Genomic DNA, 55812 nt, shown 5'->3' with positions numbered 1-55812 from the left:
GGGAGCCGAAGCGGGAGCCGACAAGGGCCGCCGCGCGGTGCGCCGGGGACGCCCGGTTCACCGCGCGGCGGTCTTGGCGACGCTCTCCACCGTCTCGACCGCCACCTCGGCGCGCGGGACGTCCTGGGCGTCCGCGTCGATCGAGCGGCGCAGCGCCTCGTGCAGCCGGGCCGGGGTGAGCACGCCGAGGAACCGGCCGGTGCTCTCCTCGTCGATGACGGCGATCCAGCCCGCGTCGTGCTGGAGCATGGTGGCGAATGCCTGCTTGAGCGGGGCGCCGACGGGCAGCCACGCCTCCATCCTGCGGGCGTGCGCACGCACCGTGTCCCCGGCCCCGGCCCCGGCGGCGGTGGCGTCGGCGGGGATCCAGCCGTGCAGATTGTCCCGGCCGTCCAGGACGACGGCCCAGCGCGCGCCCTCGGCCCGCAGCCGTTCGGTCGCCCGCGCCAGGGGGTCGTCGAGGTGGACGACGGGAGGCTGATCGAGGTCGCCCTCCTCGATGGGGGTCACGGAGAGCCGCTTGAGGCCGCGGTCGGCGCCGACGAAATCCGCGACGTAGGGGGTGGCGGGTGAGCCGAGCACGGTGGCGGGGGAGTCGAACTGCTCGATGGTGCCCTGTCCGTAGACGGCGATCCGGTCGCCGAGCCGGACCGCCTCCTCGATGTCGTGCGTGACGAACAGGACTGTTTTGCGGACCCGTTCCTGAAGTTTCAGGAATTCGTTCTGCAGCCGCTCCCGTACGACCGGGTCGACCGCGCCGAAAGGCTCGTCCATCAGCAGCACCGGCGGGTCCGCGGCCAGCGCCCTTGCCACCCCGACGCGTTGGCGCTGACCGCCGGAGAGCTGTTCCGGATAGCGGTCGCCATAAACGGAAGGGTCAAGTCCGACAAGGTCGAGGAGTTCGGCGGCGCGTTCGCGGCCCTTTCCCCTTTTCCAGCCCAGGAGATGGGGGACGGTCGCGGTGTTCTCCAGGATCGTGCGGTGCGGGAAGAGCCCCACCTGCTGGATGACATAACCGATACGGCGGCGCAGCCGAACGGGGTCGATGGCGGATATGTCGTCCCCGTCGACGGATATCCGGCCCTCGGTCGGTTCGATCAGTCGGTTCACCATCTTCATGGTGGTCGTCTTGCCGCACCCCGACGGTCCGACGAGCGTGACCAGTTCACCCTCGGCGACCTCGAAGGAAAGGCCGTCGACGGCGGTGGTGCCGTCCGCGTACCGCTTGGTGACGTGCTCGAAACGGATCATGGTTCCCCATTGTGGCGCGTGTTCTGTGAAGGACATGTTGCTGAAATACAACGGCTCCGGCGATTGTCGGTCGTCGAGGATAGGGTCGTCGGACATACGTGCGAAACGGTGACCGGGAGGTGGGGACGGATGGCCGCGGGACAGAACTGCCTGGTGACGAACGACTGGATCTGCGGGGAGTATCTCCGCTCCCGCAGCCAGGAGTTGACCGATGCGACGGTCCAGCACATCTGGATCACCGCGGTCTCGGTGGTGATCGGACTCCTGGTGGCTTTTCCGCTGGCGCTGCTGGCGCGCCGCAGCCGCCGTTTCGCCGGACCGGTGCTCGGGCTGACGACGGTGCTCTACACCGTGCCCTCGCTCGCCATGTTCTCGCTGCTGCTGCCGCTGTTCGGGCTTTCCGCCGCGCTGGTGGTCACCGGCCTGGTGCTGTATTCGCTGACCATTCTCGTGCGGAACATCCTGGCCGGTCTCGAAGCCGTGCCCCAGGAGGCGAAGGAGGCCGCGAAGGGGATGGGATACGGACCGGCCCGGCTGCTGTGGGAGGTCGAACTCCCGCTGGCCGTACCCGCATTGATGGCCGGTGTAAGGATCGCCACGGTGTCGACGATCGCGCTGACGACGGTCGGGTCGATCATCGGCAGGGGCGGCCTCGGCAACCTCATAGGGGACGCGCTCCCCAGCTTCTTCAAGGCCCAGGTGCTCACGGCCTCGGTCCTGTGCGTACTGCTCGCGGTCGTCGCGGATCTGCTGCTGCTCGGTGTGCAGCGGCTGCTGACCCCCTGGACCCGAATACGCGCCGCGCACGCGGACGCGGCCACCGTGGCAAAGGCGGTCTGACCCATGGGAGTTCTCGGCGAGGCCTGGACCTGGCTCACCACCGGCGCCAACTGGTCGGGGGAGAGCGGGGCGGCCCACCGGCTCGCCGAGCATCTGTACGTCAGCGGCGTCGCGCTCGCCCTGGCGTGCGCGGTGGCGCTGCCGGTCGCGCTGTACCTGGGACACATCGGAAAGGGGGGCGCGCTGGCCGTCAACCTCTCCAACGTGGGGCGGGCGGTGCCGGTCTTCGCGGTGCTGGCCCTCTTCATGGTCTCGCCGCTGCGCAACGCCGGATATGTGCCGACGGTCATCGCGCTGGTGCTGTTCGCCGTGCCGCCGCTGCTGACCAACGCCTACGTCGGTATGGCGGAGGTCGACCGGTCGGTGAGGGAGGCGGCGCGCGGCATGGGGATGTCCGGGCGGCAGCTCTTCCTCCGGGTCGAACTCCCGCTGGCCTACCCGATGATCATGACCGGGCTGCGCTCCGCCGCGGTCCAGGTGGTCGCCACGGCGACGATCGCCGCGATGGCCGGCCAGGGAGGCCTCGGCCGGATCATCACCGCCGGCTTCAACACGTACAACACACCGCAGGTGGTCGCGGGAGCGGTGCTGGTCGCCGTGCTCGCGCTGCTGGTGGAGGCGGTACTGGTCGGCCTGGACCGGCTGCTGTCACCGCTGCGCCGCCGCCGGACGGCGTGACGGCGGCGTGAGCGCCCATGGAACCCGGTCCGTGATCGACGGATCGCATCACGTACGGACCTGTTGCTGCGAACTCGTACAGCCCTGTGGCTGTGGACGGAGAACGACAATGAGCAAGACCTCGCGCATAGCCGGCGCGGTCATCGGGATGGTCGCGCTGGCCGGCTCGCTCGCCGCCTGCGGCGGCGACAGCCTGGAGAAGGACAAGGCGGGCGCGGCATCCTCCGGCGGCGCCGCGGGCTCCGGCAAGAAGGGCTCGCTGGTCGTCGGCGCGGCCTCCTTCACGGAGTCCAAGGTGCTCGCGGAGCTGTACGCGCAGATCCTGGGCGACGCCGGATACAGCACCTCGGTCACCACGGTGGCGAACCGGGAACTGTACGAGCCGTCCCTGGAGAAGGGCGAGATCGATGTCGTCCCCGAATACGCCGCGACGATCGCCGAATTCCTCAATGCCAAGGTGAACGGTCCGAAGAAGGCCGAGAAGGCGCCGGTCGCCTCCGGTGACACGGCGGCCACGGTCGCCGCCCTGGAGAAGCTCGCCGCCCCGCGCGGACTGAAGGTGCTCCCGGCCGGTGCTGCGGTCGACCAGAACGCCTTCGCGGTGACCAAGGAATTCGCCGGGAAGAACAAGCTCAAGACCCTTTCGGATCTCGGCAGGTCGAAGGCCGGAGTGAAGATCGCGGCGGGCGACGAGTGCGAGGTGCGGCCGTTCTGCGCCCCCGGTCTGAAGAAGACCTACGGCATCAATGTCACCGGTATAGACCCCAAGGGAGTCGGTACGCCGCAGTCCAAGCAGGCGGTCAAGGACGGCAAGGACCAGATGGTCCTCACCACCACCACGGACGCGGTGCTGGACAGCTACGGCCTGGTGTTCCTGGAGGACGACAAGAAGCTCCAGAACGCCGACAACGTACTGCCGGTCCTCAATGCCGAGGATGCCGGTTCCCAGGACATTGCCGACGCACTCGGCAAGCTCACCAAGGCGCTCACCACCGAGGATCTCGCGGAACTGAACCGCAAGGTCGACGCCGAGCGCGCAAAGCCCGCCGATGTGGCCAAGGACTATCTGCGCGCGAAGGGCCTCGTCGGGAAGTAGGAATCGGGGCGGAAAGGGGGCCGTCAGGTAACCGGCAGGGAACAGATTGGCAGGCGGCCCCCCAAGTGCCCCGTACACACGGTAAATTTCAGGCCATGCCACGTGGACGTCATCGCCATTCGCCACCTCTGCACAGAATCCTTCCGCCGTCGGCAGTCGTCGGAGTCTCGGTCCTCTGTGCCTCGGGCGCCTGGCTGCTCGCCGAGCCCCTGGTCCTGCGGGGTCTGGTGGCCGCCTCGGCGGCCGCCGCCGTGACCGGCGCGTATCTGATGCGCAGCTGGGACCGGGAAGCCGGCCGCCGGGTCGCGGAGCTGACGCGGGCCCGCGCCGGTGACCAGTGGCGGGCCGAGGAGCGCCTCTCCGAGCTGGAGGGCGACCTGGAGGAGTCGCGGGAGCTGCGCACCCGGCTGGAGACGAAGCTGCGCCGCAAGCGCGTGGAGCTCGCCAACCTCCGCGGGGAGCACGCCGCGCTGCTGCGCCGGTACGCCACCGCCGAGACCGCGCGGGCCAGCGCACTGGAGGGCCGCAGGCAGCTCGCCATCGAGGCCGCCACGCCCCGCGAGCTGCCTGCCGCACGCAGCACGCCGACGCCGGCCGCCTATCTGCGGGCCGCCCAGGCGCTGGAGGACCTCTCGCGCAACGGGGCGCTCCAGGAGGCGCGCCGTACCGCCGAGCAGGCCAGGAAGCGTGATCTGGCGGAGCGGTCCCGGGAGGCGGAGGAGCGGCAGGGCAAGCACACCGCGGACGAGGACCGGACCGGCGCGCAGCATCTGCGCCCGCCGGCCGCCCTGCCCGCGCCCCGCCCGTCCGCCGCGCTGCCCCCGGCGCGCACCGCACCGGCCGCCACCGCCGTCGCCCCGTACGCGGCCTCCCGCCGCCACCCGGTGCCGCAGGGCAGCTTCGACTTCTTCGGTACGCAGAAGGCGGCACGTGCCGCGATCGAGTCCGTGCAGGACGAGGACCTCGCCGATGTGGTGGGCGCGGAGGCGCTGGCCGCGCACCGCACGGACGAGGCCCCGGACCGCGTCGCCGGCGAGGTCATCGACCTGACCGCACACGACGAGACCGAACAGATGGACGTGGTGGAGCTGCGGAGCGCGATCTCGTAGCGCGGCGCGATCCCCGCGCAACGAGCAGCGGCCGCCGTCCCGGGTCCCGGGACGGCGGCCGCCGCGCTCCGGTCACTTGTCGATGTCGCCGACCACGAAGAAGAGCGAGCCCAGGATCGCCACCATGTCGGCGACCAGCGTGCCCGGCAGCAGCTCGGTGAGCGCCTGGATGTTGTTGTACGAGGCGGAGCGGAGCTTCAGCCGGTACGGGGTCTTCTCGCCCTTGGACACGAGGTAGTAGCCGTTGACGCCGAGCGGGTTCTCGGTCCAGGCGTAGGTGTGGCCCTCGGGGGCCTTCAGCACCTTGGGCAGCCGCTGGTTGATCGGGCCGGGGGCCAGGCCGGCCATCCGGTCCAGGCAGGCGTCCGCGAGGTCCAGGGCGTTCTGCGTCTGCTCCAGCAGGCATTCGAAGCGGGCCAGGCAGTCGCCCTCGGTGCGGGTGACCACCTTCAGGGTGTCCTGGAGCTCCCCGTACGCGAGGTACGGCTCGTCGCGCCGCAGATCGAAGTCGACGCCCGAGGCGCGGGCGATCGGCCCGGACACCCCGTACGCGTGCACGGTCCCGGCACTGAGCACGCCCACGCCGCGGGTGCGGCCCCGGAAGATCTCGTTGCCGAGCACCAGGTCGTCGTAGACGTCCATCCGGGACCGGACCGAGGCGACGGCGTCCCGGGCCCGGCCGAGCCAGCCGGCCGGCAGGTCCTCCTTGAGGCCGCCGACGCGGTTGAACATGTAGTGCATCCGGCCGCCGGAGACCTCCTCCATCACGGCCTGGAGCTCCTCGCGCTCACGGAAGGCGTAGAACACTGGGGTGATCCCGCCGAGTTCGAGCGGGTACGAACCGAGGAACATCAGATGGTTCAGGACCCGGTTCAGCTCGGCGAGCAGGGTGCGGGTCCAGACCGCGCGCTCCGGGACCTCCATGCCGAGCATGCGCTCCACGGCCATCACGACGCCCAGCTCGTTGGAGAACGCCGACAGCCAGTCGTGGCGGTTGGCGAGCATGACGATCTGCCGGTAGTCGCGAGCCTCGAACAGCTTCTCCGCGCCCCGGTGCATGTAGCCGATGACCGGCTCGGCGTGCTGGATGCGCTCGCCGTCCAGGACGATGCGCAGTCGGAGCACGCCGTGGGTGGAGGGGTGCTGCGGGCCGATGTTGAGCACCATGTCGGTGCTCTCCGCCGCGCCGCCGATGCCGACTGTCGTCTCCGTCATGCGGCCAGTATCGCGTGGACGCGCCGGGGCTCCGAGTCCAGGGCGCCCGATCTCAGCCCCTGTGCTGCATCAGCCAGCCGAAATCGCCGAGGCCGCCCCGGGCCGTCAGCTCCGCCGCCTCGCCCGCCGAGGCGAGCGCCCGTACGTAGCCGGCCGGATCGGCCGAGGCCAGGGCCAGGGGCGGGCGTTCGCCGCTGACGCCGAGGCGGCGCAGCGCCTCGCGCTGGCTCAGCAGCTCGGGCGGTGCACCGGCCCCGGACCCGGCCGCCGCGCACGCGTCCAGCGCCACGTGCGAGGTGAGGTCGCAGCTGCCGTCCGGCACCGGCCGGACCTCGCGCCCGGCCCGGAAGCCGGTCAGGGTGCCGAACGGGGGCCGCGCCTCGCGCACATGGGCGTAGTCCACCGCCACCGCGAGCCCCCCGGCCAGCCTGGCCACCGCCCGCGCCCACGCCTCGTCGCGGGGGCGGCCGATCTCCGCGCGGCTGCCCGGTCCGGCCGACGGCCACCAGCGGCGCAGCCACTCGGCGTCCGCCCCGGTCACCGGCTCACCCAGCCGTTCCGTACCGTCCTCGGTCCGGACGAGGACATACCGGGTGATGCCGTCCGCGTCGGTCTCGGCGACCTCGGTCGGGACGTTGTCCAGCCACTCGTTGGCGAACAGCAGGCCGTGTACGCGCGGCGGAGGTTCGGCGCACCACTCGATCCGGGGATCCAGCCCCGGCGGACGGCCCGCCAGTTCCACCGCGTACGCCCGTACGGCCAGACCGTCGCCGCCGGCGGCCGGCAGCGCCGCCAGCACCCCTGTCAGCAGCTCGCCCCGCCCGGCACCCAGATCCACCAGGTCGACCGGGCCGGGGTCCAGTTCCCGTGCCGTTTCGACCAGCAGCCGGGCGACGGCCCCGGCGTAGAGCGGGGAGGCGTGGACGGAGGTACGGAAGTGGCCCGCCGGCCCTTCGGGGCTCCGGTAGAACCCCCCGTCCCCGTACAAAGCGGTCTCCGCCGCCTCCTGCCACCCACGCCACTCATCCGTCACGTTCCCAAGTCTCCACCTTGGGGAGTACGGTCTCTGGAGCTGGATCGGCCCTTCGGCTGACCCGTGCGCCCCTTGCCTGTCCCTACGCTGGGTTACGTGCAGCGCCTCTACGACTTCCTCCGCAGACACCCGACGGGCGTCGACACCTTCTGGGCCGTCGTCCTCCTCGGGCTCTCCGGCCTGTCCATGGTGGGTGTGGGGGGAAGCACGAGGGAGCGGGTCGCCGCCATCCCGGTCGTCCTCGGCCTCTGCGTGGTCGTCGCCCTGCGCCGGCGCGCACCGGAGAAGATGCTGCTGCTCGCCATCGCGATGGGGGTGGCACAGCTGGTCACCGGGGTGGGGCCCGGCGTCATGAACTTCGCGATGCTGGTGATCGTCTTCACCGTGGCCACCGTCGGGGAGCGCTGGGCGTCCCGGCTCGCGCTGGTCTGCGCCCTGAGCGCGGCGGCCGTGTCCAAGGTGCGCTGGCCGGGCGAGGGTCCGCAGACCAACTGGGCCGAGGAGACCTTCATCGTCGTCGTGCTGACCGTGCCGTTCGTGCTCGCCTGGGTGCTCGGCGACTCGATGCGGACCAGGCGCGCCTACTTCAGCCAGCTGGAGGAGCGCGCCGCCCGGCTGGAGCGGGAGCGCGAGGCGCAGTCGAAGGTCGCGGTGGCGGCCGAGCGGGCCCGTATCGCCCGAGAACTCCACGATGTCGTCGCGCACAACGTGTCGGTGATGGTGGTGCAGGCCGACGGTGCGGCCTACGTGATGGACGCGGCCCCCGACCAGGCCAAGCAGGCCCTGGAGACCATCTCCAGCACCGGCAGGCAGGCACTGGCCGAGATGCGGCGGCTGCTCGGGGTGCTGCGGACGGGCGACGCACCGGAGAGCGGGGAGTACGTCCCGCAGCCCGATGTGGATCAGATCGGGGATCTGATCGAACAGGTCAGACAGACCGGGCTGGCCGTCGACTTCAAGATCGAGGGAACCCCGCGCCCGCTGCCCAGCGGGGTCGAGCTGACCGCGTACCGCATCGTGCAGGAGGCCCTGACCAACACCCGCAAGCACGGCGGCCCGGACGCGGGGGCCAGTGTGCGTCTGGTCTACTTCGACGACGGGCTCGGCCTGCTGGTCGAGGACGACGGGCGGGGTGCGGCGCACGAGATGTACGAGGACGGCGGCGCCGACGGCGCGGGCCACGGGATGATCGGCATGCGCGAGCGGGTCGGCATGGTCGGCGGCACGCTGGATGCCGGGCCGCGCCCCGGCGGCGGCTTCCGGATCAGCGCGCTGCTGCCGCTCAAGCCGGCCCCCTAGGCGCCGGAGCCACCGGCCCACCAGATGTTGGAACAGGAGACAGGACCCCTCATGGCGATCCGCGTGATGCTCGTCGACGACCAGGTGCTGCTGCGCACCGGCTTCCGGATGGTGCTCGCCGCCCAGCCGGACATGGAGGTCGTGGCCGAGGCCGGTGACGGCGCGGAGGCGATCGAGAACCTTCGTGCCACTGCCGTGGACGTGGTGCTGATGGACGTGCGGATGCCGAGGCTGGACGGTGTCGAGGCCACCCGGCGCATCTGCGCCGAGCCGGACGCGCCCAAGGTGCTCATCCTGACCACGTTCGACCTGGACGAGTACGCCTTCTCCGGGCTGAAGGCCGGGGCCAGCGGCTTCATGCTCAAGGATGTGCCGCCCGCCGAGCTGCTGGCCGCGATCCGCTCCGTGCACAGCGGCGACGCCGTCGTCGCCCCGTCCACCACGCGCAGACTGCTCGACCGCTTCTCCGCGATGCTGCCGAGCGGCACCAGCGAGCCGCAGCACAAGGACATCGCCAAGCTCACCGAACGCGAACGCGAGGTGATGCTGCTGGTCGCCCAGGGCATGTCGAACGGCGAGATCGCGGCACGCCTGGTGCTCTCCGAGGCGACCGTGAAGACGCACGTGGGCCGCATCCTCACCAAACTGGACCTGCGCGACCGGGTGCAGGTCGTGGTCCTCGCGTACGAGACGGGGCTGGTCCGGGCCGGTGGCGGCGGGGCGGTCTGATCCGCGGGTCCGCCGGACCGGGCGACGGGCCGTCCGGTCAGCGCAGGACGCCTTCCAGGAAGTCGCTGCCGAGCCGTGCCACCGAGGTCAGGTCCAGCTGGTGCAGTACGTACCGGCCGCGCCGCCGGGTGGTGACCAGGCCCGCCTTCTTCAGCACCCCGAGGTGCCGGGAGACCTCGGGGGCCGTGATGCCGTGTGTGTCGGCGAGCTGGCCGGTCGTGTGCGGGGAGCGGGCGAGGTGGCGGCAGAGCCGCATCCTCATCGGGTGGGCCAGCGCCTCCATCCGTAGCTGGAGCAGTTCCACGGAGGCGGGGGAGGGCAGCTCGGGCTGGTGCACCGGGTAGTGGATCACCGGGCGCCAGCCCGGGGCGTGCAGCAGATTGAGGTGCGGCCAGCCGAAGGTGGACGGGATGAGGGTGAGCCCGGGGCCGACGGCGCTGGTGCGGCCCTCGGTCAGTTTGTCGGCGCTGATCCGGGTCATGGCCTCGTCGACGGTCAGCGCCGTGGACACCGCGCCCATCGCCTCGCCGATCCCCTTGCGCCGCAGCAGGTCGGTCTTGTGCCGGGCGTCGGCGACCAGCTGGACCCGCACCCGGCACCAGGTGTCCGCGAAGAACGCCCGGTCGCAGTCCTCGAACAGGCGCCGCACCCAGGCGCGCACCGGCGCGGGATCGGCCAGCAGCTGCTGGGCGAACTCCACCTGCCGGGGGCCGCGCGCCGCCGCCATCTCCAGGGCACGGGCGCGCGTCGCCGGGTCGACGAGCGGGGAGGGCGCGCCTCGGCCGTACAGGCTGGTGCAGGTGAACTCCAGGGCGGCGGCGACGAACCGTTCGTCGTCCAGCCGGTCGAGGATGTCGAGGTCCTCGGCGAGATCGGCGCCCGTCCTGCCGTCGCCGCCGCGGATCCCGGCGAACGGCATGAAGACATCCGAGAACGTGTGGCGCCACAGGAAGTCGGCCTCGTGCAGCCGGTCGGCGAGATCCGGGTCCAGGGCGCTGGAGGTCGCCGTCGCCCAGCCGTGCAGGCCCGGGTGGTGTCCCGGCTCGGAGAGGGCGTGCAGGGCCAGCCCCAGCTCGGCGAGGGGGGACGTTTCGAAGACGATGCGGTCGGGTGCCAGCCCGGCGATGTCGATGTGCACGCTCACCCCTCCATGGTGCGGGGTGGCCGCGGGAGGCATCGCGCCATTTGACGCCGGTCGTCAATCGGCGGGCCGGGCGGCCCGGGAGCGGCCCACACCGAGGCCATGGACGCCATTCAGCAGCACATGATCGACAGCTGTCGCGCGGCCCAGCGGGGGGAGCCGCCGCCGCCACTGCCGGGCCGGCACGACTGGGCCGTGGTGCGCGGGGCACGCGACCGGCGCCGCTTCGACGCGGTGATCGCGGGCCGGCCGGCCCGTGGCCGGTGGCGGGCGGCGCTGCGGTCCCTGATCACCCGGGGCCGCGGAACCGGCGGGCCCGGAGGTTCCGGCGTTCCCGGCCCTTCCCCCGCCGGCCCGGCGGAATGTCTCTGAGGGCTGTCCCTCAGGCCAGCCGCTCCACGAACTCCCGTACGGCGCTCCGTACCTCCCCAGCCGTCCACTCCAGCCCTTCCCGCCCCACCGTCACCTCGGTGAACGACAGTCCGGGCGGGCCGGCGGCCGCGGGGTACCACTTGCGGAAGAGGGACACCCCCGTCTCCTCCGCCTGCCGCACCGCCGCCTCCGTCAGCACGTCCGCCCCGTACGGCAGCCACACCTGGAACTGGTGCGTGTGCGGCGGCTCCGGATGCACCCGGAACCACCCGGCACCGGACGCCGAGAAGCCCTCGTCCAGCGCCCCGGCCACCACCTTCGCCTGCGCCACGTACGAAGGCAGCAGCGGCAGCTCCCGGTCGAGGCCGATCAGGGCGGCGAGCGCCGCGGGGAACTGCTGGAAGAGCTGCCCGCCGTACCGGTGGCGCCAGGTGCGGGCCTCCTCGATCAGCGAGGCGGGACCGGCCAGCGCGGCCCCGGAGATCCCGCCGAGGGTCTTGTAGAACGACACGTACACGCTGTCCGCGAGCGCCGCGATCTCCGGCAGCTCCCGCCCGAAGTGGGGGGCGCACTCCCACAGCCGCGCGCCGTCGATGTGTACCACCGCATCGCGTTCCCGTGCGGCCGCCACCACGTCCTCCAGCTCCTGCCACGTCGGCAGGACGAAACCGGCGTCGCGCAGCGGCAGCTCCAGCATCAACGTGCCGAACGGCTCGTCGAAGTCGCGGATCTCCCGTGCCGTGGGCAGCCGGGGCCCGTACGAGGGGTGGACGGTACGCAGCCCGCTCACCGCCTCCAGCGCGCCGCGCTCGTGCAGCTCGGGGTGGGCGAGGGGGTGCAGCGCCACCGTGGAGTTGCCGGTCCGCCCGGCCCAGCACCGCAGCGCTACCTGCTGCGCCATCGTCCCGGTCGGGAAGAAGGCGGCGTCCTCCGTGCCCAGCAGGCCCGCGATCCGCTCCTCCAGCTCCGCGACGACGCCGTCGCCATAGATGTCAGCGGGGCGGCCGAGATCGGTGACGGACCCGGCCGCGGCCGCCAGCTCGGCCAGCCGCTCACCGAGCGAGAGATTCATGGCCGGCCGGATCAGGACCCGTTCGGCCGCGGCCCAGGCCTTGATCCTGCGTGCCCGCTGCGCCTCCTCCCGGGATTCCTCCCGCGGCTCCTGCGATGCCTCCGGCCGTGCCTGCCCGCCCATGCCTGCTGTGTCTGTCATGGGACGATCATCACGCAGCGGGCAGCGCGGGCCCGCACGGTTTTCTGGGCGCTCCCGGCTCGGCGCCGCGCCTGCCGCCGGGAGTTTTCCCACAGGCTGTGGACGGCCAGGAGTCCGGGCGAAACGCTGGCGTAGCATGCAGAGAAGTCGTCCGGTACCCCCTGCGGACTGGAACGGAAGGCCCCGCCGCGTGAATGCAACAACCCCCAATGACCCCCTCGCCGCGAGGGACCGCCCCGCCCGCCTCACGGTCGGCGTCGTGGGCGCGGGCCGCGTCGGCCCCGCTCTCGCCGCTTCGCTCCAGCTCGCCGGGCACCGGCCGGTCGCCGTGTCGGGCGTCTCCGACGCGTCCGTGCGCCGGGCGGCGGCCCTGCTGCCGGACGTACCGCTGGTGCCGCCCGCCGAGGTCCTCGCGCGCGCCGAGCTGGTGCTGCTGACCGTCCCCGACGACGCCCTGCCCGGCCTGGTCGAGGGCCTCGCCGGGACCGGTGCGGTGCGGCCGGGGCAGCTGATCGTCCACACCTCGGGGCGGTACGGGACCGGCGTCCTGGACCCGGCGCTGCGGGCCGGCGCCCTGCCGCTGGCCCTGCACCCCGCGATGACGTTCACCGGTACCTCCGTCGACGTCCAGCGGCTGGCCGGCTGCTCCTTCGGCGTGACCGCTCCCGAGGAGCTGCGGCTCGCGGCCGAGGCGCTGGTGATCGAGATGGGCGGCGAGCCCGAATGGATCGCGGAGGAGTCCCGTCCGCTCTACCACGCGGCGCTCGCCCTCGGTGCGAACCACCTGGTCACCCTGGTCGCCCAGTCGATGGAGCTGCTGCGCACGGCCGGGGTCACCGCCCCCGACCGGATGCTCGGCCCGCTGCTCGGAGCCGCACTCGACAACGCCCTGCGCTCCGGCGACGCCGCGCTGACCGGCCCGGTGGCCCGCGGCGACGCCGGCACGGTCGCCGCCCACATCGGCGAGCTGCGCAGGCACGCCCCGCAGACCGTGGCCGGATACGTCGCGATGGCCCGCGCCACCGCCGACCGCGCCCTCGCCCACGGCATGCTCAAGCCGGAACTGGCCGAGGACCTGCTCGGGGTCCTGGCCGACGGCACGGGCACCGGATCACAGGAGTCCCGATGACCGGCACGACCGGCACCCCCCGCCCCGCCGCACCCCACGGGCCCGCGGCCCTTCTGCTCCGTACCGCGGCCGAGCTCGGCGCGTTCGCCCCCCGCAGGGGGCCGCGGGCCGTCGTCATGACCATGGGCGCCCTGCACGAGGGCCACGCCACCCTGGTCCGCGCCGCCCGCGCGGCGGCGGGCCCCGACGGCCAGGTGGTCGTCACCGTGTTCGTCAACCCGCTCCAGTTCGGCGAGGCCGCCGACCTGGACCGCTACCCCCGCACGCTCGACGCCGATCTCGCCGTGGCGGGCGCCGCCGGGGCGGACGCGGTCTTCGCGCCGTCCGTCGACGAGGTCTACCCCGGCGGCGAGCCGCAGGTCCGGATCTCGGCGGGCCCGATGGGCGAGCGGCTCGAAGGGGCCTCGCGCCCCGGACACTTCGACGGCATGCTCACCGTCGTCGCCAAGCTCCTCCACCTCACCCGCCCCGATGTCGCGTTCTTCGGGCAGAAGGACGCCCAGCAGCTGGCGCTGATCCGCCGGATGGTGCGCGATCTGAACTTCCCCGTGGAGATCGTCGGCGTGGAGACGGTCCGCGAGCCGGACGGTCTGGCGCTCTCCAGCCGCAACCGCTTCCTGGACGCGGAGGAGCGGCACACCGCCCTCGCCCTGTCCCGGGCCCTGTTCGCCGCCCGCGACCGGCTCGCCGCCCAGCAGGCGCTGCACGCCCGCGCCCGGACCACCTCGGCCACCACCGGCCGGGCCGCCGCGCTCACCGCGCTCGGCGAGGCCCGCGCCGCAGCCGACGCCCAGGCGGTGGCCCTGGCACGCCCGGTCGACGGCCCCTCGGCGGTACGGGCCGCCGCGCTTTTGGTTCTCGACGACGCGGCGGGCGCGCAGCCCCCGCTCGCCCTGGACTACCTGGCGCTGGTGGACCCGGCCGACTTCACCGAGATCCCCGACGACCGCACCACCGGTGAGGCGGTCCTCGCCGTCGCCGCGAGGGTCGGCAAGACCCGCCTCATCGACAACATCCCGCTGACCTTCGGAGCCACCACGTGACCGGAATACGGCTGACCGCCCCCGCCCCCGGCTGGTCCATCGACGCCGACGTCGTGGTGGTCGGCTCCGGCGTGGCCGGTCTCACCACCGCACTGCGCTGCGCCGCCGCGGGCCTCGCCACCGTCGTCGTCACCAAGGCCCGCCTCGACGACGGCTCCACCCGCTGGGCGCAGGGCGGTATCGCGGCCGCCCTCGGCGAGGGCGACACCCCCGAGCAGCACCTCGACGACACCCTGGTCGCGGGCGCCGGTCTGTGCGACGAGGCGGCGGTCCGGATGCTGGTCACCGAGGGCCCGGACGCGGTGCGCCGGCTGATCGGGACCGGCGCCCACTTCGACACCACGGAGAGCGGCGACATCGCGCTGACCCGTGAGGGCGGCCACCACCGCCGCCGCATCGCCCACGCGGGCGGCGACGCCACGGGCGCCGAGATCTCCCGCGCCCTGGTCGAGGCGGTCCGCGAGGCCGCCCTGCACACCGTGGAGAACGCGCTCGTCCTGGACCTGCTCACCGACGCCGAGGGGCGTACCGCGGGTGTCACGCTGCACGTCATGGGCGAGGGCCAGCACGACGGCGTCGGCGCGGTCCACGCCCCCGCGGTGGTCCTCGCCACCGGCGGCATGGGCCAGGTCTTCTCCGCCACCACCAACCCGGCCGTCTCCACCGGCGACGGTGTCGCGCTGGCGTTGCGGGCCGGGGCGGAGGTCTCCGACCTGGAGTTCGTCCAGTTCCACCCGACGGTCCTCTTCCTGGGTGCCGGCTCCGAGGGCCAGCAGCCACTGGTGTCGGAGGCGGTACGGGGCGAGGGCGCCCATCTCGTCGACGCGGCCGGTACGCGCTTCATGCTCGGACGGCACGAGCTGGCGGAGCTGGCCCCGCGCGACATCGTCGCCAAGGCCATCACCCGCCGGATGGAGCTGCTCGGCACCGAGCACATGTACCTCGACGCCCGCCACTTCGGCGCCGAGATGTGGGAGCAGCGCTTCCCCACGATCCTGGCGGCCTGCCGCGCCCACGGCATCGACCCGGTCACCGAACCGGTCCCGGTCGCTCCCGCCGCGCACTACGCCTCCGGCGGCATCCGCACCGACCTGCGGGGACGTACCACGGTGCCCGGTCTGTACGCCTGCGGCGAGGTCGCCTGCACCGGCGTGCACGGTGCGAACCGGCTGGCGTCCAACTCCCTCCTGGAGGGCCTCGTCTTCGCCGAGCGCATCGCGGCGGACATCGTCGAGGACCGGCCCCGCGCGGGCGCCGCGGAGACCGGCGACGGCGGTGAGCCCTCCCCGCTGATCGCCCCGGAGGCCCGGTCCACGATCCAGCGCATCATGACCCGGGGCGCCGGAGTCCTCCGCTCCGCAGAGAGCCTGGCCGCCGCCGCCGAAGAGCTGGAGGCCCTCCACAACAGCGCCGCGTCCGCCGTGGAGACGGGTGAGCCCAAGGTCGCGGTGCCCGGCGTCGAGGCGTGGGAGGCCACCAACCTGCTGCTCGTCTCGCGCGTCCTGGTCGCCGCCGCCCGGCAGCGCGAGGAGACCCGCGGCTGCCACTGGCGCGAGGACCGGCCCGAGCGCGACGACGAGAACTGGCGCCGCCACCTCGTCGTACGGCTCACCCCGGAGCGCCGCCCGGTCCTGTGCCGGACAAAGACCCAGGCATTCGGGCCCGTACACCCGACGCAGGCACCAGACTGCGCAGCAGCACCCCCCACCCACTCCGCCGACGTCACCGAGGAGCCGTAACCGTGAGCACGCCCGAAGAGAATCCGCGCCCCACACCCGTGGACGTACCGCTGATCCAGATCGGCGCGCCCGCACCGTCCGCGGGCGGCTGCGGGGACGGCTGCGGCTGCGGCGGGGACGAGCGCTACGAGCTCGACCCGCTGGAGTGCGGCCTCGACCCCGCCCTCGCCCAGCTCCTCGCCGAAGCGGGCCTGGACCCGGTCCAGGTCGAGGACGTCGCGCACGTCGCGATCGAGGAGGACCTGGACGGCGGGGTGGACGTCACCACCGTCGCGACCGTCGCCGAGGACGCCGTGGCCACCGGCGACTTCACCGCCCGTGAGGCGGGCGTCGTGGCCGGTCTGCGCATTGCCGAGGCCGTCCTGTCCATCGTCTGCACCGAGGAGTTCGCGGTCGAGCGGCACGTCGAGGACGGCGACCGGGTCGCCCCCGGCCAGAAGCTGCTGACCGTCACCACCCGCACCCGCGACCTGCTCACCGGCGAGCGCAGCGCGCTCAACCTGCTGTGCAGGCTCTCCGGCATCGCGACCGCCACCCGTGCCTGGGCCGACGCGCTCGAAGGCACGAAGGCCAAGGTCCGCGACACCCGCAAGACCACCCCGGGCCTGCGCGCCATGGAGAAGTACGCGGTGCGCTGCGGCGGCGGCGTCAACCACCGGATGTCGCTGTCGGACGCGGCGCTGGTCAAGGACAACCACGTCATCGCGGCGGGCGGCGTGGCCGAGGCCTTCAAGCGGGTACGGGACGAGTTCCCGGACGTACCGATCGAGGTCGAGGTCGACACCCTCCAGCAGGTCCGCGAGGTGCTCGACGCGGGCGCCGACCTGATCCTGCTGGACAACTTCACCCCGCTCCACACGGCCGAGGCGGTCGCCCTGACCGGCGGCCGCGCGGTCCTGGAGTCCTCCGGCCGGCTCTCCCTCGACACCGCCCGCGCCTACGCGGAGGCGGGCGTCGACTACCTGGCCGTCGGCGCGCTCACCCACTCCTCGCCGATCCTCGACATCGGCCTGGACTTCCGCGACACCGACGGGGCCGACGCCTGATGCTGCTCACCATCGACGTCGGCAACACCCACACCGTCCTCGGCCTGTTCGACGGCGAGGAGATCGTCGAGCACTGGCGGATCTCCACCGACGCCCGCCGCACCGCCGACGAGCTCGCCGTGCTGCTCCAGGGCCTGATGGGCATGCACCCGCTGCTCGGCATGGAGCTGGGCGACGGCATCGAGGGCATCGCGATCTGCTCCACGGTCCCGGCCGTCCTGCACGAGCTGCGCGAGGTGACCCGCCGCTACTACGGCGACGTCCCCGCGGTCCTCGTCGAGCCGGGCATCAAGACCGGGGTGCCGATCCTGATGGACAACCCGAAGGAGGTCGGCGCGGACCGCATCATCAACGCGGTCGCCGCCGTCGACCTGTACGGCGGTCCGGCGATCGTCGTCGACTTCGGCACGGCCACCACTTTCGACGCGGTCTCGGCCCGGGGCGAGTACACCGGCGGCGTCATCGCCCCGGGCATCGAGATCTCGGTCGAGGCACTCGGCGTCAAGGGCGCCCAGCTCCGCAAGATCGAGCTGGCCCGGCCGCGCAGCGTGATCGGCAAGAACACGGTCGAGGCGATGCAGTCGGGCATCATCTACGGCTTCGCCGGCCAGGTCGACGGTGTCGTCGCGCGGATGAAGAAGGAGCTGGCGGCGGACCCCGACGACGTCACGGTCATCGCGACGGGCGGTCTTGCGCCGATGGTGTTGGGCGAGTCCTCCGTCATCGACGAGCACGAACCCTGGCTCACCCTCATCGGCCTGCGCCTGGTGTACGAGCGGAACGTGTCCCGGCTGTAACGGGCAGGCGGCGTACCTGCGGGAACGGCCCACTGGGAGCGGGCCGCCGCCGCGCCGCCAACGCCCAGTTAAGCCGATTTTGTCCATTTAGCACGTATTGTCGCGTCATGCCTACGCCTTACGGATCTCGCGGCGGCATGGCGTTCAGCGCGGATGAGCTGCGTGTGCTCCGACGCGCCCTCGCCATCGCCCTTCACCCCATGCCCCTGCCGGACGAGGACGTCCAGGACTGCCTGCGGCTGGCCGGTGCCGTGGACGAGGCGGTCGGCGAGGCGGGACGGCTGCGCACGTTCCTCCTCGCCGACCTCGTCCGCTACCGCAACGCCCTCCCCGGCTCCGTCAGCGGCTATCTGGAGCTGCTCCAGGACGCCCTGGCGGGCGGATACGACCCCGGCCCCGACGACCTCGCCGCGCTGCGCGCCCTGCGTCACAGGCCAGTGGCCGCGGCGCTCCTGGAGCGCTGCCAGGTGCTCGCGGAACGGTCGGTGCAGGCCCGCCTCGCCGGACGCGCCGTATCGGCGAAGGCCCCCGCATCGCGCGGCAGGCTCCTCGCCCTGCCCGGCGGCCGGGCCGCCGACGCCGAACCCGAGCGGCCCAAGGTCCCGGCGGAGCCCGCCCGGCCCGGCGGGCCGTCCCGGCGCCCGGCGCCCAAGCCCTCGGAGGTCTTCCCGCCGCGCCGCCGCCCGGTCCCGCCGCCGCAGCAGCGCGCCGTGGGGTAGGGGCGCCGCAGAAGTCCGTTCCGGCCTCGCTACTCTGGACGCCATGGACTATGTAGCCGCGCTCCTGCCACCCGTGGTGATGGCCGCCTTCTTCATCGGCCTCGTCGTGACGATCGTCAAGAGCCAGGGCGGTCCCAACAAGGCCAAGGAGGACGCGGCCGTGGACCTGGCGGTCGGCCGTGCCGAGTCGGTCCAGCAGGCCCCGCGGGCCGACGGCGCCTGACCCCCGCCGCTCCGCAGTACATGAAGGGCGCACGGCTCATCCGAGTCGTGCGCCCTTTTGCCGCTCTGCTGCATGAATAACCGGTCATTCCAGGCATCTGGCACTAAAGTGACATTGTGCCCCGCCCATTGGGAGATCTGGAAGACGCCGTGATGACGCGGGTCTGGCAATGGAACCGTCCGGTCACCGTGCGGGAAGTCCTTGAGGACCTTCAGCAGGAACGCTCCATCGCCTACACCACCGTCATGACGGTAATGGACAATCTCCATCAGAAGGGCTGGGTGCGCAGGGAAGTCGACGGCCGCGCATATAGATATACGGCGGTCTCCACCCGCGCCGCCTACTCGGCCGCACTGATGAACGAAGCATGGTCGCGCAGTGACAACCCCGCGGCCGCTCTTGTCGCCTTCTTCGGCATGATGTCCGCCGAGCAGCGCGAGGCCCTCCGGGACGCCATGCGGATCGTTCGGCCGGACCTGTCCGGAACCCCCGAGCCCCCGTCCGGCGAACCCGCCGATGAACCCGCCGGTGGACCGGCTGGTGCGGCGGGCGAAGATCCGGCCGATGGGGCGGGCCCGGAGACCGGGCGATAGCGTCGGGGGTATGTCCTCAGAGCTTCCCCTTGCCGATTCCCGTACCGAACCGCCGGCCATAAACACGGCCATCACAGTCCGGCGTGCCAGGACCAGCGATGTGGCGTCGGTCCGCCGTCTCCTCGACGGGTACGTACGGGAAGGCATCCTGCTCGACAAAGCGACTGTGACGCTTTACGAGGACATCCAGGAGTTCTGGATCGCGGAACGCGACGAGGACGCCCGGGTCATCGGCTGCGGCGCACTGCACGTGATGTGGGAAGACCTCGCCGAAGTGCGTACTCTCGCCGTCGATCACAGCATCAGAGGTGCCGGAGTCGGCCACCAAGTGCTGGACAAGTTGTTGCAGACCGCCCGCTGGCTGGGCGTGCGGCGGGTTTTCTGTCTCACCTTCGAAGTGGACTTCTTCGCGAAGCACGGCTTCGTGGAGATCGGAGAGACCCCGGTCGACGGAGATGTCTACAGCGAGCTGCTGCGTTCCTATGACGAGGGTGTAGCGGAGTTCCTGGGTCTCGAACGAGTGAAGCCGAACACCTTGGGCAACAGCCGGATGCTTCTGCATCTGTGAGCGCCATCTGTGGCCGCTACAAGAAGCCGGAACCCTATGTCCGAATCGCGCATGTTTCCCGTCTTCCCGTGATCCTGAACCTCTCCCGGGGGTTTGTGTTTTCCGGGGAAAAGCGGTTTCCTTTCCGCGTACTGCATTTTCGATGAAAGGGAATCCAGTGGCACAGAAGGTTCAGGTCCTTCTTGTCGATGACCTCGACGGCGGCGAGGCGGACGAGACGGTCACGTTCGCTCTCGATGGCAAGACGTACGAGATTGACCTCACGACGAGCAACGCGGACAAGCTCCGTGGTCTTCTTGAGCCGTACACCAAGGGTGGCCGGCGTACGGGTGGCCGCGCGGCGGCCGGCCGCGGCAAGGGCCGCGCCGTTACGGGTGGCAACAAGGACACCGCCGAGATCCGTAAGTGGGCCCGCGAGAACGGCCACAATGTGAATGACCGCGGCCGTGTTCCCGCGGAGATCCGCGAAGCCTACGAGAAGGCCAACGGCTGAGTTGTCGGCCCGTCCGCCGACCGCCCCGTTCGGGCACGCATCAACCGGGCCCGGTGGCATTCCGTCGCCACCGCGTCCACCAGCCGTACGAGATCGGGAGCACCCCCACCCCTGCTCCCGAGGCCGGCGAGGGCCGGGAGCCTTGACCCTTCCTCGTGTCGTGGCCCGGGGGGCCGCAGCCATGCGGCGGCCCCCGGCCGGCCCGTCATCCGTCCGGGCGGTGCCGGCGCGGTGATCCGGCCGCCCGCGCCGATGGCGGTCAGGCAGAGGGCGACACCTCCCCACTCCAGCCAGTCGAGCAGTCCGGGCAGTTCCTCGGCGCTCCCCGCCGCGACCAGCAGGCTCATCCGCGCTCCCGACAGCGCCACGGGCCCGGTGCGGTCCAGCCGCCGCAGCGCCGCGTGACCGGCGGCCGCGGGGACCTGGAGCACGTCGAACCGCAGCCCGGTCAGCAGGCGTACCGGCGCGGTGCCCGCCGTCGCCCAGCCGAGCTCGCGTTCGTACCACTGCGCCCACCGGGCGTGGTCGCCTCTGCTGCGCTCGCCGGTGGCCGACGGCACGGGGGGCGGGACGGTGATGGCCATGCCGGAAGAACGGCCCGGAGACCCCCGGGGTTACGCAGAGTCCCCAAGTGGATGCGCTCGGTGTCCGTCATGGGGGTGCGGGAACGCATTCGGGAGCGCGAATGTGTTCGCCCTCAGCGGAGGGAACCGGCGCGCGCCGCATGGACTGTCTGTAATTGCGGGTAAGACATCCCTAGTGGGGAGGGGCGACACGCAGGTTCGGGCGTCTCACGTTCGCCATCGGCGTACTGGCGAAAGGGGTATCTGCCTGGCCTGCGGGAACATCGTCTCGCACCATCGGGTTGGAGAAGTTGTCGGCGTTCGGGGCAGGAGGCCAAGGACCGGTGTCGGCAGTTGGAATGAGCGGTCCCCGCTTGCGGGACTAAGCTGCGGAAGGACAGGGAGGGGACCGACCCCTTACTGCCTGACCGCTCTGAGGAGCGATTAACGATGTTCGAGAGGTTCACCGACCGCGCGCGGCGGGTTGTCGTCCTGGCTCAGGAAGAAGCCCGGATGCTCAACCACAACTACATCGGCACCGAGCACATCCTCCTGGGCCTTATCCACGAGGGTGAGGGTGTCGCCGCTAAGGCCCTGGAGAGCCTCGGGATTTCGCTCGAGGCGGTCCGCCAGCAGGTGGAGGAGATCATCGGCCAGGGCCAGCAGGCCCCGTCCGGGCACATCCCCTTCACGCCCCGGGCCAAGAAGGTCCTGGAGCTCTCGCTCCGCGAGGCCCTCCAGCTCGGCCACAACTACATCGGCACCGAGCACATCCTGCTCGGCCTGATCCGCGAGGGCGAGGGCGTGGCCGCCCAGGTCCTCGTGAAGCTGGGCGCCGACCTGAACCGGGTGCGGCAGCAGGTCATCCAGCTGCTCTCCGGGTACTCGGGCAGCAAGGAGGCGGCGACCGCGGGCGGCCCCGCGGAAGGCACGCCCTCCACGTCCCTGGTGCTCGACCAGTTCGGCCGGAATCTCACCCAGGCCGCTCGCGAATCCAAGCTCGACCCGGTCATCGGGCGCGAGAAGGAGATCGAGCGGGTCATGCAGGTGCTGTCCCGGCGCACCAAGAACAACCCGGTTCTCATCGGCGAGCCCGGCGTCGGCAAGACGGCGGTCGTCGAGGGCCTGGCGCAGGCCATCGTCAAGGGCGAGGTGCCCGAGACCCTCAAGGACAAGCACCTCTACACCCTCGACCTCGGCGCGCTGGTCGCCGGTTCCCGCTACCGCGGTGACTTCGAGGAGCGCCTGAAGAAGGTCCTCAAGGAGATCCGCACCCGCGGCGACATCATCCTGTTCATCGACGAGCTCCACACCCTCGTGGGTGCGGGTGCCGCCGAGGGCGCGATCGACGCCGCCAGCATTCTCAAGCCGATGCTGGCCCGCGGCGAGCTGCAGACCATCGGTGCCACCACGCTCGACGAGTACCGCAAGCACCTGGAGAAGGACGCCGCGCTGGAGCGCCGCTTCCAGCCCATCCAGGTCGCGGAGCCCTCGCTGCCGCACACCATCGAGATCCTCAAGGGTCTGCGCGACCGCTACGAGGCCCACCACCGCGTCTCCATCACGGACGAGGCGCTGGTCCAGGCCGCGACGCTGGCCGACCGGTACATCTCGGACCGCTTCCTGCCGGACAAGGCGATCGACCTGATCGACGAGGCCGGTTCCCGGATGCGCATCCGCCGGATGACCGCGCCGCCGGACCTCCGCGAGTTCGACGAGAAGATCGCGGGCGTCCGCCGCGACAAGGAGTCCGCGATCGACTCGCAGGACTTCGAGAAGGCCGCTTCCCTGCGCGACAAGGAGAAGCAGCTCCTCGCCGCGAAGACCAAGCGCGAGAAGGAGTGGAAGGCCGGCGACATGGACGTCGTGGCCGAGGTCGACGGCGAGCTGATCGCCGAGGTCCTGGCCACCGCGACCGGTATCCCGGTCTTCAAGCTGACGGAGGAGGAGTCCTCCCGCCTGCTGCGCATGGAGGACGAGCTCCACAAGCGCGTCATCGGGCAGAAGGACGCCATCAAGGCCCTCTCGCAGGCGATCCGCCGTACGCGAGCCGGTCTGAAGGACCCGAAGCGCCCCGGTGGCTCGTTCATCTTCGCCGGCCCGTCCGGTGTCGGTAAGACGGAGCTCTCCAAGACGCTCGCCGAATTCCTCTTCGGTGACGAGGACGCGCTGATTTCCCTCGACATGTCGGAGTTCAGCGAGAAGCACACGGTTTCCCGCCTCTTCGGTTCTCCCCCCGGTTACGTGGGTTACGAAGAGGGCGGCCAGCTCACCGAGAAGGTGCGCCGCAAGCCGTTCTCCGTCGTCCTCTTCGACGAGGTCGAGAAGGCCCACCCCGATATCTTCAATTCCCTGCTCCAGATTCTGGAAGACGGTCGTCTGACCGACTCCCAGGGCCGGGTCGTGGACTTCAAGAACACGGTCATCATCATGACGACCAACCTCGGGACCCGGGACATCTCCAAGGGCTTCAACCTGGGCTTCGCCGCCCAGGGCGACGTCAAGACCGGCTACGAGCGGATGAAGAACAAGGTCAACGAGGAGCTCAAGCAGCACTTCCGGCCCGAGTTCCTCAACCGTGTCGACGACACGGTCGTCTTCCACCAGCTCAGCCAGGAAGACATCATCCAGATCGTCGACCTGATGATCGCCAAGGTGGACGAGCGGCTGAAGGACCGCGACATGGGCATCGAGCTCAGCGCGGACGCCAAGACGCTCCTCGCCAAGAAGGGCTACGACCCCGTGATGGGCGCCCGGCCGCTGCGCCGGACGATCCAGCGCGAGATCGAGGACGTCCTCTCCGAGAAGATCCTCTTCGGTGAGCTGCGCCCCGGTCACATCGTGGTCGTCGGCACCGAGGGCGAGGGTGAGGAGAAGACCTTCACCTTCCGCGGCGAGGAGAAGTCGGCGCTGCCCGACGTCCCCCCGATCGAGCAGGCAGCAGGCGGCGCGGGCCCGAACATGTCGAAGGACGTGTGAGGACGCCCCCGAGCGCCTGAGCAGTAGGACCGAAGGGGCTGCCCCGGACCGTGCGAACGGTCCGGGGCAGCCCCTTCTTCGCCGTACGGTGGTCAGCGGCCCACGTCGAGGCCCTCGCCGCCTGTGATCTCCGCGCGGCCGGTGACGATCACCCGGCACCGGGGCATCGCCTGCAGCGGGGTCAGATCGACGTGCACGACATCCGTGGGCGGAGCGAGCATCACCCACCTCGGACCGGGGAAGACCCGGGGGATCCGGTCGAGCCCGAGCATGTCGGTGCCCAGGGCGAGAACCAGGCTCTCCACGGAAGGAACGGGCCGCTCGTCGGCGCACTCCGTCAGGGACGGCAGGGACAGCGCGACATGGGCCACCTGCGGCGATCGCCGGAGAGCGGCGAGCAGCGGCCGGACCGGTGTGCGGGTCTCCAGTTCGAGCTTCTGGAGGCGTGTCCAGCCTTCCAGCGAGTCGATCTCCAGCGGGACCGTCCCGTTGATGGTCAGTGAGCGCAGCTCTCTCTGGGCGGGCAACTGGCTCAGCCGCTCCGCCGTCAGACGGTTGAGCTTCAGGGAGTCCAGTGCCTTCGAGGCCGTGGCGGCCAGCGCGGCGTAAGGGACGCGGCTCATGTCCAGATCGACCAGGCGCAGCGCGGGGAGCGCGGCGAGCGGACCGAGGTCCCGTACGGCCGGGCAGAACCCCAGGAACAAACCCTTGAGCTGCTCGGCGCAGTCCGCCAGGAACGACAGTTCCGTCATGCAGGGGTTCTGCCGGAAGATCAGCTCGTTCCAGGGGCCGCCGCGCAGACCGGTGCGGAGTTCGGCGGAGGTGAAGCAGCCGTTGATCGCCAGGTCCTTGACGGACGGCAGGTGGCGCAACGCCGCCAGCTTCTCCCGTGAGTCGATCCGCAGGACGTGGTCCGTCAGGTCGAAGGTGGACAGCACCTGCCGGGCGTACTCTTCGACCGGATACCTGTCCCAGTCCACCTTGAACAAGTAATCGAACCCCGGGTGGGCGAGTGCCCAGCGGCGCGGAGCGGTGGAGCTCCGACTGGCCGCCCCGTACCAGCCAGATCGCGATGCGCTGGAGCAGCTGGGCCTGTTCCTCCACGTTCATCGTGATGCCCTCGGGGGCCTCGATCCTGCGCTGCTTGTCGCGGTCGCCGAGCAGCATGGTGAGGGCCGAGTCGTACAGGCTCCAGCGGGTCTCCGGCAGGATGCCCTGACGGCGCCGGTGCAGGGCGCAGATCACCGCGCAGAGCAGTGGCGTACGGGCCAGATTGCGCAGGGCCCGGTTCTGGGTGAACTGCTGGACCAGGTCCCGTTCCAGCCTGCCGAGCGTCTCGTGGTCGTCGTCGTCCAGCCGGGCGGCCCGGTGCCAGGCGGCGACGAAGGCCTCGATGTCCTCGTCCCGCATCGGCAGCAGCCGCAGCTCCTCGAAGTCCTGCGAAATCAGCCAGTCCGGTTCGACGGCCAGCGGGCGCACCGTGGCCACGCAGCGATGTCCGGGTACGGTCGAGGAGACGGGAGAGCCACTCGTGCGCCTGCTCGCGGTCGTCCCGGGGGACCTCGTCGAGACCGTCGACCAGCAGCAGCGCCCGGCCGGACTCCAGCACCCGGCCGACCCAGCCCTCGGGGGCCTCGTCGATCACCAGCCGGGCCGCGTCGGGCAGCTGCGCGGGGGCGGGGAACGTGCCGCCCTGGGCGCGCAGGGTGCGCAGCGGTACGAGGAAGGGGACCAGGCCGTTGAGCGGGGCCAGTTCCGGGCCCAGTGTGCCGGCCGAGGCGTGGGCGGCCAGCCACCACAGCAGCGTGGTCTTGCCGGCGCCCGCGTCGCCGCGCAGCAGGACCCGGGGGCGGTCCGGGAGCAGCGCCTCGATCCGCATGGGCGGTGGTCCCGCCCGCCCGGAGGTCTGCTGGGCCTTCAGGCTCAGGTACGCGGTGTCCAGATCCCACTCGGAGTCGCGCCGGCCCAGCTCGTCGAGGCCGAAGATCTTCGTGCGGCGGTACGCGGCCCCGCGCCGCCGCGTACTCCTCCTCGTACCGCGCGTCCCTGGGGAAGCGGCCGTGGACCCGTTCGTGGCGCAGGGCCGTGCCGGTCTGCCGGTAGACGAGCTCGAACGGCCGCGAGGCGACGAGCGGGGCGATCGGTACGCACTCCACGCGCCGGCCGTCGCGCCGGCGGGGGATCTGCCGGGCGATGCCGATGAGGACGTTCCCGGCGAAGACCGGGCCACCGGACATGCCGCGCAACGACGGGGGTTCCGAGTCGCTTCCTGTGGGCGGCGGACCGTCCAGCTCGCAGACCAGCAGCCCGCGCAGGTGTCCGGCCATCGGCAGGGCGGTGGCCGTGTACTGGTCGGTCTCCAGATGCCGCTCGGGTCCGTACCGCTGGATGTCGGGGAAGCTGGTGATCTCGCATCCGGAGACCGCCTGCCCGCTGTGGAGGACGCCGAGTCGCACCGGGGGGACCGGGAGCACCGGGTCGGCGGTCAGCAGGAGGGCGGCGTCCAGGTCGTGGTCGATCCAGGCGACCGTCGCCGTCGCGTGGTCCGCGCGCCCGGGGTGGGCGACGTCGGCCCGGCTGCCGCCCCTGACCACATGGGCGCAGGTCAGTACGAGCCGGTCGGTGAGCAGGGCGCCGCTGCCCTGGACCGTTCCGGCGCCGAGGACGACGACCGTACGCGCCGGGGGTGCGGTGTTCACGGCCGGGCCGCCCCGCCGCCGAAGTGCGCCGTGCTGCCCGGGTCGTCGTGGCCGATCTGCCAGGGCCCGCCGGTGACGGCGTCGCGCGGTTTCAGGGTGAAGGCGACCCTGTGCGTACGGCCGGTCGCGCGGGAGGCGTCGGCGCCCGCTTCGACCACCCAGGCCTTGACCTTGCCGCTGCCCTTGAGCTCCTTGCGGAGTTCGAGGGTGAACTCCATCTGGATGTCGCCGACCTCGAAGGCCACGGGGCGGCCGGTGGCGCGGCCCGCGGCTTCGACGAGCTGGTTGCGGATCGACTCGACGGCATCGGCGAGCTCGATGCCGTCCATGTCGCCGGTGTCCGTGGTGCCGCTGGCCATGGTCTGTCCCCCCGGGTCGAGCTGGCGGTCGTCGCGTCAGCCCAAGGGCTGTCCCGCGCGCAGGCCGAAGGTCTCGAAAGGCCCGTCGGCGGTGACAAGGCACACAGCCCGTTCCGGGTCTACTAGGCGCGGTAGGGGAGGGTGTGGTGATCGCTGCGGGCGTCTCCGGCCCTGTGGTGGAGGGGGCTTTCGGAGCCAAAGGACCGAGGGTCCGAATGGTTGGCATGTATCCGATTCGAGCGGTTTGTGCCTGGGATTAAACCTGTCGGGAGCCAGAGTTTCGACGGGTTCGCGGGCGGCTCATTCCAAACCCGCGGCGGCGAGTTCCCGGGGCTCCGGCTACGGCTTTTGTTCGTAGACGGGGTGTTTGAGCAATGGCTGGAGCGCGGGTTACCAAGGAATGGCCAGCCCGGCCGGAGCGCCGGGTCCAGTCATCTCCGGAGGTTCTCCGCCTATGTCGAAGCGCGTTTCGTTCCAGCACTCCCGCCGCCCGTCCCTGTCCCGTTTCCGTGGCGCCGTCGTGGCAGCCGGCCTGGGGACATCGATGGTTCTCGGCGCGGGCGCTGCGTTCGCGGCCGGCTCGGCGGGTGCCCCGGATTCCGTGAATCTGATCAACAACGGCGCGGCCGAATCGGTCGCCCAGCAGGCGGCCGCACAGGGCAAGGCCGCCGAGAAGGCCCGGGCCGAGAAGGCGGCGGCGGCCAAGAAGGCGGCCGCGGCGAAGAAGGCCGCCCTGAAGAAGGCCCACGGCTGGGAGGCCCCGGTGAGCCGCTACGAGCTGAGCGCGAGCTTCGGCAGCGACGGCAGCCGCTGGGCCCACAAGCACTCCGGCCAGGACTTCGCCGTACCGGTCGGCACCAAGGTCGAGGCCGCGCACAACGGCGTCGTCGTAAAGGCCGGCCCCAATGGCGGCGGCGACGGCCCCGCGTACGGCAACGCCGTCGTGATCAAGCATGCCAACGGCACGTACTCGCAGTACGCCCACCTGTCGAGGATCGATGTGCGGATCGGCGAGACCGTGAAGGCGGGCGAGAAGATCGCACTCTCCGGCAACACCGGCAACTCCAGCGGCCCGCACCTGCACTTCGAGATCCGGCACACCGCCGACTACGGTTCCGCGGTCAACCCGGTCGGCTTCCTGCACCAGAAGGGCGTCACGGTCTGACCCGACCGGGGCGGCTCCCCTACTGCGCGGACTCCTCCTGCGCGGACTCCTGGCCCTGTGCCCGGGTGACCAGTTCGAAGGCGACTTCGAGGACGGCCTTGCGCTTCTCCTCGGGGTCGCCTTCGAGGTCCTTGAGGGCGAACATGCCCGCGTGCGTCGCGAAGAGCGCGGTGAAGCACCGCACCTGGTCGGTCAGCGAGGCGCCGGGTTCCTGGATCAGACCGACCAGGGCGACCACGCGTTCCTTGATGGTCACCCCGATACTCAGGTCCCGTACGGCCGCCTGGTTCTCCTGCATGAAGCGGAACAGCGGGGCGGCGGCGAGCAGGGCCTCGCTGTAGCGGCGCAGGATCTCCTTCTTCGTCTCCAGGGTGCGCGGCTGCTCCTTGCCCCAGGCGAGCAGCTCCTCGACCGGGCGGTTGAGGTCCTCGAAGATGCTGACCAGGATGTCTTCCTTGGTCTTGAAGTGGTAGTACAACGCGGCCTTGGTGACATCCAGCCGCTCGGAGATCTCGCGGAGCGAGGTCTTCTCGTAGCCCTGTTCGGCGAAGAGTTCCAGAGCGACGTCCTGAATGCGCTGGCGCGTGTTGCCACGGCGCTGCTGCGGCGTGCTCCCCATGAAGCTCTCCTTTGCTACAAACTTACTTGACGCCCGGCTAGTTGGGGGTCTACTTTCCCCAGTGTAGTTACTAGCCGGGCGGCAAGTAAGTGTCCGGCCCGCACAGGGGATCAGGGGAGTGGGGGACCAATGTCCGATCTGAAGAAGGCGGCCGGCGGGAAGGCGGCCGTCGCCGACCGGCCGGCCGGGATACCCGAGACGCCGCAGCGCAGCGTCCGGGTGGTGATGCTCGCCCTGATGATCACGATGCTGCTCGCCATGCTGGACAACCTGATCGTCGGCACGGCCATGCCGACCATCGTCGGTGACCTCGGCGGCCTGGAGCATCTGTCCTGGGTCGTCACCGCGTACACCCTGGCCACCGCCGCCTCCACCCCGATCTGGGGCAAGCTCGGCGACCTGTACGGGCGCAAGGGCATCTTCCTCACGTCCATCGTGATCTTCCTGATCGGGTCGGTGCTGAGCGGAATGGCCCAGGACATGGGCCAGCTGATCGGCTTCCGGGCGGTCCAGGGACTCGGCGCGGGCGGTCTGATGGTCGGCGTCATGGCGATCATCGGCGACCTCGTCCCGCCCCGCGAGCGCGGTAAGTACCAGGGCATGATGGCCGGTGTCATGGCCATCGCCATGATCGGCGGACCGCTGGTCGGCGGCACCATCACCGACCACCTCGGCTGGCGCTGGAGCTTCTACATCAACCTGCCGCTGGGCGCGGTCGCCCTCGCCATGGTCACCGTCGTGCTGCACCTGCCGAAGCGGAAGGGTGCCCGGGCCGAGGTCGACTACCTCGGCGCGGGACTGCTGACCCTCGGCATCACCGCGATCGTGCTGGTGACCACCTGGGGCGGTACGGAGTACGACTGGAACTCCGCCGTGATCATGGAGCTCGTCGCGATCGGCGTCGTCTCGCTCATCGGTTTCCTCTTCGTCGAGACGAAGGCGGCCGAACCGATCATTCCGCTGCACATCTTCCGCAACCGCAACTTCACCCTGATGTCCGTCGTCGGCTTCATGTCGGGCTTCGTGATGTTCGGCGCGGTGCTCTTCCTGCCGCTGTACCAGCAGTCCGTCCAGGGCGCGTCGGCGACCAACTCGGGGCTGCTGCTCCTGCCGATGCTGCTGGCGATGATGGTCGTCTCGCTGATCGCCGGACGGGTCACCACCAGCACCGGCAAGTACAAGGTCTTCCCCGTGGTGGGCTCCGTACTGATGGTGACCGGTCTCTTCCTGCTCTCGCGGATGGACGTCGACACCACGCGCTTCACCTCCGGCGTCTACATGGCGGTGCTCGGCGCGGGCATGGGCTTCCTGATGCAGATCACGATGCTCGTCGCACAGAACAGCGTGGAGATGAAGGACATGGGCGTCGCCTCCTCCGCGACGACCCTCTTCCGTACGCTCGGCAGCTCCTTCGGCGTCGCGATCATGGGCGCGCTGTTCACCGGACGGGTGCAGGACGAGATGGCCGCCCGCGGCGGCGGGGCGGCCACCGCGAAGTCCGCCCAGCTGGACGCGGCGAGCCTGGCGAAGCTGCCGGAGGCGGCCCGCGAGGCCTACCAGTTCGCGGTGTCGTCCGGTACGCACATCGCGTTCCTCGTGGGCGCCTCGGTCGGCCTGGTCGCCCTGATCGCCTCGGTCTTCGTCAAGGAGGTGCCGTTGCGCGGGGCGGGCCCGGCCACCAAGCAGGCCGAGGCCGTCTGATCCCGCGGCGGTGTACGGCGGAAGGCTCCCGGGGCGACGCGCCCCGGGAGCCTTCCGCCGTACCGGGCTCGCGGGAGCCTTCCGTCGTGTCCAGCCCCTCGGAGCCTCCTGTCGCGCGCCGGCTCAGCCGCCGGAGCGTCCGCAGCCGGACTCCGCGCCCTGTGCCCGGTCGCCGTCCGGACTCCGCTGCTCGGACACCTGGAGCATCGGGAAGCTGCCGGTGTTCGTCGGCGCGTGCTCGGGCAGCCACAGCACCGCGATCGCCCCGCCCGTGCCCTGCGCCGCCCCGTCCGGCGCCGCGTTGCGGAAGGTCAGCCGGGCCCCGAGGACCCGCGCCTGACCGGCCGCGATCGTCAGCCCGAGCCCGTGCCCGCGTCCGGCCCGGTCACTGCTTCCGGTACGGAACCGGCTCGGCCCCTCGCGCAGCAGCGCCGCCGGGAACCCGGAACCGTGATCGCGGATCCGGACCACCCGGCCCTCGACCGTGACCTCCACCGGGGTCGCGCCGTGCTTGGCGGCGTTGCCCAGCAGATTGCCGAGGATGCGCTCCAGCCGGCGCGGATCGGTGTTGACCCAGGACTCGTGCACCACCCGCACCCGCACGTCCGGGTCCAGCAGCGCGACCCGCCGGCTGACGAACTCCCCCAGCGCGATCTCCTGGAGCTCGGCCCGCTCCGACGCGCTGTCCAGCCGGGCCACCTCCAGTACGTCCTCGACGAGCGTGCGCATCGCCTGCGCCCGGTCCCGTACCAGCTCGGTGGGGCGGCCCGGCGGCAGCAGCTCGGCCGCCGTCAGCAGACCGGTCACCGGCGTGCGCAGCTCGTGCGCGATGTCCGCGGTGACCCGGCGCTCCGCCTCGATGCGCGCGTTCAACGCGTCCGTCAGCGCGTCCACCGCACCGGCCAGCTCATCGGTCTCGTCCTGGACGACACCGCCGACGGCCTCCCCGACCCGTACCTCCGTATTGCCCTGCGCGACCCGGCCCGCCGCGGCCGCCGCCTTGCGCAGCCGGCGCGACAGCTGCCCGCCGATCAGTACGCCCAGCGCACAGCCGCCGAACACCACCGAGACCGAGCCGATGATCAGGGCCCGGTCGAGATCGCGCATGATCGTGGAATTGCGGCCTGCGAACCGGGTGTGCAGCGAGAGCACGTCGCCGTGGCCGACCGGCACGGCCGCCCACACGTCGGGCACCCCCTTGCTGGACACCTCGACATGGGTGGCGCGCCGGTTCCTGGCGGTCTCCGCGCGCAGGCTGTGCGGCATGGTCGGGTCGTTGAGCTTGGCGCCGAACCGGGGGTCGGCCTTCTTCGTCTTCGTCGCCTCGTACAGCAGCTGTGCCTGCGTCAGCCGCTCCAACTGGACCTCGCGGGCGTTCTCCAGCATCGAGACCCGGGCCGCGTTGTGGACGACGAAGCTGAGCGCGACCGCGGTCAGCGCGCCGACCGCCGCGATCGCGATGCTGATCTTCCAGCGGACTCCGGTCCGCAGGGCCGGCCGCCTCATGGCCTGAGTTTGTAGCCGAAGCCGCGGACCGTCTCGATCCGGTCCTGGCCGATCTTGGTGCGCAGCCGCTGCACATGGACATCCACGACCCGGGTGTCACCGCCCCATCCGTAGTCCCAGACCCGCTCCAGGAGCTTGTCGCGGGAGAGCACCGTGCCGGGCGCGGCGGAGAACTCCAGCAGCAGCCGCATCTCGGTCGGGGTCAGCGCCACCTGCTCGCCGCCGCGGTGGACCGCCATGCCCTCGGTGTCGACCTCCAGATCGCCGAAGACCAGCACCCCGCCGACGGGCTGCGGCTCCGGCTCCCCGAGCCCCGCCTGCCCGCCCGAGGCATGGCCGAAGCGGCGCAGCACGGCACGGATCCGGGCGACCAGGACCGCCCCGTCGAAGGGCTTGGTGACGTAGTCGTCCGCGCCGGCCTCCAGGCCGAGCACCACGTCGATCGAGTCCGCGCGGGCCGACAGCATGATCACGGGCACCGTCGACTCGTCGCGGATACGACGGCAGAGGCTGACCCCGTCGAGCCCCGGCACCATCACGTCGAGGAGGGCGATGTCGGGGCGGTCGGCCCGGAAGGCGTCGAGACCCGACAGGCCGTCGGGCATGGCGGTGACCGCGAAGCCGGCGCGCTCCAGCGCCAGCTGGGTGGCCTCGCGGATGACGTCGTCGTCCTCGACGAACAGGACGTGGGTCTCGGCCATCAGACTGCTCTCAGTTCCCCGCCGGTTCGGGGGCCCCCGGAAGGGCCGCTTCGCCGCTGCCGACGGCTCGGTTGAAGTCGTTGTGCACCCGGTCGTGCTCGTTGAACCGGCTGCCCGCCCAGCGGTAGGTGATCACTTCCTCGCCGGAGGGGTAGGCGACCGAGTCCTTCTTCTCGTACACCTGGGTCGTCACGACCAGGTCACCGCGGTCGATGGTGCCGTAGACCGCGGGCTGTTCGATGGTGAACACGTTCTCGTACGTGCCGTTGCTCCGCGGCCGGTACACATAGGTCCCGACGCCCACCGAATCGCCGCAGGTCATCACGTTGACCACGACATCGGGCGAGGGGCCTGCGGTCATGGTGCCGTAGGAGGTGTCGACCGGGTACGCGGAGCCGGTGCAGGGCTTCAGATCCGTTCTGACCCGCTCGCTGACCTTGGGGTCGTGCTTGAGCAGCGTCACGGGGTCGATCCGCGAGGAGGGCTTCGCGGAGGAGGACGGACCGCCGCTGGGCGTGGCCTGGGCCACGGGCTGGGTGCCGGCCGGGCCCTCGTCCCGGGTGCCGGTGCCGCCGGTCGAGCACCCGGCGGCGAGCAGCCCGAAGGCGGCGAGGCCGACCAGGGTCATGGCGCTCGCCGCCCGGCCGGTCAGGACCCGGCCACGTCCGACGGTGGCCGCCCGGCCACCGTTCTCTCTTCCACCGCCACGGTCCCCGCCGTCGCCGCTGGCTTTCAGGCCGCGCAACGCTCCCGCCCCCGTTCGTCCGTATGCCTGCCCACCCGCGCACGCACCTGAGCACGGCCGGCCGACAGCTCCTGCTCCTCGCGTAGCCGGGCCTCCCGGCTCGCCGCCTCACGGCTCTCCAGCTCCTGGCGCAGCCGTGCCAGCGCACGGTGCAGGGTGCTCTTCACCGTACCGGCCGACATGCCGAGCGCCGCAGCCGTCTCCTCCGTACTCATCTGCTCCCAGTGTCGCAGCACGACGACGCTGCGCTGCTTGGGAGCCAGTACGCCCAGTACATCCATCAGCAGGGCGCGGTCGGCGTGCTGCTCGGTGCCGTCCTCGACGCTCGCGTCGGGAAGCTGCTCGGTGGGGACCTCGTCCAGCTTGCGGGCCCGCCACCACTCCGTACGGGTGTTGATCATGACGCGGCGCAGATAGGCGTCGGCCAGGGACTTGTCGGCGATGCCGTCCCAGCGGCCGTACGTACGGGCCAGTGCGGTCTGGAGCAGGTCCTGCGCGTCCACGGGGTCGGGGACCAGCCGTCGCGCGCTGCGCAGCAGCGCGTCGTGCCGAGTGCGTACGTAGTCCTCGAATGCGAGCACCTCGCCGTGCGCCATTTCCAACCGCCTCCGTCCCCGTGGATCCCCGTGGTTCCGCCGTCAGCCATCGATCGGTCGGGCTGACGGGAGAGACGCTACGGAGCGGTTGTCACGGGGTTGTGCGGAGCAGCCATACGCCGACGCACGGCTGTCCATCGGTTGTGTAACAGCGGGGGAGCGGCGCGGGCGCGGGGCTCAGCTCAGCGGCAGCCGGTACTGCCCGCCGGCCAGCGGTTCGACCAGGCCGTCGGCGACCAGGCCGTCCAGCGCGCGGGCGCGTTGCACCGGTTCGTCCCACACCGCGTCCAGCGCCGACTGCGGCACCGGCGTCATCGCCTCGCGCAACACGGCGAGCAGCCGTCCGCGCACCTGCCGGTCGGTGCCGGCATAGGTCTGACCGCGCCGCGGGGGCCCCTGGTGGGCGGGCTTCCCGGCCAGCCGCCAGGCGCACTGCCCGGCGATCGGGCAGCGGTTGCAGTCCTCGTTCTTCGCGGTGCAGACGAGGGCTCCGAGCTCCATCGTCGCGGCGGCCCAGCGAGCCGCCCGCTCGTCCTCCTCGGGGAGCAGCGCGCGGGCGAGCTTGCGCTCGGCGGCGGTGGTCGCGTTCGGCGGGTACTGGATCCCGGTCGCGGCGCGGGCGAACACCCGGCGGACGTTCGTGTCGAGCACGGCATGCCGCTGTCCGTACGCGAACGAGGCCACGGCCGCCGCGGTGTACTCGCCGATCCCGGGCAGGGCGAGCAGCTGGGCGTGCTCGCTCGGTACGTCGCCGCCGTGCCGTTCCGTTATGGCCTGCGCGGCCCCGTGCAGGCGGAGCGCCCGGCGGGGGTAGCCGAGCCGGCCCCAGGCGCGGACCGCCTCGCCGGGCGGTTCGGCGGCGAGGTCGGCCGGGCGGGGCCAGCGGGCCAGCCACTGCTCGTACACCGGGAGGACCCGGCTCACGGGGGTCTGCTGCAGCATGAACTCGCTCACCATCACACCCCAGGCGCCCGCTTCGGGGCGGCGCCAGGGCAGATCGCGGGCGTGCTGTTCGAACCACCCGATGACGGGAGTGTGGAGGGAGGCGGGGGGCGTCTGTGTCGCAGTCATGGCAGTCATCGCACCGTCGATCCTGGCACGGAAGAGCGGACGACGGTTCCGCGCACGGTGGTGTCGCTCCGCCTCAGGGCCCTTGGGGTGATAATGCCACCCGTCCGCGCCCCGGTGGTCCGGCAACCGGCCCAAGGGGGCCCGGCCGGGCTCCTCGGGGGGTGTCAGTGCCGCTTGGCCCGTCGACGGGAGCGGCCGGCCGGGCGCTCGCCCGGCCCCGAGGCCCAGGCCGCCACCGGTGCCCCGCTGCCGCGTACCGTCCGGGCGAGCGACTGTGCCGGGCGGCGCAGTACGGCGACCACCAGGGCCGAGACCGCGGCGCCCAGCAGCAGCCCGACCGCCACGTCGTGCGGGTAGTGCACGCCGACGAAGACCCGGGAGAAGGCCATCAGCAGCGCCAGCGGCACCGTGAGCCAGGCCAGCCGGGGCCGGGCGATCGCCAGGGCGACGGCCGCCGCGCCGGCGATCGCGGAGTGGTTGCTGGGGAAGGACCAGTCGCCGGTCGGCGGGCAGGTCACCAGCGAGGCCGCCGCGCCGGCGACCGACCTGCACGGGCGTTCCTCGTCCACCACCGACTTGAGCACCTCGCTGGCCACGTAGCCGAAGGCTGTCGCGACGGGCGCGAGCACGGCCAGCGCCAGGGCGCCGTCGTCCTGGTTCCGGGCCCGCCACCACCCGGTTATGAACAGAGCACCGAAGACCAGGAGCCCGAGCTCCGTCCATATCTCGGCCAGATGTTGCACCCATGACGGCATGTCATGCGCGAAGTCGGTGATGTCCCGGTAGAGCGGGGCCGTAACTGAACTATCCATGTGACAGAGGGTAGTCAATGAAATCGGAGGTTCATCCGGGCGATGCCCGGTGTTCAACTCGGCGGCGGTACGGGACCGGAACGGGCCGCCCGTGATGATGATCCGTAAAACTTGATGACCGGAGCGGCGGGTGGGGCGGGAGTCGGCGCCGATCTCTCGTAGAGTTTGAGCCGTGGGATCTTTGCGTAATCCGATCGGGCCGCTTCCCTCCACCATCTACTGGCGACGGAGGGCCGTAGTGGCGACGCTCGTCGCGCTGCTCGCGCTGCTGGTCGTATGGATCGTCACTTCGGGCGGCGGCAAGGAGACCAAGGACGACTCCCGGCCCGCCGGGTCCGGCCCCGCGCGCGAGATCACCCCGGGGCCCGAAGGCTCGGGCCCGGCCATCAGCCAACAGCCCGGCGGACGCGACGAGTCGGGCGACTCGGGCGGTGGCGGCGGGGACGACGACGGTACGGGCGCGGGCTCCGCCGGTTCCGCGGGCGACGGCGGCACGGACGCCGGCGGCGGAGCGGGCACCGGAGCCGGCGGCGCGAGCGGCGGTGGCGGGCCGGCCGGCCAGCAGGTCCCGGCCTCCTCCCCGCTCCCCGACTGCACCCCGGCGGCACTGCACTTGAGCCTGAGCACCAAGCTCAGCTACAGCCCCGGCGTGAAGCCGGAGTTCAAACTGGTCGTCAAGAACACCTCGACCACCACCTGCAAGGCCGACCTCGGGCCGAAGAGCGCGGTACTCACCATCACCGAGGCCGGCGGCGACGACAACCAGGTGTGGTCCTCCAAGGACTGCCCCCGCGACGCGGCCGCCCTGCTGCTGAAGGTCCCGGCGGGCGAGACCGTCGTGCACACCGTGGAGTGGGACCGCAGGAAGAGCTCCCCGCAGTGCGCGACGCCGTCCGCGGGGACGGCCGGACCCGGTACGTATCTGGTCGAGGCGAAGGCGCCGGGCGAGCCGGTGCAGCGCGCCTCGTTCGTCCTCGCGAAGGACTGAGCGAGCGGGCGCCGGGGACAAGCAGGGAATCCGGGGCGGGCGGGCCCGGGAAACGCGGCGGGGCCCGGTCCAAGGGCTGTCCGGCGGATCAGGGTCGGACAGGCCCTGGTCCGTATACCGGCTCCGCGGCCGCCGGTTCTTCTACACGTACCGTTCGAGGATCGACGACTCGGCCAGCCGTGACAGGCCCTCGCGCACGCTGCGCGCCCGCGCCTCGCCGACGCCGTCCACCGTCTGGAGGTCGTCCACGCTGGCGGCGAGCAGCTTCTGCAGACCGCCGAAGTGCTCCACCAGCCGGTCGATGATCGCCCCGGGCAGCCGCGGCACCTTGGCCAGCAGCCGGAAACCGCGCGGCGAGACCGCCGAGTCGAGCGTCTCGGGCGAGCCGCTGTAGCCCAGGGACCGTGCCACGACCGGGAGTTCGAGCAGCTCGGTGTGGGTGAGCGCGTCCAGCTCGGTCAGCGCCTCGGCGACCGTTCGGGACCGCTTCGCGGTCGGCTCCGGCACGTAGTCGCGTACGACCAGCTCGCGCTCCGGCTCGACGCCCGCGATCAACTCGTCCAGCTGGAGCGAGAGAAGCCGGCCGTCGGTGCCGAGCTCGACCACGTACTCCGCGATCTCGGTCGCGATCCGGCGGACCATCTCCAGCCGCTGGGCGACGGCCGTGACATCCCGGACCGTCACCAGATCCTCGATCTCCAGCGCGGAGAGCGTGCCCGCGACCTCGTCGAGCCGGAGCTTGTACCGCTCCAGGGTGGCGAGGGCCTGATTGGCGCGGGAGAGGATCGCGGCGGACTCCTCCAGGACCCGGCGCTCCCCGTCCACGTAGAGCGCGATCAGGCGCATCGACTGCGAGACCGAGACGACCGGGAAATTGCACTGCTTGGAGACCCGGTCCGCCGTGCGGTGGCGGGTGCCGGTCTCCTCGGTGGGGATGGACGCGTCCGGCACCAGCTGCACGCCGGCGCGCAGGATCTTGGTCATGTCCTTGTCGAGGATCAGCGCGCCGTCGAGCTTGGCCAGCTCGCGCAGGCGCGTCGCGGTGAACTCCACGTCCAGCACGAATCCGCCGGTGCACATCGACTCGACGGTCTTGTCCATGCCGAGCACGATCAGTCCGCCGGTGTTGCCGCGGAGGATGCGCTCCAGGCCGTCCCGCAGCGCCATTCCGGGCGCCACGGCGCTCAGCGAGGTGCGCATGAGCGCCTCATTACCGGTGCCTTGGCCGGACTTTCCGGGCGATGCTGCCCGGTCGTTGGCTGCCACTGCACTCCTCCGGTCACAGGTTTGCGGTGCCCTTACGTCCCTCGTACCGTTCGTACGGACGGGCGAGACCAGGGCAAAGTCTACCGGCGTGCGCTCTCCTCCTGGGGGGCCTGTGCGCGAGACCGGCGCGGGAGGACTCTCAGCGCATCGCCCATGTTGGCGACTTCTGTGACCTTCATACCGGCCGGGACCTTCCCCGGGTCGGTCGGGACCAGCGCGTGCGTGAAGCCCAGGCGATGCGCCTCGGCCAGCCTGCGCTGGACCCCCGTGACCCTCCTGACCTCGCCCGCGAGGCCCACTTCGCCGATCGCCACCAGGTTCTTGGGCAGGGGGGTGTCACTCGCGGCACTGGCCAGGGCCAGCGCCACCGCGAGGTCGGCAGCGGGCTCGGAGAGCTTCACCCCGCCGACCGTCGCGCTGTAGATGTCCCGCTTGCCCAGCGAGCTGATCCGGCCGCGCTGCTCCAGGACCGCGAGCATCATCGACACCCGGGACGTCTCCAGGCCCGAGGTCGTGCGCCGGGGCGAGGGGATCTGGGAATCGACCGTCAGCGCCTGCACTTCGGCGACGAGCGGCCGCTTGCCCTCCAGGGTGACGGTCAGGCAGGTGCCGGGCACCGGCTCGTCGCGCCGGGTGAGGAAGAGGCCGGAGGGGTCGGCAAGGCCGGTGATGCCCTCGTCGTGCAGTTCGAAGCAGCCGACCTCGTCGGTCGCGCCGTACCTGTTCTTGACGCCCCGTACGAGCCGCAGGCGGGCGTGGCGGTCACCCTCGAAGGACAGCACCACGTCGACGAGATGCTCCAGCAGCCGCGGCCCCGCGATCGCCCCCTCCTTGGTGACGTGGCCGACCAGGAGCGTCGACATGCCGCGCTCCTTGGAGGCCCGGATGAGGGCCCCGGCGACCTCCCGGACCTGCGCCATGCCGCCCGGCGCCCCGTCGATCTCGGGCGAGGCGACGGTCTGTACGGAGTCGAGGATGAGCAGCGAGGGCTTGACGGCGTCCAGATGGCCGAGGACCGCGGACAGGTCGGTCTCGGCGGCGAGGTAGAGATGGTCGTTGATCGCCCGGATCCGGTCGGCGCGCAGCCGCACCTGGCTCGCGGACTCCTCGGCGGTGACGTAGAGCGTGCGGTGGTCGTCGCTCGCGGCCTTGGCGGCGACGTCCAGCAGCAGCGTCGACTTCCCGACGCCCGGCTCGCCCGCGAGGAGCACGACGGCACCCGGGACGAGACCGCCGCCGAGCACCCGGTCCAGCTCACCGACGCCGGTCGACCGGGCGGTGGCCTGCCGGCTGTCGACCTGGCCGATGGGGAGCGCGGCGGTGCTGACCCGGCCGGCCGCGGTGGTCCGCACGGCGGGGGCGCCGCCGAACTCCTCGACCGTCCCCCACGCCTGACATTCGGGGCAGCGGCCGAGCCACTTGGCGGTCGTCCAGCCGCACTCGGTGCAGCGGTAGGACGGCCGGTCCTTCGCGGTTTTCGTACGGGCAGCCATGGCGCAACCGTATAGGTGGGGTACGACAGTGCCGCCGGGGGCGGTCCGGCGGTGGTGTGCCCGGCGGCGGGGGGCGCGCGCTCCCGAGGGCGGCGGCGCCTCCGGCGGAAGGCTGTGCAACCCCGTCGGAGTGCCGTGCGCCTCTGGTGGAAGGCCGGGCGCTTGCGGCGGAATAGGGAATTCCTGTCCCCTTTTGAGGGATACGTTCACCCGTAAGGATTAAAAGTGCAGAAGAGGAGCGAAGGTGTGCCGTGTGCTGCCTACGGTCGCAAGGTGACGAGCAGCGGTCTGGAGCCACCCACGCACACCACCGGCGCACACGGGGCACGGCGCAGTGCGCCCCGTCTCTCGACGCACTCCTCGCCGCCTCGGCCGCCCGCCCGTTACGAACCCCATCTCGACGGCCTGTTCACGTACTGCCTCTCCGTGCTCTGCGACCACGACGCCGCCACCGAGGCGCTCGGCGGTGTGCTCGCGCTCGCGGAACGGCAGGAGGGCCGGTGCCCGGCAGGCGAGGAGGAACGTAAATCCTGGCTGTACGCGCTGGCCAGATGGATGTGTCTGCGCAAGCTCGCCGAGCAGAAGCAGGGCCGCCAGGCGCACCGGCGCAAGGCCGGGAAGCAGCCGCGGAGAGTCTCCTCGCAGCAGGAGGCGAAGCGGGCGGGCGGACCTCCCGGCAAGCAGCCGGGCGCAGCGGCCGCCCAAGGGGCGCGCGCGGGACGCCGTACACCCCCGGCCGTCGCCGCGAGGACCCCCGCCCCCGCCGCGTCCACGCCGGGCGGCGCCCCCGCCCCCGCCGCCCACGCCGCCGAGACCGAGGCCACCGCTGAGGCGCACCGCCGTGAACTCGCGCAGCTGGCCTGGCCCGAGGCCGCCGGCACCACCCCCGAGCAGCGCGAAGCGCTCGAACTCGCCGTGCGCCACCACCTCCCCCCGCGCGCCGTCGCCTCCGTCCTGGGCCTCGAACCGGCGGCCGCCCGTGAGCTCCTGGCCGCCGCGGCATGCGAGGTGGAACGCACCCGCGCCGCCCTCGCCGTCGTCGAGACCGGCAACTGCTCCACCGTCGCCCGGCTCACCGGCGAACACCGCGTCCTGCTCTCCGCCGCCCTGCGCCGTGAACTCGTCCGCCACGTCGACGACTGCCCCCGCTGCCGCCGGGCCGCCGAACGGGCCGGCGCCGCGGGCCCGTGGCCCGGTGGCGCGGTCACCCCGGCCGCCGCGCTGCCGGTCGTCGAGGCGCCCCGGCCCTCGGTGTACGCAGCGATGGTCCACGCCCGGCGCAACCGTTCCGGCGGCCCCCGATTCGACCGGGCGGGCTTCCCCGTGGACCCGAAGGACCACGCCGCGCGCCGGGACCGGCTGCGGGCCAGGGTCGTCACGACGACGGTGGTGGCGACGGTCGTCGCCGCCCCGGTGATCGCCCTGTGGGCCGCCTACCGCGGCGCGCCGCTGACCGGCGAGGGCCATGAGGGCTCGTCGGTGACCGCCACCGAGAGCGATGCCCGCCGCGACTCCGGCGGCACCCCCGACGGCCACTACGAGAACGCGGGCAACGCCCGCCCCCAGCCCGGCGCCCGCTTCGAGGACGGCCGCTCCCCGGACGTCTCGGCGGAGGTGATCAGCTCGGGTCCGGGCCGTGGCGGCGCCCGCGGGCTCACCGTCGAGGCCCGCTCCTGGGGCGGCAGGACCCTGATCCGGCTGACCGCGTCCGGCGGCGCGCCCGTCGCCTGGTCGGCCCGCGCGGACGCGTCCTGGGTGGGCCTGAGCCGCTACTCGGGCACGCTCGCCGCGGGCGAGAGTGTCACGGTCCGCGTCCTGGTGGACCGACGGCGGGAACCGGCCGGCCCGTGGAGTGCGCGCATCGCCCTCGCCCCGTCGGGTTCGGCGGTGGTGATCCGGGGATCCGGGGCCGCGCCGTCCGTGCCCGGCGGACCGGGACACCCGGCGGAACCCTCACCCGGATCTTCGCAGCCACCCACGTCCTCGCCGGACCCCACACCGTCCACCGGCCCGAGCGATCCCACGCCGACGCCGACGGACCCGGGCCCGACCGACCACCCGTCGCCCTCACCGGACCCGTCCGGCTCCACGACCCCCGCCGACCCGGGGACGACCCCGACGGGCTGAAGCGGACCGGCCGGGCTCACCCCCCGGCCGTCACGCCGGATCGACCGGGTCCGCCGGGTGCGGTGCCATCGGCAGCAGCGAGGACAGCCGCTGCTCGCACAGCTCGACGAGCCGCTCGTACGCCTCCTTGCCCATCATCTCGGTGAGCTCGGGCCGGTACGAGACGTACACCGGTTCCCCGGCCCCGTGCGCCGAGGTCGCCGAGGTGCACCACCAGTGCAGGTCGTGGCCGCCGGGACCCCAGCCCCTGCGGTCGTACTCGCCGATCGACACCTGGAGCACCCGGGTGTCGTCGGGCCGGTCGATCCAGTCGTACGTACGCCGGATCGGCAGCTGCCAGCAGACGTCCGGCTTGGTCTCCAGGGGCTCCCGTCCCTCCCGCAGCGCCAGGATGTGGAGCGAGCAGCCCGCGCCCGCCGCGAATCCGGGCCGGTTCTGGAAGATGCACGAACCCTTCCAGCGCCGCGTCTGGCGTTCCCCGTCGTCGTCGACCTCGACCCAGCCCGTTTCCGTGCCGACGTCGTGGAACTGCCACAGCTCGGGGGTCAGCCGCTCGACGTGCTCCGCCACCCGCTCCTCGTCGTCCTCGTCCGAGAAGTGCGCGCCCAGCGTGCAGCACCCGTCGTCCGCACGGCCCGCCTGGATGCCCTGGCAGCCGCTGCCGAAGATGCAGGTCCACCTGGAGGTCAGCCAGGTCAGGTCGCAGCGGAAGATCTGCTCGTCGTCCGCGGGGTCCGGGAACTCGACCCAGGCGCGCGCGAAGTCGATTCCTGTCTCGTCCTCGGACCGGTTCGGTCCGTTCACTTCCTGTTGCTGCATCTCCTGCTTCGTTCTCTGCTTCTTCGTGTTTTTGCCCGGCTTCGCCTTTTTCGTCTTTGGCACGGGCCAAGAGTAAGTCCGCGCTGCCGGTAGCGTGCCGGGTATGAGACTCGGAGTCCTCGACGTGGGTTCGAACACGGTGCATCTGCTGGTGGTGGACGCGCACCCCGGCGCGCGCCCGCTGCCCGCGCACTCGCACAAGGCGCAGTTGCGCCTGGCCGAACTGCTCGACGAGGACGGGGCGATCGGTCCCGACGGCGTGGACCGGCTCGTGGCGACGATCACCGACGCGCTTCAGGCCGCCGAGGACAAGGGGTGCGAGGACGTCCTGCCGTTCGCCACGTCCGCGGTACGGGAGGCGAGCAACGCCGATGAGGTGCTGGCCCGGGTGCGGGACGAGACCGGCGTCGACCTCGCCGTCCTCAGCGGCGAGGAGGAGGCCCGGCTCACCTTTCTCGCCGCCCGCCGCTGGTTCGGCTGGTCAGCGGGACGGCTGCTGGTCCTGGACATCGGGGGCGGTTCGCTGGAGATCGCGTACGGGATGGACGAGGAGCCGGACGCCGCGGTGTCGCTGCCGCTCGGGGCCGGCCGGCTCACCGCCGGCTGGCTGCCGGGCGACCCGCCGGACCCGGCACAGGTGAAGGCGCTGCGCCGTCACGTACGGGCCAGGATCGCCCGCAGCGTCGGCGAGTTCACCCGTCTCGGGCGCCCGGACCACGTCGTGGCCACGTCCAAGACCTTCAAGCAGCTCGCCAGGATCGCGGGCGCCGCGCGTTCCACCGACGGCCTGTACGTGCAGCGCGGCCTCACCCGCAAAGCGCTGGAGGAGTGGGTGCCGAAGCTGACGGCGATGACCACCGAGCAGCGGTGCGGTCTGCCCGGCGTCTCCGAGGGCCGGGCCCAGCAGCTGCTCGCCGGGGCGCTGGTCGCGGAGGGGGCGATGGACCTGTTCGGGGTCGAGGAGCTGGAGATCTGCCCCTGGGCGCTGCGCGAGGGCGTCATCCTGCGCCGCCTGGACCACCTGCCGGCGGAGCGGGCCGCGCTGGGCTGAGCGCGGAGTGCCGCCAGGTGGCCAAAAGCCCGCCATGGCCCTGCTCACTTTCCGCCGGGACCCCTCGGTGCGGCGCACCACTGCCCGTACGCTGTCCCAGTGGCAGAACCAGTGGTGCGCATCCCGGATGCGAAGGTCGCACTGTCGACGGCTTCCGTCTACCCGGAATCGACGGCGACGGCCTTCGAGATCGCCGCGCGCCTCGGCTACGACGGCGTCGAGGTCATGGTGTGGACCGACCCCGTCAGCCAGGACATCGAGGCACTGCGGCGGCTCTCCGACTACCACCGGGTGCCGATCCTGGCCGTCCACGCGCCCTGTCTGCTGATCACGCAGCGGGTCTGGTCCACCGATCCGTGGGTGAAGCTCCAGCGGGCCCGTGCCGCGGCGGAGAAGCTCGGGGCGACGACCGTGGTCGTCCATCCGCCGTTCCGTTGGCAGCGCAATTACGCGCGCGACTTCGTCACCGGGATCTGGCGCATGGCGGACGAGACCGATGTGCGGTTCGCCGTCGAGAACATGTACCCCTGGCGCTACCGGGACCGCGAGATGCTCGCCTACGCCCCCGACTGGGACGTCACCCACGACGACTACCGCCATTTCACCGTGGACCTCTCGCACACCGCGACCGCCCGGACCGACGGCATGGCGATGGCCGAGCGGATGGGCGACCGGCTCGCCCACATCCATCTCGCCGACGGCAAGGGGTCCAACAAGGACGAGCACCTGGTGCCCGGCCGGGGCGACCAGCCCTGTGCCGAACTCTTGGAGCACCTGGCCCGTACCGGCTTCGACGGCCATGTCGTCATCGAGGTCAACACCCGCCGTGCCATGTCCACCGCCGAACGCGAGGCCGACCTGGCGGAGGCGCTGGCCTTCACCCGGCTCCACCTGGCGTCGTCCCCGACCCGGGCACCACGCCCATGACGGACGACCCCACGGGCCCCAGTGACCCCACGGGCCCCGGCGACCCCACGGGCCCCAGGCGCCGCGGCCGCCCCTCCCGCACCACCGCCCCCACCGGCCCCGACGCGCGCACCCGCATCCTGGAGGCGGCCCGCACCGAGTTCGCGGAGCGCGGCTACGACAAGACGTCGGTCCGGGGCATCGCCAAGGCGGCGGGCGTCGACTCCGCCCTGGTCCACCACTACTTCGGCACGAAGGACGAGGTCTTCGCCGCCGCGATCGAGCTCTCCTTCGAGCCGGCCCTGGTGATCCCGGCCGTCCTCGGCGAGGGCACGGACGGCGTGGGGGAGCGGCTGGCCCGCTACTTCATCGCCGTATGGGAGAACCCGGCGTCCAGGGCGCCGCTGCTGGCGATCATGCGGTCCGCCCTGACGCACGAGGCGGCGGCGAAGGTCCTGCGGGGCTTCGTCCTGCGCCGGCTCCTGGAACGCGTCGCGGAGGCACTCGACGTACCGGACGCCACGTTCCGCGCGGAACTGGCGGCTTCGCACATGATCGGGATCGCGATGCTCCGCTATGTGATCCGGGCGGAACCACTCGCGTCGGCCGACCCCGAGAAGATCGTCGAGATGGTCGCACCGACCCTTCAGCGCTATCTGACAGAAGCCTGAACCGGCGCCCCGCTGTCTGCCCACCCACCGAGCAATTCGTCCCGCATTTCGGACACTGTGTCCAGATCTTGGAGCCGGAGGCGTACGCTCGGAGGCAGTCTTTGATGTCGAAGGAGCGAGAGACGATGCCCCAGCTGAGGTCCCGCACTGTCACTCACGGCCGCAACATGGCGGGCGCCCGTGCCCTCATGCGGGCCTCGGGCGTAGCGAGCGAGGACATCGGCAAGCCGATCATCGCGGTCGCCAACTCCTTCACCGAATTCGTCCCCGGCCACACCCACCTGGCCCCGGTCGGCCGGATCGTCTCCGAGGCCATCAAGGCCGCGGGCGCCGTGCCCCGCGAGTTCAACACCATCGCCGTCGACGACGGCATCGCGATGGGCCACGGCGGGATGCTCTACAGCCTCCCCTCCCGCGACCTGATCGCCGACTCCGTCGAATACATGGTCGAGGCGCACTGCGCGGACGCGCTGATCTGCATCTCCAACTGCGACAAGATCACCCCCGGCATGCTGATGGCCGCGATGCGCCTCGACATCCCGACGGTCTTCGTCTCCGGCGGCCCGATGGAGGCCGGCAAGGCCACCCTCGTCGACGGCACGGTCCGCAAACTCGACCTGATCAACGCGATCAGCGACGCCGTCAACGAGAACGTCTCCGACGAGGACATCCTCCGCATCGAGGAGAACGCCTGCCCCACCTGCGGCAGCTGTTCCGGCATGTTCACCGCCAACTCGATGAACTGCCTGACCGAGGCGCTCGGCCTCTCCCTCCCCGGCAACGGCTCCGTCCTCGCCACGCACACCGCCCGCAAGGCGCTGTACGAGGAGGCCGGCCGCACGGTCGTCGAGATCACCAGGCGCTACTACGAGCAGGACGACGCATCGGTCCTGCCCCGCTCCATCGGCACCCGCGCCGCGTTCGACAACGCCATGGCGCTCGACATCGCGATGGGCGGCTCCACCAACACGATCCTGCACCTGCTGGCCGCCGCCCAGGAGGCCGAGCTGGACTACGACCTCGGCGACATCGACGCGGTCTCGCGCCGCGTCCCCTGCCTGTCGAAGGTCGCGCCGAACGTCGCCCCCGGCGGCACGTACTACATGGAGGACGTCCACCGGGCCGGCGGCATCCCCGCCATCCTCGGTGAGCTGCACCGCGGCGGCATGCTCAACGAGGACGTGCACTCGGTCCACTCCGACTCCCTCGGCGAGTGGCTGAAGAACTGGGACGTCCGCGGTGGCTCCCCGTCCCCCCTGGCCGTCGAGCTGTGGCATGCCGCGCCCGGCTGCGTCCGTTCCGCCACCGCCTTCTCGCAGTCCGAGCGCTGGGAGACCCTCGACCTGGACGCGGCGGGCGGCTGCATCCGCGACGTGGCGCACGCCTACTCCAAGGACGGCGGCCTCGCGGTCCTCAAGGGGAACCTCGCCGTGGACGGCTGTGTCGTGAAGACGGCGGGCGTCGACGAGTCGATCTGGACCTTCGAGGGCCCGGCGGTCGTCTGCGAGTCGCAGGAGGAGGCCGTCGACAAGATCCTCCGCAAGGAGATCAAGGAGGGCGACGTCGTCGTCATCCGCTACGAGGGCCCGCGTGGCGGCCCCGGCATGCAGGAGATGCTCTACCCGACCTCCTTCCTCAAGGGCCGCGGCCTCGGCAAGAGCTGTGCCCTGGTGACCGACGGCCGCTTCTCCGGGGGTACGTCGGGCCTGTCCATCGGCCACGCGTCGCCGGAGGCCGCGTCGGGCGGCACGATCGCGCTGGTCGAGGACGGCGACGCGATCAGGATCGACATCCCGAACCGTTCGATCGAGCTCCTCGTCCCCGAGGCCGAGCTGGCGACCCGCCGCGAGGCGCTGAACGGCGTCCACGCGCCGAAGAACCGCGAGCGCAAGGTCTCGGCGGCGCTGCGTGCCTACGCTGCGATGGCGACGAGCGCGGACCGGGGCGCGGTGCGCGACGTGTCCAAGCTGGGCTGACCGGCCCGTCGGCCGACGAGGACCCCGCCCGCTCTCACCAGCGGGCGGGGTTCTGTCCGTCCACGGCGAACACGGACCCGTCGGGCGCGGTCCCGAAGACGGTCCGGCCGGCGGCGACGGGGGCGGGCAGCGCCGAGGAGTACGTGAGCCTCCCGTTCCGCAGCCGTGGGCCCGTCTGCCCCAGCAGCTTCCCGCGCGCGGTGTCCACGGCCAGCAGCCGCCCGTCCGCCGTCGAGAAGTACAGCCGGTTCCCGGCGCCGAGGACGGGGGCCGAGGTCCGCCCGGCAGCCGTCTCCAGCTGCCAGCGGACCGTTTCGCCGCCCTGGGCCGGCTGGGTGTCGACGGCGACCAGCGTCCCGCCGTGCGCCAGCAGATAGGCGGTGTCCCCGCCGAGCACGACCTCCGGTTCGTTCATCCGGAACGGCAGCGCCATCCGTACGACGTTCCGCGTCCCGGGTTCGTAGCGGACGAGCCCGACGGTCTGGGCGTCCCCGTTCATGGACGTCATCACGAGCGCACTGCCCGAGGTCCCCACCGGAGTCAGCATCCCGTTCAGCCGCCGCTGCCAGGCCGTGCGCCCCGACGTGGCGCGGACGGCCGTGACCAGCGTGGTGGACCCGTAGGCGGAGTGCTCGAACGCGTAGGCCAGCCCGGTGCCGGCGTCGTACAGCGCGTAGTCCGGGCGCCGGTGCCCGGAGAGCGAGTGCCGCCAGAGGGACACACCGGTCGCGGAGTCGAGCGCCTCGGTGGTCCCGTCCTCGGCGACCAGCAGCAGCGCGTCACCCGCGTCGAAGGGGGTGCCCAGGTACGGGGAGAGGTCCGCGTCCCAGACCTGTTCGCCCTTGGCGGGGTCGTACGCCCGGAGCTTCCCGCCCGGCACCGCCGTGTGCACCAGAGGGCCGGAGACCGACACCACGCCGACCGACGGACTGTCCTCCGCAGCGCGCCGGGACCACAGCACCCGGCCGTCCGCGGGATCCAGCCGGGTGACACCGATGCCGTCCGCCGCGCAGAACAGACCCGCGGTCCGGCCGGTTGCCCCCTGCCCGGCCCCGTCCGCCGGGGAGCAGACCGGTGTCCCTTTGCCGGTGGTACGCAAGACCGTCCGCCACGGGGCGAAATCCTCCGCCGCCTCCTTCGCCCCGCCCGTACCGTCCGACTCGCCGGCCCCGCCGGAGCCGGCTCCCGTGCCGACGGCCCACACCCCACCGGCCCCCATGACCAGCAGTGCCGCGGTGGCAGCCAGCCACCGCTGCTTACCGCCGGCCCGGACCGCCTTCCTGCCCCGCGCCGCCGCGCCCGCGCCCACGTGCGTGTCCGCGTCGGCAGAGGCGTCGGCCCCGGTCCCCGGGAGGGGCGTCGCCGTGGCCGGCCTCCGCTGCGACGGTATGAACGCGGCGGCGTCGTACGAGGGCGGGCGCAGCGTCGTCATGATCCCGTCCGGGGTGGGCCGCCCGGCCGGGTCCTTCGTCAGGCACTGCCCGATCAGCGGAGCCAGGTCCGACGGCACGCCCGTCAGATCGGCCTCGTCGTGCACCACCTGGTAGGCCACGATGTACGGGCTGTCGGAGTCGAAGGGCCCCCGGCCGGTCGCCGCGTGGACGAGCACGGCCCCCAGGGCGAACACATCGGCGGCGGGCCCGACTTCGCGCGGCCGCTGGAACTGCTCGGGCGCCATGTACGGCGGCGAGCCGATCAGCTTGCCCGTCTCGGTGCGCAGATCGCTGTCGTACGGACGGGAGATCCCGAAGTCGATGACCTTGGGCCCGGCGTCGGAGAGCAGCACATTGCTCGGCTTGAGATCGCGGTGGATCACCCCGGCCCGATGGATGTCGCGCAGCGCCTCCGCCAGCCCCGCCGTCAGTCTGCGCAGTTCGGCGGGGGCCATCGGGCCGTTCCGCTTCACCTGGTCGGCGAGCGTGGGGCCGGGGACGTACAGGGTGGCCATCCACGGTTGTTCGGCATCCGGGTCGGCGTCGACGACCGGCGCGGTGAAGGCGCCGCTGACCCGCCGGGCCGCCCCGACCTCCTGCCGGAAACGCGCCCTGAACTCGGGGTCCGAGGCGTACTGCTGGTGCACCACCTTGACGGCGAGCTGCAGCCCGGAGGCGGAGCGTGCCAGGTGCACGACTCCCATGCCGCCTGCGCCGAGACGTGCCTCAAGACGGTACTGCCCGGCGTACTCCGGATGCTCCGCTTCCGGATTGGCTCCGGTACCTCGCAGCGGCGGCATCGCCCACCCCCGTGTGTTCGTCCGCAAGCGCGACGCACGGAGCCTAGTCGATGGTGCGTGCGATCCGGACGGGGCTTGTAGCCTGCGCGTCGTACACGTCGTACACACCATCTCTCAACGGGGGAGGGCCTCATGGCCATGGACGAGCACACCGACGGCACGACCGCGGCGGCCGACGCCATCGACGTCACCGAGGACGTGGAGACGCTCGCCGGCAGCGACGACGTCACCAGGTACCCGATCGCGCCCGGCTACCGCGTCAACGTCCGCACGGGACCGGGCACCAAGTACGGGATCGTCAGGACACTCCCGTACGGGATGAAGGTTCCGGTCTACTGCCAGAAGCCGGGGGAGCGGGTCACCGGCCCGTACGGCACCTCCAACCTCTGGGACAACATCGCCAACGGCCAGTTCGTGGCGGACGCCTACGTCCACACGGGCAGCGACGGCTACATCGCGCCGCGCTGCGACTGACCGGGACGGCGGCCGGCAGCGCGACGGGGATCGCGACCGGCGCGTCCGGGACCACGACCGGCCGGGGATAATCGACCTCGTGAGCGAGAACAGCGAAGCCCCCGGCGCCGGTGCCGCGCCCGGCTCCACCACGCCCGGCCCGCAGCCCGAGCCCCTGCGCTTCTTCGGTACGACCTGGGTCGACCACAGCGGGGGCTACGGGCTGCGCCGCGCCGGGGCCGCGGTCGGCTCCCTGGCCGCCGCGGTGGCCTCCTGCTTCGTGCTCCGCTTCGCCTACCAGGGGCTGCAGATCGCCGATGTCGGCAGCTTCGTCGGCATCCTGGTCGTCCTGATGTTCGCCATCTGCAGTGCCGTCGCCTTCCGCAAGACCTGGGAAGGGTTCAGCCGCCGCCCTGTCGATCCGGCGCGCGAGGCCAATCTGCGCGGTCTCAAGACGATCGGCTTCGTCGGCTCGCTGATCGCGTACTTCCTCCGTACGTTCCGGGAGGCGCCGGGCGAGCAGCTGCACCGCACGGAGTACGAGACGGCCTTGGCCCGCTACGAGAAGCGCCGCTCGGCCCGCACCGGGAACCCGGCGGCCCGCAGGAACGCCAAGGGCAAGCGCCCCAAGCGCAGGTAGGACGGCCCGGCCCCGGGCGGAAGCCACGCGCACCGGCGCGGCGCATGGCACGGCGGGACACCGGGGCGCCATCGCAGGACGAAACAACGGGTGCAGGTGCGCACAGGGCGGAATCACCGGCGCGAGCCCCGGCGCACGCGCCACGATGGCCCCATGCTTCCCGCCGATCCCGCCGATCCCGACCTACCCGCCACCCCGCCCCGCGCCCTCTCCTTCGACCGCGCGGCCGCCCAGTACGCCGCGGCCCGCCCCGGCTACCCGCCCGCACTCCTCGATGCCGTCGAGGAACTGGCCGGCCGCCCCCTCCGGGGCGCCCGCGCCGTCGATGTCGGCGACGGCACGGGCATCGCCACTCGCCTCCTCCACGAGCGCGGGGCCAGGGTCGTCGCCGTCGAACCGGGTGCCGGCATGGCGGCGGAACTCCACCGCTCACTCCCGCACCTGCCCGTCGTGCGCGGCGACGGCAACCGCCTCCCCCTCGCCACCGCATCGGCGGATCCGATCACGTACGCCCAGGCCTGGCACTGGACGGACCCGGCCCTCGCCGCCCCCCAGGCGCTGCGCGCCTTGGTCCCGGCGGCGCACTCGCGCTCTGGTGGAACGTCGCCGACCACTCCGTCCCCTGGATCGCCGAGCAGGACACCCGCCTCCGCCGCCTCTTCGGCGCCGACGACTCCGCCCACGGCTCGGCCGTCCGCTCCCGCGACCTGCCGTCCGGGCTCGACTTCACGCACCGCCGGCTGCCCTGGACCCGGCGGGTGTCCGTCGGTACCCACCTCGGCAGTCACTCCGCCTTCCTCGTCCTCGGGGAGAAAGGCACCCGGCGCTTCCTCGGCGAGGAGTGCGAGCGGCTCGCGGAACTCTTGCCGGACGGCACGGTCGAGGAGAGCTACGCGGTCGACCTGGACGTGGCGGTGAGCCCCGGCCCCGTCTCTTGACGGGCGGACACCCCGGGATCAATATTCATCGCATGATGAATTCCAGGGGTGCCGCCGTCGAGGCCCATGGCCTCACCGTCGTACGAGGCGACCGCACCGTCCTGCACGGCCTCGACTTCACCGTCGGCCCCGGCAGGATCACCGGCCTTCTGGGCCCCTCGGGCTGCGGCAAATCCACGCTGATGCGCGCCGTCGTGGGAACGCAGGCCAAGGTCACCGGCACCCTCGACGTGCTCGGCAGCCCCGCGGGCCACCCCACCCTCCGGCCACGCATCGGGTACGTCACCCAGGACCCGTCCGTCTACACCGACCTGACCGTCCGGCAGAACCTCGACTACTTCGCGGCGATCCTCCGGCCGGGCCGCCGACAGCGTGATGCCCGCCGGGCCGCCGTCGACCGCGCCATCACCGAGGTCGACCTCACCGGACGCGCCGAGGCCCTCGCCGGCACCCTCTCCGGCGGCGAGCTCGCCCGCGCCTCCCTCGCCGTGGCCCTGCTCGGCACCCCGGAACTCCTGGTCCTCGACGAACCCACCGTGGGCCTGGACCCCGTGCTCCGCCGCGACCTGTGGAACCTCTTCCACCGTCTCGCCGCCGACCACGGCACCACCCTCCTCGTCTCCTCCCACGTCATGGACGAGGCCGAGCGCTGTCACCGCCTGCTCCTCATGCGCGAGGGCCGGATCCTCGCCGACGACACCCCCGCGGCACTGCGCACCGCCGCCCGCGCGGACACCGTCGAGGAGGCCTTCCTCCACCTGGTCGACCAGGCCGCCACCCGTCAGGAGCCCTCCCGATGAGCACGCACCCGTCCCCGGCACCGGCACTCCTGAGCCCGGCCCGCACCCTCGCCACCGCCGCCCGGGTCCTGCGCCAGCTGAGCCACGACGCCCGCACCGTCGCACTGCTGCTCCTGGTCCCGGTCGTGCTGATCACGCTGCTCCGGTACGTGTTCGACGGCAGCCCCCGCGTCTTCGACGCCATCGGCGCCTCGCTCCTCGGCATCTTTCCGATGATCACGATGTTCCTGGTGACCTCGATCGCCACCCTGCGCGAACGCACCTCCGGTACCCTCGAACGTCTTCTCGCGATGCCGCTCGGCAAGGGCGACCTGATCGCCGGCTACGCCCTCGCCTTCGGTGCCGTGGCGATCCTCCAGTCCCTCCTGGCCACCGCCGTCTCGCTCTGGGCACTGGGCCTGGACGTCATCGGCTCCCCGTGGCTGCTGCTCCTGGTGGCCCTGCTCGACGCGCTGCTCGGCACGGCGCTCGGCCTGTTCGTCTCCGCCTTCGCCGCATCCGAGTTCCAGGCCGTCCAGTTCATGCCCGCCGTGATCTTCCCGCAGCTCCTGCTCTGCGGACTGTTCGTCGCCCGCGACCACATGGCACCCGCCCTCCGAGCCGTCTCGAACGTCCTGCCCATGTCGTACGCGGTCGACGGCATGGACCAGGTCCTGCGCCACACCGACATCACCGGCGACTTCGTCCGCGACGTCCTGATCGTGGCGGGCTGCGCCCTCCTCGTTCTCGCCCTCGGCGCCGCCACCCTCCGCCGCCGCACCGCCTGACGGGCCGGTGCGAGGATGGCGGGCACGAGCACCGAGAACCGTCAGCACCGCCCGGAGGGTGAACCACATGACCCAGACAGTCGCAGTCCTCGGCACCGGCAAGATCGGCGAGGCCCTGCTCAGCGGCATGATCCGGGCGGGCTGGCGCCCGTCGAACCTGCTGGTCACCACCCGCCGCTCCGAGCGCGCGGAGGAACTGCACAACCGCTACGGCGTCGACTCCGTCAGCAACGCCGAGGCCGCCAAGCGCGCCGACATCCTCATCCTCGCGGTCAAGCCCCAGGACATGGGCCGGCTCCTCGACGAGCTCGCCCAGCACGTCACCCCCGACCGCCTGGTCATCAGCGCGGCCGCGGGCATCACGACCGCATCCATCGAGGAGCGCCTCGCCACGAACACCCCGGTCGTACGCGTCATGCCGAACACCCCCGTCCTCGTCGACGAGGGCATGTCCGTCATCTCGGCCGGCAGCCACGCCACCACCGACCACCTCGCCGCCGCGGAGGCGATCTTCGGCGGCGTCGGCAAGACCCTCCGGGTCCCCGAGTCCCAGCAGGACGCGGCAACCGCCCTGTCCGGATCGGGCCCCGCGTACTTCTACTTCCTCGTCGAGGCGATGACCGACGCCGGCATCCTGCTCGGCCTGCCCCGCGCCCAGGCCCACGACCTGATCGTCCAGGCCGCCATCGGCGCCGCCGTGATGCTCCGCGACAGCGGCGAACACCCCGTCAAACTGCGCGAGGCCGTCACCAGTCCGGCCGGCACCACCATCAGCGCCATCCGCGAGCTGGAGAACCACGGCGTACGAGCCGCCCTCATCGCCGCCCTCGAAGCCGCCCGCGACCGCAGCCGCGAACTGGCCTCCGGCAACGGCTGACCTACTCCGCGGCAGCGATCAGCTCCGCGCTGCTCACCACCTTCGCGAACCCACCGCCGTGCAACGACACGGCGGTGGCCCGCGCCAGCTCGTCCGCGCTCTGCGTCCACCCCCACGGCCCGGTCAGGTCGAAGGTGTGCGTGGCATCCAGCGGGACGAACACCTCGTACCCGAGGTTCCCGCCCATCCGCGCCGTCGTCTCGACACACATATTGGTCTGGATCCCGGCCACCACGAGCTGCCGAATCCCGCTCCGGTCCAGCCACTCCCCGAGGTCCGGCGTCCCGTAGAACGCGGAGTTCACGCTCTTCGTCAGCAACAGCTCGGGCCCACTGCCCTTGCCGCGCCGCTCCTCCACGTACCCCTTGAAGCCGTTGCCCGGCTGCCCCACCCGCAACGGCGACTGCGGTTCGGGCGAGTCATGCCGTACGAACACCACAGGCCGCCCGCTCGCCTGCCAGGCATCGATCAGCCCCGCGATGTTCCGATCCGCCCCGGGGTTGTTCCGCGGCCCCCAGAACGCCTCCTCCTCGAAGCCTTCCTGCACGTCCACCACGATCAGCGCTGCGTTCTCTGCGATCTCCATGCGAAAGATCCTGCCGCCCGGCGCCCCCATGCCCCAGAGGTCACAAAGCCATCGATCGATGGTTTACTGCCACGATGGCGATCTCCACCGCTCCCACCCGCATCGCGCTCGTCTGCTTCCCCGGCGTCCGCGCCTTCGACGTCTCGGTCATCACGGAGGTCTGGGGCGTCGACCGCACCGACCGCGGCGTACCGCCCTTCCACCTGCGCCGCACCGCCGCCGAACCGACCCCCATCGCCCTGCGGGGCGGCCTCTCCCTCACCCCCGACCGCACCCTCGCCTGGCTCGCCCGCGCCGACCTGATCGTCGTCCCCGGCCTCGACGACCACGTGACACCGGCCCCCGCACCCGTCCTCGAAGCCCTCCGCCGCGCCCACGCCCGAGCCACCCCGATCGCCTCCCTGTGTGGCGGAGCCTTCACGCTCGCCCAGGCCGGCCTCCTGGACGGCCGCCGCGCAGTCACCCACTGGAACCTCACCGACCTCCTGAGCACCCGCCACCCCCGGGTGAAGGTCACCCAGGACGCACTCTTCCTCCACGACGACAACATCTGGACGTCAGCGGGCACCGCGGCCGGCATCGACCTCTGCCTCCACCTCGTACGCACCACCCACGGAGCCGAGATCGCGGCGACGATCGCCCGCTCGATGGTCACCGCCCCGTTCCGCACCGGCACCCAGGCCCAGTTCATCGAGCACCCCACCCCCCGTGCCGACCGTGACGCGGACACCCTCGCCGCGGTACGCGCCCACGCCCTGGCCCATCTGGCCGAACCCCACACGGTCGCCGGCCTCGCCGCCCGCGCAGGAATGTCCCCCCGCTCCTTCGCCCGGCACTTCCAGGCCACCACCGGTACGACCCCACTGCGCTGGCTGATCACCCAACGCATCGCCGCAGCCCAGAAGCTCCTGGAACGCACCGACCTCCCCGTCCCCGAGGTGGCCCGCCGTACCGGCTTCGGCAGCGAGGTCACCATGCGCCAGCACTTCGCCACCCACCTCTCCACCAGCCCCCGCGACTACCGCCTGGCCTTTCAACAGGACCAGGCCCCGGCCCGGGGTTGACACGCTCTGTCCAGATCCGTAAGGTGCTCCGAGTTGTCCGACGTGAGCGCCGACCCCGGTCGGTCCCCGGACAGCCATTCCGCAGTAACCACATCTGGTCGGTGACATCTGTCGCCGGACTTTCTGTGCGTTTTTGTGAAATGAGGAATCCGCGTTCGAAGGAACGCGACCCCGATTGGCTTCGGGGTCCAGGATTCCGCTAAAGTCTCACTCGTCGGAACGGCCCAACAGCCGGGAGGACAAACCCCGCTGACTGGGAATCAGGCCCGAAAGGATCTGATAGAGTCGGAAACGCCGGAAAGGGAAACGCGAAAG

Annotated in this window: 53 protein-coding genes and 3 pseudogenes; 34 read left to right on the top strand and 22 right to left on the bottom strand. The window is 71.9% G+C overall.

The window, feature by feature from the left end:
• Positions 1-57 precede the first annotated feature (57 nt).
• Positions 58-1251 (bottom strand): ABC transporter ATP-binding protein, encoded by a 1194-nt coding sequence (locus IE107_RS23910; RefSeq protein ID WP_189546125.1) that lies wholly within the window; start codon positions 1249-1251, stop codon positions 58-60.
• Between the two features lie 129 nt (positions 1252-1380).
• Here IE107_RS23910 and IE107_RS23905 point away from each other — a divergent pair, with 129 nt between their 5' ends.
• From IE107_RS23905 to IE107_RS23890, 4 genes are all read left to right on the top strand, one after another.
• A complete protein-coding gene (locus IE107_RS23905; protein ID WP_189546123.1) occupies positions 1381-2091 on the top strand; it encodes an ABC transporter permease in 711 nt (236 codons plus the stop codon).
• Positions 2092-2094: 3 nt separating this feature from the next.
• The gene (locus IE107_RS23900; protein ID WP_189546121.1) at positions 2095-2769 is read left to right on the top strand and encodes an ABC transporter permease; all 675 of its coding nucleotides are present in this window, start codon (positions 2095-2097) and stop codon (positions 2767-2769) included.
• Between the two features lie 109 nt (positions 2770-2878).
• A complete protein-coding gene (locus tag IE107_RS23895; protein ID WP_189546119.1) occupies positions 2879-3865 on the top strand; it encodes an ABC transporter substrate-binding protein in 987 nt (328 codons plus the stop codon).
• Between the two features lie 95 nt (positions 3866-3960).
• The gene (locus IE107_RS23890) at positions 3961-4974 is read left to right on the top strand and encodes a hypothetical protein (RefSeq protein ID WP_189546117.1); all 1014 of its coding nucleotides are present in this window, start codon (positions 3961-3963) and stop codon (positions 4972-4974) included.
• Positions 4975-5046: 72 nt separating this feature from the next.
• Here IE107_RS23890 and IE107_RS23885 read toward each other — a convergent pair whose 3' ends face one another.
• Both IE107_RS23885 and IE107_RS23880 read right to left on the bottom strand, forming a co-directional pair.
• Complete coding sequence (locus IE107_RS23885) at positions 5047-6189, bottom strand: NADH-quinone oxidoreductase subunit D (RefSeq protein WP_189546115.1); 1143 nt, start codon at positions 6187-6189, stop codon at positions 5047-5049.
• Between the two features lie 52 nt (positions 6190-6241).
• The gene (locus IE107_RS23880) at positions 6242-7222 is read right to left on the bottom strand and encodes an SAM-dependent methyltransferase (protein ID WP_189546113.1); all 981 of its coding nucleotides are present in this window, start codon (positions 7220-7222) and stop codon (positions 6242-6244) included.
• Positions 7223-7318: 96 nt separating this feature from the next.
• Between IE107_RS23880 and IE107_RS23875 the strand changes: the two genes are divergently transcribed.
• Positions 7319-8521, top strand: coding sequence for a sensor histidine kinase (locus IE107_RS23875; RefSeq protein WP_189546111.1), 1203 nt, complete (start codon positions 7319-7321; stop codon positions 8519-8521).
• Between the two features lie 51 nt (positions 8522-8572).
• Complete coding sequence (locus IE107_RS23870; RefSeq protein WP_189546108.1) at positions 8573-9250, top strand: response regulator; 678 nt, start codon at positions 8573-8575, stop codon at positions 9248-9250.
• Between the two features lie 37 nt (positions 9251-9287).
• Here the strand turns inward: IE107_RS23870 and IE107_RS23865 are convergent, their stop codons facing one another.
• Positions 9288-10388, bottom strand: coding sequence for a DUF5937 family protein (locus tag IE107_RS23865; protein WP_189546264.1), 1101 nt, complete (start codon positions 10386-10388; stop codon positions 9288-9290).
• A 105-nt stretch (positions 10389-10493) separates the two neighbouring features.
• Between IE107_RS23865 and IE107_RS23860 the strand changes: the two genes are divergently transcribed.
• Positions 10494-10763 carry a hypothetical protein gene (locus tag IE107_RS23860; RefSeq protein ID WP_189546277.1) on the top strand — a complete coding sequence of 90 codons (270 nt, stop codon included), beginning with the start codon at positions 10494-10496 and terminating at the stop codon, positions 10761-10763.
• A gap of 10 nt (positions 10764-10773) precedes the next feature.
• Here IE107_RS23860 and IE107_RS23855 read toward each other — a convergent pair whose 3' ends face one another.
• Positions 10774-11958 (bottom strand): threonine aldolase family protein, encoded by a 1185-nt coding sequence (locus tag IE107_RS23855; protein WP_229867200.1) that lies wholly within the window; start codon positions 11956-11958, stop codon positions 10774-10776.
• Between the two features lie 208 nt (positions 11959-12166).
• Here IE107_RS23855 and IE107_RS23850 point away from each other — a divergent pair, with 208 nt between their 5' ends.
• The 10 genes from IE107_RS23850 to IE107_RS23805 all read left to right on the top strand — a co-directional run bounded on the left by IE107_RS23850 (position 12167) and on the right by IE107_RS23805 (position 20326).
• Positions 12167-13105, top strand: a complete 939-nt coding sequence (locus tag IE107_RS23850) for a Rossmann-like and DUF2520 domain-containing protein (protein WP_189546104.1) — start codon at positions 12167-12169, stop codon at positions 13103-13105.
• Positions 13102-14148 (top strand): pantoate--beta-alanine ligase, encoded by a 1047-nt coding sequence (panC, locus tag IE107_RS23845; protein ID WP_189546102.1) that lies wholly within the window; start codon positions 13102-13104, stop codon positions 14146-14148. The genes IE107_RS23850 and panC overlap by 4 nt, the downstream gene beginning before the upstream one ends.
• Positions 14145-15887, top strand: coding sequence for an L-aspartate oxidase (locus IE107_RS23840; RefSeq protein WP_189546100.1), 1743 nt, complete (start codon positions 14145-14147; stop codon positions 15885-15887). The genes panC and IE107_RS23840 overlap by 4 nt, the downstream gene beginning before the upstream one ends.
• A gap of 2 nt (positions 15888-15889) precedes the next feature.
• Positions 15890-16933: a carboxylating nicotinate-nucleotide diphosphorylase gene (gene nadC / locus IE107_RS23835; RefSeq protein WP_189546098.1), complete on the top strand. Its 1044-nt coding sequence runs from the start codon at positions 15890-15892 to the stop codon at positions 16931-16933.
• On the top strand, positions 16933-17730 hold the full coding sequence (locus IE107_RS23830) for a type III pantothenate kinase (protein WP_189546096.1): 798 nt from the start codon (positions 16933-16935) through the stop codon (positions 17728-17730). Before nadC ends, IE107_RS23830 begins: the two co-directional genes overlap by 1 nt.
• A 137-nt stretch (positions 17731-17867) precedes the next feature.
• On the top strand, positions 17868-18449 hold the full coding sequence (locus IE107_RS23825) for a hypothetical protein (RefSeq protein WP_189546263.1): 582 nt from the start codon (positions 17868-17870) through the stop codon (positions 18447-18449).
• 43 nt (positions 18450-18492) lie between these two features.
• Positions 18493-18672, top strand: coding sequence for a hypothetical protein (locus IE107_RS23820; protein ID WP_189546094.1), 180 nt, complete (start codon positions 18493-18495; stop codon positions 18670-18672).
• A 116-nt stretch (positions 18673-18788) separates the two neighbouring features.
• The gene (locus IE107_RS23815) at positions 18789-19265 is read left to right on the top strand and encodes a BlaI/MecI/CopY family transcriptional regulator (protein ID WP_189546092.1); all 477 of its coding nucleotides are present in this window, start codon (positions 18789-18791) and stop codon (positions 19263-19265) included.
• Between the two features lie 10 nt (positions 19266-19275).
• Positions 19276-19833 (top strand): amino-acid N-acetyltransferase, encoded by a 558-nt coding sequence (locus IE107_RS23810; protein WP_189546090.1) that lies wholly within the window; start codon positions 19276-19278, stop codon positions 19831-19833.
• Positions 19834-19990: 157 nt separating this feature from the next.
• Positions 19991-20326 (top strand): histone-like nucleoid-structuring protein Lsr2, encoded by a 336-nt coding sequence (locus IE107_RS23805; protein WP_093894032.1) that lies wholly within the window; start codon positions 19991-19993, stop codon positions 20324-20326.
• Here the strand turns inward: IE107_RS23805 and IE107_RS23800 are convergent.
• Positions 20305-20910, bottom strand: coding sequence for an SCO3374 family protein (locus IE107_RS23800; RefSeq protein ID WP_189546088.1), 606 nt, complete (start codon positions 20908-20910; stop codon positions 20305-20307). The two genes, IE107_RS23805 and IE107_RS23800, sit on opposite strands and share 22 nt — an antisense overlap.
• A 429-nt stretch (positions 20911-21339) precedes the next feature.
• On the opposite strand from IE107_RS23800, the gene IE107_RS23795 reads away from it, so the two are divergent.
• On the top strand, positions 21340-23868 hold the full coding sequence (locus tag IE107_RS23795; RefSeq protein WP_189546087.1) for an ATP-dependent Clp protease ATP-binding subunit: 2529 nt from the start codon (positions 21340-21342) through the stop codon (positions 23866-23868).
• 92 nt (positions 23869-23960) lie between these two features.
• Here the strand turns inward: IE107_RS23795 and IE107_RS35235 are convergent, their stop codons facing one another.
• Positions 23961-24848 carry a hypothetical protein gene (locus tag IE107_RS35235; RefSeq protein WP_229867193.1) on the bottom strand — a complete coding sequence of 296 codons (888 nt, stop codon included), beginning with the start codon at positions 24846-24848 and terminating at the stop codon, positions 23961-23963.
• Positions 24849-24880: 32 nt separating this feature from the next.
• Here IE107_RS35235 and IE107_RS35230 point away from each other — a divergent pair, with 32 nt between their 5' ends.
• The gene (locus IE107_RS35230; RefSeq protein ID WP_229867205.1) at positions 24881-25087 is read left to right on the top strand and encodes a hypothetical protein; all 207 of its coding nucleotides are present in this window, start codon (positions 24881-24883) and stop codon (positions 25085-25087) included.
• Positions 25088-25429: 342 nt separating this feature from the next.
• Here the strand turns inward: IE107_RS35230 and IE107_RS35225 are convergent.
• From IE107_RS35225 to IE107_RS35220, 3 genes and pseudogenes are all read right to left on the bottom strand, one after another.
• Positions 25430-25747 (bottom strand): annotated as a pseudogene (locus tag IE107_RS35225) (NACHT domain-containing protein); the annotation flags it as partial.
• A 373-nt stretch (positions 25748-26120) separates the two neighbouring features.
• Positions 26121-26462: pseudogene (locus tag IE107_RS36185) on the bottom strand (ATP-binding protein); the annotation flags it as partial.
• 101 nt (positions 26463-26563) lie between these two features.
• Positions 26564-26926 carry a trypco2 family protein gene (locus IE107_RS35220; protein ID WP_229867192.1) on the bottom strand — a complete coding sequence of 121 codons (363 nt, stop codon included), beginning with the start codon at positions 26924-26926 and terminating at the stop codon, positions 26564-26566.
• A 454-nt stretch (positions 26927-27380) separates the two neighbouring features.
• On the opposite strand from IE107_RS35220, the gene IE107_RS23785 reads away from it, so the two are divergent.
• Complete coding sequence (locus IE107_RS23785; RefSeq protein WP_189546085.1) at positions 27381-28091, top strand: M23 family metallopeptidase; 711 nt, start codon at positions 27381-27383, stop codon at positions 28089-28091.
• A 19-nt stretch (positions 28092-28110) separates the two neighbouring features.
• Here the strand turns inward: IE107_RS23785 and IE107_RS23780 are convergent, their stop codons facing one another.
• The gene (locus tag IE107_RS23780) at positions 28111-28710 is read right to left on the bottom strand and encodes a TetR/AcrR family transcriptional regulator (RefSeq protein ID WP_189546083.1); all 600 of its coding nucleotides are present in this window, start codon (positions 28708-28710) and stop codon (positions 28111-28113) included.
• Between the two features lie 129 nt (positions 28711-28839).
• On the opposite strand from IE107_RS23780, the gene IE107_RS23775 reads away from it, so the two are divergent.
• Entirely contained in the window at positions 28840-30411 is a 1572-nt protein-coding gene (locus tag IE107_RS23775) for an MDR family MFS transporter (protein ID WP_189546081.1), read from the top strand.
• A 123-nt stretch (positions 30412-30534) separates the two neighbouring features.
• On the opposite strand, the gene cseC is transcribed toward IE107_RS23775, so the two are convergent.
• The 6 genes from cseC to IE107_RS23745 form a co-directional block, all read right to left on the bottom strand.
• Complete coding sequence (cseC, locus tag IE107_RS23770; RefSeq protein ID WP_189546079.1) at positions 30535-31917, bottom strand: two-component system sensor histidine kinase CseC; 1383 nt, start codon at positions 31915-31917, stop codon at positions 30535-30537.
• Positions 31914-32618 carry a two-component system response regulator CseB gene (gene cseB / locus IE107_RS23765; protein WP_189546078.1) on the bottom strand — a complete coding sequence of 235 codons (705 nt, stop codon included), beginning with the start codon at positions 32616-32618 and terminating at the stop codon, positions 31914-31916. Before cseB ends, cseC begins: the two co-directional genes overlap by 4 nt.
• A gap of 10 nt (positions 32619-32628) precedes the next feature.
• The gene (locus IE107_RS23760) at positions 32629-33363 is read right to left on the bottom strand and encodes a hypothetical protein (RefSeq protein ID WP_373302483.1); all 735 of its coding nucleotides are present in this window, start codon (positions 33361-33363) and stop codon (positions 32629-32631) included.
• Positions 33351-33959, bottom strand: a complete 609-nt coding sequence (locus IE107_RS23755; RefSeq protein ID WP_189546076.1) for a SigE family RNA polymerase sigma factor — start codon at positions 33957-33959, stop codon at positions 33351-33353. Before IE107_RS23755 ends, IE107_RS23760 begins: the two co-directional genes overlap by 13 nt.
• Positions 33960-34136: 177 nt before the next feature.
• A complete protein-coding gene (locus IE107_RS23750) occupies positions 34137-35039 on the bottom strand; it encodes an HhH-GPD family protein (RefSeq protein WP_189546075.1) in 903 nt (300 codons plus the stop codon).
• A 155-nt stretch (positions 35040-35194) separates the two neighbouring features.
• On the bottom strand, positions 35195-35842 hold the full coding sequence (locus IE107_RS23745) for a phosphatase PAP2 family protein (protein ID WP_189546073.1): 648 nt from the start codon (positions 35840-35842) through the stop codon (positions 35195-35197).
• Between the two features lie 238 nt (positions 35843-36080).
• Between IE107_RS23745 and IE107_RS23740 the strand changes: the two genes are divergently transcribed.
• Positions 36081-36830 (top strand): hypothetical protein, encoded by a 750-nt coding sequence (locus tag IE107_RS23740; RefSeq protein ID WP_229867191.1) that lies wholly within the window; start codon positions 36081-36083, stop codon positions 36828-36830.
• Positions 36831-36971: 141 nt separating this feature from the next.
• Here IE107_RS23740 and disA read toward each other — a convergent pair whose 3' ends face one another.
• Together disA and radA are read right to left on the bottom strand one after the other, a co-directional pair.
• On the bottom strand, positions 36972-38096 hold the full coding sequence (gene disA, locus IE107_RS23735) for a DNA integrity scanning diadenylate cyclase DisA (protein WP_189546071.1): 1125 nt from the start codon (positions 38094-38096) through the stop codon (positions 36972-36974).
• Positions 38097-38176: 80 nt separating this feature from the next.
• On the bottom strand, positions 38177-39589 hold the full coding sequence (gene radA / locus IE107_RS23730; RefSeq protein WP_189546069.1) for a DNA repair protein RadA: 1413 nt from the start codon (positions 39587-39589) through the stop codon (positions 38177-38179).
• Between the two features lie 273 nt (positions 39590-39862).
• Between radA and IE107_RS23725 the strand changes: the two genes are divergently transcribed.
• Positions 39863-41716, top strand: coding sequence for a hypothetical protein (locus tag IE107_RS23725; protein WP_189546067.1), 1854 nt, complete (start codon positions 39863-39865; stop codon positions 41714-41716).
• A gap of 30 nt (positions 41717-41746) precedes the next feature.
• Here IE107_RS23725 and IE107_RS23720 read toward each other — a convergent pair whose 3' ends face one another.
• Complete coding sequence (locus IE107_RS23720) at positions 41747-42598, bottom strand: DUF3109 family protein (RefSeq protein ID WP_189546065.1); 852 nt, start codon at positions 42596-42598, stop codon at positions 41747-41749.
• Positions 42599-42638: 40 nt separating this feature from the next.
• Here IE107_RS23720 and IE107_RS23715 point away from each other — a divergent pair, with 40 nt between their 5' ends.
• From IE107_RS23715 to ilvD, 4 genes are all read left to right on the top strand, one after another.
• Positions 42639-43586: a Ppx/GppA family phosphatase gene (locus IE107_RS23715; protein ID WP_189546064.1), complete on the top strand. Its 948-nt coding sequence runs from the start codon at positions 42639-42641 to the stop codon at positions 43584-43586.
• 99 nt (positions 43587-43685) lie between these two features.
• The gene (locus IE107_RS23710) at positions 43686-44513 is read left to right on the top strand and encodes a sugar phosphate isomerase/epimerase family protein (RefSeq protein ID WP_373302482.1); all 828 of its coding nucleotides are present in this window, start codon (positions 43686-43688) and stop codon (positions 44511-44513) included.
• Positions 44510-45163 carry a TetR/AcrR family transcriptional regulator gene (locus IE107_RS23705; RefSeq protein WP_189546062.1) on the top strand — a complete coding sequence of 218 codons (654 nt, stop codon included), beginning with the start codon at positions 44510-44512 and terminating at the stop codon, positions 45161-45163. The genes IE107_RS23710 and IE107_RS23705 overlap by 4 nt, the downstream gene beginning before the upstream one ends.
• 125 nt (positions 45164-45288) lie before the next feature.
• Positions 45289-47139, top strand: a complete 1851-nt coding sequence (ilvD, locus tag IE107_RS23700; RefSeq protein WP_189546060.1) for a dihydroxy-acid dehydratase — start codon at positions 45289-45291, stop codon at positions 47137-47139.
• 34 nt (positions 47140-47173) lie between these two features.
• Here the strand turns inward: ilvD and IE107_RS23695 are convergent, their stop codons facing one another.
• Positions 47174-49372, bottom strand: coding sequence for a serine/threonine-protein kinase (locus IE107_RS23695; protein ID WP_189546255.1), 2199 nt, complete (start codon positions 49370-49372; stop codon positions 47174-47176).
• A gap of 132 nt (positions 49373-49504) precedes the next feature.
• Here IE107_RS23695 and IE107_RS23690 point away from each other — a divergent pair, with 132 nt between their 5' ends.
• The 6 genes and pseudogenes from IE107_RS23690 to proC all read left to right on the top strand — a co-directional run bounded on the left by IE107_RS23690 (position 49505) and on the right by proC (position 53847).
• On the top strand, positions 49505-49846 hold the full coding sequence (locus tag IE107_RS23690; protein ID WP_189546058.1) for an SH3 domain-containing protein: 342 nt from the start codon (positions 49505-49507) through the stop codon (positions 49844-49846).
• Between the two features lie 79 nt (positions 49847-49925).
• Entirely contained in the window at positions 49926-50465 is a 540-nt protein-coding gene (locus tag IE107_RS23685) for a hypothetical protein (RefSeq protein ID WP_189546056.1), read from the top strand.
• A gap of 153 nt (positions 50466-50618) precedes the next feature.
• A pseudogene (locus IE107_RS23680) lies at positions 50619-51403 on the top strand (class I SAM-dependent methyltransferase).
• 32 nt (positions 51404-51435) lie between these two features.
• Entirely contained in the window at positions 51436-52203 is a 768-nt protein-coding gene (locus IE107_RS23675; RefSeq protein WP_189546054.1) for an ABC transporter ATP-binding protein, read from the top strand.
• A complete protein-coding gene (locus IE107_RS23670) occupies positions 52200-52970 on the top strand; it encodes an ABC transporter permease (protein ID WP_189546052.1) in 771 nt (256 codons plus the stop codon). Before IE107_RS23675 ends, IE107_RS23670 begins: the two co-directional genes overlap by 4 nt.
• A gap of 67 nt (positions 52971-53037) precedes the next feature.
• Positions 53038-53847 (top strand): pyrroline-5-carboxylate reductase, encoded by an 810-nt coding sequence (gene proC, locus IE107_RS23665; protein ID WP_189546050.1) that lies wholly within the window; start codon positions 53038-53040, stop codon positions 53845-53847.
• A gap of 1 nt (position 53848) precedes the next feature.
• Here the strand turns inward: proC and IE107_RS23660 are convergent, their stop codons facing one another.
• Positions 53849-54433 carry a cysteine hydrolase family protein gene (locus IE107_RS23660; RefSeq protein WP_189546048.1) on the bottom strand — a complete coding sequence of 195 codons (585 nt, stop codon included), beginning with the start codon at positions 54431-54433 and terminating at the stop codon, positions 53849-53851.
• A 74-nt stretch (positions 54434-54507) separates the two neighbouring features.
• Here IE107_RS23660 and IE107_RS23655 point away from each other — a divergent pair, with 74 nt between their 5' ends.
• The gene (locus tag IE107_RS23655; RefSeq protein ID WP_189546046.1) at positions 54508-55497 is read left to right on the top strand and encodes a GlxA family transcriptional regulator; all 990 of its coding nucleotides are present in this window, start codon (positions 54508-54510) and stop codon (positions 55495-55497) included.
• The last annotated feature ends 315 nt before the right edge of the window (positions 55498-55812 follow it).

This window comes from Streptomyces gelaticus, assembly GCF_014649535.1.
Taxonomy (GTDB): domain Bacteria; phylum Actinomycetota; class Actinomycetes; order Streptomycetales; family Streptomycetaceae; genus Streptomyces; species Streptomyces gelaticus.
Note: the sequence above shows the minus strand (reverse complement) of the source record. Positions and strands in the feature narration are given on the sequence as shown.

What these genes read in the sequence shown, in the direction of transcription:
- IE107_RS23800 (WP_189546088.1), bottom strand. Translation starts at nt 20,910, where the DNA reads ATGGCCATCACCGTCCCGCCCCCCGTGCCGTCGGCCACCGGCGAGCGC.
- IE107_RS23895 (WP_189546119.1), top strand. Translation starts at nt 2,879, where the DNA reads ATGAGCAAGACCTCGCGCATAGCCGGCGCGGTCATCGGGATGGTCGCG.
- IE107_RS23890 (WP_189546117.1), top strand. Translation starts at nt 3,961, where the DNA reads ATGCCACGTGGACGTCATCGCCATTCGCCACCTCTGCACAGAATCCTT.
- IE107_RS23785 (WP_189546085.1), top strand. Translation starts at nt 27,381, where the DNA reads ATGTCGAAGCGCGTTTCGTTCCAGCACTCCCGCCGCCCGTCCCTGTCC.
- IE107_RS23780 (WP_189546083.1), bottom strand. Translation starts at nt 28,710, where the DNA reads ATGGGGAGCACGCCGCAGCAGCGCCGTGGCAACACGCGCCAGCGCATT.
- IE107_RS23715 (WP_189546064.1), top strand. Translation starts at nt 42,639, where the DNA reads ATGAGACTCGGAGTCCTCGACGTGGGTTCGAACACGGTGCATCTGCTG.
- ilvD (WP_189546060.1), top strand. Translation starts at nt 45,289, where the DNA reads ATGCCCCAGCTGAGGTCCCGCACTGTCACTCACGGCCGCAACATGGCG.
- IE107_RS23675 (WP_189546054.1), top strand. Translation starts at nt 51,436, where the DNA reads ATGATGAATTCCAGGGGTGCCGCCGTCGAGGCCCATGGCCTCACCGTC.
- IE107_RS23795 (WP_189546087.1), top strand. Translation starts at nt 21,340, where the DNA reads ATGTTCGAGAGGTTCACCGACCGCGCGCGGCGGGTTGTCGTCCTGGCT.
- IE107_RS23885 (WP_189546115.1), bottom strand. Translation starts at nt 6,189, where the DNA reads ATGACGGAGACGACAGTCGGCATCGGCGGCGCGGCGGAGAGCACCGAC.
- IE107_RS23690 (WP_189546058.1), top strand. Translation starts at nt 49,505, where the DNA reads ATGGCCATGGACGAGCACACCGACGGCACGACCGCGGCGGCCGACGCC.
- IE107_RS23660 (WP_189546048.1), bottom strand. Translation starts at nt 54,433, where the DNA reads ATGGAGATCGCAGAGAACGCAGCGCTGATCGTGGTGGACGTGCAGGAA.
- radA (WP_189546069.1), bottom strand. Translation starts at nt 39,589, where the DNA reads ATGGCTGCCCGTACGAAAACCGCGAAGGACCGGCCGTCCTACCGCTGC.
- IE107_RS23750 (WP_189546075.1), bottom strand. Translation starts at nt 35,039, where the DNA reads ATGACTGCCATGACTGCGACACAGACGCCCCCCGCCTCCCTCCACACT.
- cseB (WP_189546078.1), bottom strand. Translation starts at nt 32,618, where the DNA reads ATGGCCGAGACCCACGTCCTGTTCGTCGAGGACGACGACGTCATCCGC.
- IE107_RS23870 (WP_189546108.1), top strand. Translation starts at nt 8,573, where the DNA reads ATGGCGATCCGCGTGATGCTCGTCGACGACCAGGTGCTGCTGCGCACC.
- IE107_RS23745 (WP_189546073.1), bottom strand. Translation starts at nt 35,842, where the DNA reads ATGGATAGTTCAGTTACGGCCCCGCTCTACCGGGACATCACCGACTTC.
- IE107_RS23830 (WP_189546096.1), top strand. Translation starts at nt 16,933, where the DNA reads ATGCTGCTCACCATCGACGTCGGCAACACCCACACCGTCCTCGGCCTG.
- cseC (WP_189546079.1), bottom strand. Translation starts at nt 31,917, where the DNA reads ATGAGGCGGCCGGCCCTGCGGACCGGAGTCCGCTGGAAGATCAGCATC.
- IE107_RS23655 (WP_189546046.1), top strand. Translation starts at nt 54,508, where the DNA reads ATGGCGATCTCCACCGCTCCCACCCGCATCGCGCTCGTCTGCTTCCCC.
- IE107_RS23900 (WP_189546121.1), top strand. Translation starts at nt 2,095, where the DNA reads ATGGGAGTTCTCGGCGAGGCCTGGACCTGGCTCACCACCGGCGCCAAC.
- panC (WP_189546102.1), top strand. Translation starts at nt 13,102, where the DNA reads ATGACCGGCACGACCGGCACCCCCCGCCCCGCCGCACCCCACGGGCCC.
- IE107_RS23755 (WP_189546076.1), bottom strand. Translation starts at nt 33,959, where the DNA reads ATGGCGCACGGCGAGGTGCTCGCATTCGAGGACTACGTACGCACTCGG.
- IE107_RS23820 (WP_189546094.1), top strand. Translation starts at nt 18,493, where the DNA reads ATGGACTATGTAGCCGCGCTCCTGCCACCCGTGGTGATGGCCGCCTTC.
- IE107_RS23695 (WP_189546255.1), bottom strand. Translation starts at nt 49,372, where the DNA reads ATGCCGCCGCTGCGAGGTACCGGAGCCAATCCGGAAGCGGAGCATCCG.
- IE107_RS23825 (WP_189546263.1), top strand. Translation starts at nt 17,868, where the DNA reads ATGGCGTTCAGCGCGGATGAGCTGCGTGTGCTCCGACGCGCCCTCGCC.
- IE107_RS23670 (WP_189546052.1), top strand. Translation starts at nt 52,200, where the DNA reads ATGAGCACGCACCCGTCCCCGGCACCGGCACTCCTGAGCCCGGCCCGC.
- IE107_RS35220 (WP_229867192.1), bottom strand. Translation starts at nt 26,926, where the DNA reads ATGGCCAGCGGCACCACGGACACCGGCGACATGGACGGCATCGAGCTC.
- IE107_RS23810 (WP_189546090.1), top strand. Translation starts at nt 19,276, where the DNA reads ATGTCCTCAGAGCTTCCCCTTGCCGATTCCCGTACCGAACCGCCGGCC.
- IE107_RS23860 (WP_189546277.1), top strand. Translation starts at nt 10,494, where the DNA reads ATGGACGCCATTCAGCAGCACATGATCGACAGCTGTCGCGCGGCCCAG.
- IE107_RS23855 (WP_229867200.1), bottom strand. Translation starts at nt 11,958, where the DNA reads ATGGGCGGGCAGGCACGGCCGGAGGCATCGCAGGAGCCGCGGGAGGAA.
- IE107_RS23775 (WP_189546081.1), top strand. Translation starts at nt 28,840, where the DNA reads ATGTCCGATCTGAAGAAGGCGGCCGGCGGGAAGGCGGCCGTCGCCGAC.
- IE107_RS23705 (WP_189546062.1), top strand. Translation starts at nt 44,510, where the DNA reads ATGACGGACGACCCCACGGGCCCCAGTGACCCCACGGGCCCCGGCGAC.
- proC (WP_189546050.1), top strand. Translation starts at nt 53,038, where the DNA reads ATGACCCAGACAGTCGCAGTCCTCGGCACCGGCAAGATCGGCGAGGCC.
- IE107_RS23910 (WP_189546125.1), bottom strand. Translation starts at nt 1,251, where the DNA reads ATGATCCGTTTCGAGCACGTCACCAAGCGGTACGCGGACGGCACCACC.
- IE107_RS23905 (WP_189546123.1), top strand. Translation starts at nt 1,381, where the DNA reads ATGGCCGCGGGACAGAACTGCCTGGTGACGAACGACTGGATCTGCGGG.